This window comes from Bacteroides difficilis, assembly GCF_048319815.1.
Taxonomy (GTDB): domain Bacteria; phylum Bacteroidota; class Bacteroidia; order Bacteroidales; family Bacteroidaceae; genus Bacteroides; species Bacteroides zhangwenhongii.
The window spans coordinates 3,287,270-3,344,940 of sequence record NZ_CP182814.1 but is presented as its reverse complement, the minus strand read 5'-3'; the positions used below and the strand labels follow the sequence as shown (position 1 = coordinate 3,344,940).

Sequence of the window (57,671 nt, the reverse complement as noted above, 5' to 3'; positions counted from 1 at the left end):
CGTCCAGTTACCCAGTACTTTTGCTTCGGTAAATGAATAGATGACAATAATCACAATAGGAGAATAAAGCAACAACAGCAATATCCATAAATAAGCCTGAGCCAGTATCTTCTTTACCATAATCCTCCTCCTTCGTTAGCGTTATCTTTATCATCCGTACTGAACAAGGAAGTAGCTGCAATCAGCAACAGCATGATAAGCGAAAGCGCCGCTCCGTAGTTCCACATACTATTATTGATATTCTCCTGAATCGTTGTACCGAAAAGTTTGATATTGTTCATTGTCAACAGTTCGGCAATGGCAAAAGTCGAAATCGTCGGCATAAACACCATCATGATACCACTCATGACTCCCGGCATAGAAAGTGGAAGAACCGCTTTCAGAAAGACTTGCAGAGGATTGGCTCCCAAATCTTGCGCAGCCTCAATATAACTATGATCCATCTTCTGCAAAGTGTTGTAGATAGGATAAATCATGAAAGGGATAAAATTGTAGACCATACCGAATATCAATGCCCCCTCACCCAGCGGCACACTGAAAAAGTCGAATAAGGCAACAGTAGCTAACGTACGCACCAGGATATTTACCCACATCGGCAGGATAAACAGAACCACCATCGTTTTAGAACGGTTCAGTTTACTGTTACTCAATATCCAGGCTGCGGGATACCCTAACAAAATACAAACAATAGTAGTGATAATAGCAATACCGATAGAGTAGACAAAGGTATTGATAGCTTCGGGATGTTCGAAGAACTTCTGAAAGTTGGCGAGCGTCAAATGGCCGTTATCATCGGTAAATGCATACACAACAATTAAGAACAACGGTATGACCACAAAGATCGCCGAAAAAATAATGTAAGGGAGCGCCCAACTCTTACGTGATGACAAAAACACTAAAAACCTCTTATTCACTTCCTTTCCTGTTAATCGGTTATTTTAACTACACGGATGGCATCCGGGGGGATAGTGATACCTACGCGGTCGCCATCGTCCCATACATCATTCGTATCTACAAACACATTCTCGTCCCAGTCGGACAACACAGTCAAATGATAATGATCTCCTTTATAAAGGATAAACTTCACCTCACCTGTCAACGCCCCGTCTTCCTCGTTATCCTGAAGAATCACTTTATCAAAGTCTACTTCCACCTTAACGTTTGTGTCGGGTTCTATGTTTTCCACCGGAGTACAATCAAAGCTACAGCCAAGAAATTCCACATGAGTAGCATCCAGCATTTTTCCTTCGAAAGTATTGCATACACGCTCTTTCTTCATGATATGAATATCAAACGGTTTTACCAGTAGCCCCACTTCCGCTCCTACTTCAAAATGATGGTAATCCTGCACAAGGAATTCATAACCACCACAAAGTACCGTCATTTCATAATGTACACCTTTGAATATGGAAGTCTCCACCACTCCGGTCAATTGTGCCATGTCGGATACCGGGAAAATATACAAGTCTTCGGGACGGATCACGACATCTACCGGAACATTCTCACCAAACCCCTCGTCTACACATTCGAACTCCGTACCACAGAAACAAACGAGTTTATCATGAATCATTGTACCATTCAAGATGTTACTTTCTCCGATAAAATCTGCCACGAACGAGTTGATAGGCTCATTATAAATATCGATCGGCGTACCTATCTGCTGAATCTTTCCTTCGCTCATCACAACAATCGTGTCGCTCAGCGTAAGCGCTTCTTCCTGGTCGTGAGTGACGTACACAAACGTAATTCCCAAGGATTTATGCATTTCCTTGAGTTCCATTTGCATATCCTTACGCATTTTCAGGTCAAGTGCCGCCAAAGGTTCATCCAAAAGTAATACTTCCGGCTCATTGACAATGGCACGGGCAATAGCGACACGTTGTTGCTGGCCACCGGAAAGAGAATCAACATCACGATATTCATAATCCGTCATCCCTACCATCTTCAAAGCAGCTTTCACTTTCTTCTGAATGGTCTGTTTCGGTGTTTTTTTCAGCTTCAAGCCGAAAGCAATATTGTCATATACATTCAAATGCGGAAACAAGGCATATTTCTGAAACACCGTGTTCACCGGACGCTTATGGGGAGGAGTCTGTGTTATTTCCTTACCCGAAATTCGGATCTCGCCCTCCGAAGCTGTCTGGAAACCGGCTATGAGACGTAACAATGTGGTTTTTCCGCAACCGGAAGGTCCAAGTATCGTGACAAACTCGCCCTTCTTCACGTTCAGACTCACATCATCCAATGCCGTTTTCTCGCCAAAATACTTCGATACATGGCTCACCTCAATGATGGATTTATCTTCTTGCATATTCATACTAAAGTTTGGGTTGCAAAGGTACACATTTCTGCGGTTTTCACCTACGTGTTAATCTAATATAACAGTGTTTTTCGAGGCCAGATAGAAAAATAATCTATCTTTGCATAAATATTTATTCACTAATCTTACAAAAGCATGAAAAAATTAAGTTATTTAGTCATTGCAACGGCAGCCTTAGGTATGGTAGCTTGTACCGGTGGAAACAAAGCCGGCTATGTTGTTACAGGTACAGTAGAAGGTGCAGCCGATGGTGACACCGTTTATCTTCAAGAAGCTAATGGCAGAAATCTGATCAAACTCGATACAGCCGTGATTTCTAAGGGCACGTTTACTTTCGAAGGAACACAAGATTCGGTAGTAAGCCGTTATGTCACTTGCGAAGTAAACGGAGAACCGTTGATGATTGATTTCTTCCTCGAAAACGGAAAGATCAATATTGCCTTAAGCAAAAATGATGACTCTGCTACCGGTACAGCCAACAATGACGCTTACCAGGAACTCAGAGGACAGATCAATGATATCAGCAAAAAGATGAATGCCATCTATGAAGCAATGGGTGACACTACATTGAGTGACGAACAAAAAGAAGCGAAACAGAAAGAAGGCGCTCAATTGGAGGAACAATATGACAATGCCATCAAAGAAGCTGTAAAAAAGAATATTACTAACCCAGTAGGAATATTCTTGTTCAAACAGACTTTCTACAACAATTCCACTGCCGAAAATACAGAATTGCTAGAACAAATCCCGGCTAACTTTCAGAACGATGAAGCAATCGTAAAAATCAAAGAACTGACTGACAAGCAGAAAAAAACTGCCGTTGGTACGAAATTCATTGATTTCGAGATGAAGACTCCGGATGGAAAACCTGTAAAACTATCGGATTACGTAGGTAAAGGTAAAGTGGTATTGGTTGACTTCTGGGCAAGCTGGTGCGGTCCTTGCCGTCGTGAAATGCCTAACCTGGTAGAAACTTATGCCAAATATAAAGGTAAAAACTTCGAAATCGTAGGTGTATCTCTCGACCAGGATGACGCTGCATGGAAAGATGCCATCAAAAAGCTGAACATGACTTGGCCGCAAATGTCCGACCTTAAATTCTGGCAGAGTGAAGGTGCACAACTTTATGCTGTAAACAGTATTCCTCACACCGTTTTGATTGACGGTGAAGGTACTATTATCGCACGTGGTCTCCATGGAGAAGAACTACAAGCCAAAATAGCAGAAGTTGTAAAATAAGTCACCACTATTAATCTGTGGTGGAACAGACTGTGTTGAAGCTCTTTGTAACAAACAGAAAAAATTTAGCCCCTGCATCCTCAGAGATTGCAGGGGCTAATTTTTATATATAAAGTAGCAGGGAGAATCCTCCCCCCTACCTTACATTTTCAATTAAACAAACCAGCGAACATAGCAGAAGTCTTGACGATGTGGAAGTTCCGGATTTTTCGGGAACATACGGTAAGACACCTTGAAGCTACCTGCATTCGACAGGCTATGTTTAACCTGGAATGTATACAAGTCGCCTTCTTTCTTTATCACATTGAACGGCTCTACCGAGTAAACATGTTGTTTACCGTCTGCAGTCGTATAAGTAGTAACCAATTCCAGTCCTACTGCATCATTCAGACCTTTTTCATCGATTACATAAGTGATTGTATATTCTTTTCCGCTTTCGATATCGCCTTTCTTCAGTTCTTCTACCTTATCGCAAGATACGATTTCAATAGAATCCCATTTAGCAACCACTTCCTCTTTCCATGCTGCGATTTCTTTCGCTTTCGCATTGTCATTGGCAGCCAAAGCGTGGAAACGTTTTGCTTGCTTGCAATAGAATTTGCTATAATAGTCGTCCAACTGACGCTTCATTGTATAATGAGGAGCGATTTGTGCGATAGAATTCTTCACAACCTTAATCCAGCCTTCAGAATATCCCTTCTTGTTACGAGCATAGTACAACGGCAGGATTTCAGTTTCAAGGATACTGTAAATAGTAGCAGCATCCAACTGGTCTTGATGTTCCTGATTCTGGTAAGTACGTTTTTCAGTCAACGCCCAACCTGCACCTTCACGGTAACCTTCCAGCCACCATCCGTCTAATACAGAGAAGTTAACAACACCGTTCATCAAGGCTTTTTCACCGGATGTACCGGATGCTTCCAATGGACGAGTCGGAGTATTCAACCAGATATCAACTCCGGAAACCAGACGACGAGCCAACTGCATATCGTAGTTTTCGAGGAAGATAATCTTACCCAAAAATTCCGGACGACGTGAAATCTCGATGATACGTTTGATCAAGCCCTGTCCTGCTCCATCGTGCGGATGAGCCTTACCTGTAAACAGGAACTGAACCGGATAATCAGGATTGTTCACAATCTTAGAAAGACGTTCCAAGTCGGTGAACAACAGATGCGCACGCTTGTAAGTAGCAAAACGACGACCGAAACCGATCAGCAATGCATTCGGATTGATTTTATCCATCAATGAAACGATACGTGAAGGATCTCCCTGATTCTTCAGCCAAGTATCACGGAATGACTTACGGATGTAGTCAACCAACTTATTCTTCATGGTCAGACGAGTCTGCCAGATCTCCTCATCAGGTACATTGTAGATAGCTTCCCAAATCTTAGGATTAGACTGGTCGAACCAGAAGTTTTCATTGAAATATTTAAAGTACAATTTCTTCCATTCCGTTGCGCTCCAAGTCGGGAAGTGAACACCATTCGTCACATATCCCACATGGCTTTCTTCCGGGAAATAACCTTTCCAGATAGAAGAGAACATTTCCTGAGACACTTTGCCGTGCAGCCAGCTTACACCGTTCACCTCCTGAGAAGTATTGCAAGCAAAAACAGACATACAGAAACGTTCGCCCTTGTCACCGGCATTGTTACGTCCCAAATCCATCAGGTCGTCCCAAGAGATACCCATTTTAGCAGGATAACCACCCATATATTTACCAAACAGACCTTCGTCGAAATAGTCGTGACCGGCAGGAACCGGAGTGTGAACCGTATAAAGAGAAGAAGCACGAACCAACTCGATAGCTTGATCGAAAGTCAATCCGGTAGCTACATAATCACAGATGCGTTGAACATTGATCAGTGCAGCGTGTCCCTCGTTACAATGATAAATATCTTTCTTGATACCTAGTGCTTTCAAAGTCAGGATACCACCGATACCCAACAGGATTTCCTGTTTCAAACGGTTTTCCCAATCTCCACCATAGAGCTGGTGAGTGATAGGACGGTCGAACTCGCTGTTCATTTCGTTATCCGTATCCAGCAGATACAGAGAGATACGTCCTACATTTACACGCCACACGTTAGCATGAACATAATAATCCAGATAAGGAACGTCTACTACCAACGGCTTGCCGTCTGCATCGAGCACACGGTCGATAGGAAGCTGTCCGAAGTTCTGCGCTTCATAATTAGCAATCTGCTGTCCATCCATAGACAAAGTTTGCGTAAAGTAACCGTAACGATACAAGAAACCTACCGCACACAAATCAACATTGCTGTCGGAAGCTTCTTTCAGATAGTCACCGGCCAATACACCCAGACCACCGGAATATATTTTCAGGACACTGCTCAGACCATATTCCATACTGAAATAGGCAACAGAAGGACGCTGGCTATCCGGCTTCACATCCATGTAGTCTCTGAATTTCGTATAAACCTCATTCATTCTTCTCAGAATCACCTTGTCTTTTGTCAAAGCTTCCAGCTTTTCATAGCTCATGCGTTCCAACAACAGCACAGGGTTCTGACCACATTCTTTCCAAAGTTCCGGATCTAGATCTCTAAACAGTTCTGTCGCTTCAAAATTCCATGCCCACCAAATGTTGCGTGCAATTTCAGACAACTTCTCCAACTCTACCGGTATACGTGATTTCACAGTAACCTCTTTCCAGTTGGGAATATTCACATTACTAACTTTGATTTTCATAATGTTTTTTAATTAACTTATTGATAATAAATTTTCTCTTAACTAAGTTGACGCTTCATTGCATTGCGCAAAGCAATGTCATAAGCCTCATAATAATATTGTATAAAGTGTTTCCACAAAGCCTGCTCCGCTACTTCTGCGGCACGCTTGCGGATTTCCTTCACTTCTTTTTCTGTCTTATCGGCAAATAGTGTAATTGTATCTTTGATGCCATCCGCCACTTCCGAATAATTATAGTCCGAACGGTGCAGCACCTCCACTCCATCGTTAATACCCCGCTGGTTCTTCAGGCTATTTACCCAAAGTCCGAATCCGGCCAGATCTGTAGTGATTGTCGGCACATGGAATGCAACGCTTTCCAACGGAGTATACCCCCACGGTTCATAATAAGAAGCATATACGCTCAAATCCTGTCCGAGCAATATATCATAATAATCCTTATTCATGATACCGTCACGACCATCCAAGTAGCAAGGAACGAATATCACCTTCACTTTATCCTCCGGACGGTTGCCCATTCCAAGATATTTCAGCATATCCAACACCTGGTCATGCGTCATGTTATGCAGCCAATGGGTAATGAACGGCACTTCAAGCGGAGTATCAAAATTCTTCTTACTTTTCAGACGTTCCTGCAAATCTTCACGCGGATCACCTACCCAACCGGGGACATTGATAAACGCCAGCACATTCTTATGCAAGTTCTTATCCCTGTTCAGGCGGTTCAACGATTCCAGAAATACGTCGATTCCTTTATTCTTAAACTCATATCTTCCACTGGTTCCGACAATTAACGTATCGTCACCCAGATTTGTTCCCAACAATTTGTTCGCTACATTCAACATCAAGGTACGTGCACGTTTACGCTTTCCGGTGAATGTACTTCCTTTCGGCACAAAGTCATCCTCAAAACCGTTCATAAGGATTACATCTGCCGGTTTATCCAGCAATTCCTTACATTCGTTGTTGGTAATTTCGCTTACTGTCGTAAAGCAATCCACATAATGTGCTGTCTGCTTTTCAATCGAATGCTTCGACTGCATATTCAGTTCCTGAGCCATCTGGTCACCATTGTAAGCAAATAGATAATCATACAACGGTTTGTTGTTACCAGCAATTGAACGGCCGATAGAAGTAGCATGGGTTGTAAAAATAGTAGCCACCTCAGGCACAGCTTCCTGTACATAAAGCGCTCCCATTCCGGTCATCCATTCGTGAGCCTGATATACCACCTTATCCGTCTCTGTCAGGTTATAACGATAGAAACTCTCTACCACTTTTCCCGCAGCGTACGAAAACATGGAAGCTTCGTCGTAATCGCCATAAGCGTGCAACGAATCTACCTGATAACGATTCCACATTTCAGTGTATATATCGTTCTTTTTCTCAAAAAAAGGTTGGAAATCAACAAGAATGACTATGGGTTCACCAGGGATATTCCATCGTCCGACACGAACAGAAAGTTCATCTTTCTCAAGCGCATACTTCTTCCAAGCAGCACACAGATTATCCGACTCGATGAACAGAGGGTTTTCCTTTCCTTGCCACACATCGGGACCTATGAAGAAAATTCTGTCACGAAACTTTTCCTGCAATGTATTTGCCCGGGTCGACAAGACCGTATATATCCCTCCTACTTTATTACATACTTCCCAGCTGGACTCGAAGATATAATCGGGGGTTAATAAATCTTTTACCATATAATATATTAAAACTCTTTTTAGTATGCGGGTGCAAAAGTACACATTATTCTTTGAAAAATAATACTTTATGCAAAAAATATGAGTTAAGAAGAAGAAAGAAAGAACCGCATCCAGTAAAAAAAGAATATCCCCCTGCATATGCAAAGCTCCATATACAGGGGGATTGAATGTTTTTTATTAGGAATATTCCTGCAGAAAAAATTATGCTAATGCACTACCGATCAAGAAGGTTGCAGCTAGAGCAACGATAGCATAAAGTTCCGGGAATACAGCAAGAATCAATGTGTTGCTAAATACATTGTGTCCCTGACCGATAGCAGCGATACCGTTTGCACAAACCTGTCCTTGACGGATAGCCGAGAACAAAGCTACCAAGCCTAAAGCAATACCTGCACCCAAAACGGCAGACGCTTGAATAGCCGTAATCTCAGGAGTTAAAATACCAAAAATAGTCTGGAACATAAAATAACCGGCAAAACCGTAAAGTCCCTGTGTACCCGGAAGGGCTGTCAATACAAGGAAGTTACCGAATGCACTGTCGTTCTTTTTCAATGCTCCGATAGCAGCGTTACCTGCAATAGTTACTCCGTAAGCACTACCAATGCCCGACAAACCAACCATAACCGCGATGCCAATATAGGCAATAAACAAATTCATTTCCATAATCTTATTCTATTTTTATTGTTTAATTCTTAAAATATTAATTTTTAGTTTTTAAAAGGTTTGTACTCTTTACCGCCTCCTTCGTATCCGGAATTCTTGAAGAACTCGACAAACGTCAGACGCATCGGGTGAACCATTGCACCGAGTACATTCATAAAGATATTGATGGCATGACCGATAACGAATATCAGTACCATCACGATAGGGCCTGCTATTACATTATCCGGACTCATACCTACTGCCAGACTGTTGAACACTCCTGCCAGAATACCTCCGGAAAGTCCGAGAGCAAACAGACGGACGTATGACAGGACATCACCCAACAAACCGGTAGCCATATTGTACGAATCCCACAACCCCAGTCCGATATTCAGGAAAATGTTCTTTCCCGGACTGTTGTAAAGGAAGATCATAGCAGCCGAAATTCCCAGAATGATAAGGTGCACTGTGCCTCCCATCGGCATTACTTCCGGTAACAGAGCCGAAACAGCCATCGAAACCAACAAAATAATCCATCCGATTGTCGCCACCGCATATTTGAAGCCAAACTGAATCGTCTGATTTACCGCTTTCAGCACCATACCGAACAAAATCTGGACAGCACCCAAAATCAACGACAACTGGAACATATCATTGTTATCCATCAGAACAGCGTGTTTCAAACGTTGAACGATAGGCCAGTCCAGATCGTAAATATTCGCTCCGAAGAACGTACCCGTCAGCAAACCGCAGAAGAAGGTCGAAACAGCCAATACTTGTATCAATGACAAGATTGATTTTGTAGACGGAGTCAGTTTCTTCGTTATCAACCGATATGCCGTAGCTCCCAAGAACAGGAATAAACCATACCCCGAATCTCCCAGACAAAGTCCGAAGAAAATCATAAAGAACGGAGCAAAGAACGGTGTCAAGTCCAGCTCATTATATTTCGGAAGCATATACAATTTACAAATCGGTTCAAACCAGGCAAAGAATCCTTTGTTGTTCAATCGGATAGGAACATTATCGCCCGGAACCGGATCAGTAATTTCATAATACACATGTGCGTCATTCAGGTAAGCCTCGATTTCCACTTGACTGAATGCAGGAGCCCATCCTTCAATCAACATCAGTTTATCACCGGCGGCCTGTTCGGAACTCAGCACGACTTTAGAGAATTCAATCTGTCCCTGCAATTCTTTCAAGGCAGCCTTCAAAGAAGGAATTTCCGTCTCAGACAATGCAACGAGCTTCTTCTCATTCTCTTCGATCGCCTGTTCCGTCGTATCATACATCGTTTCAAGGCGTGCCAAAGAGTATGCTGGAAGTTTTGCCTGCTCCACATCCAAGTCTACCTCCTGTCCGGCTTTCGTTACCGTGACAAAGAATACTTTGGAAGAAATACGGTTCACAATCATCGCATTGTATTCCGTCTCCCACTCTTCTTTGTAGTTTCCTTCCGAGCAGCTATAAAAACCGATCACATAACCAGCATCTTTCAATTTCTGAATATCTGCCGGCTCAAAGTTTCCCCACGCTTCCAACGCTTCTTTTTCTTTCGCATAGCTTTGTAGCTGTTGAGACAACTTCCCGTGTTCCGTTTGCAAAGCATCCACTTCATCCAACACTTGCATCCCGCGTCCGGCTGTTCCACCTTCCGTTGCAATCACGGCATTCTTCTCATGCTTCTGATTCTGGAGCAACTTCATTGTAGCTGCCAGGCGGTTGGAAAGACGGATATTCTCCTGCAGTTCCGTGTTATCGGCAGCCCCTTGCTGTTTTTCCACAATGTGGACTACACCAAGTTCACGCAGACTGTTCAGAAATTCTTCGTACTCCTTGTGATAAACCAGGAATGTGAGTTTCTTCATTTTCGTAATCATGCCTCTACCTCCTTCCTTTTTTCCTGATGGGACTTCATGATCTTTTGCGAAGACTTCGACAGATTCTCTTCATCTTCCATAAATCGCTTGATCTTTCGCAATGCATCCTGATAGCCCGGTATCTGTACCTTCTCAAAAAGATTCACTTTCTGAGTGGTCTTTTTCCTTGCATGTTCTAACAAATTCAGCTTGGCGAGCATAAATTCACGTTCAACGGCCGTATGTGCAAGCTCTTCCAACAAGTGTATACCGTCGGCATACCATTTGGGAGCGTTAAACATACTGTACGGACGTATCTCGAACTCTACATTTTCGAGCAACGGCACGCGCACACCCGCAATTTTCTTCACGCCAAGATGAACATCATTCACCTTTATTAATGAAGCATCAAACTCATTCCAAAGGGCGAACATGGCTTCATAGGCTTGAATCTGTTCTTCGAGCCTATCCTCCAGATCGGCAGCTTCCGTTTTACAGCGTTTCACTTCCATGCGGAGGGCGCTTTCCTTATTCTTGATGATAGGAAGCGTGCGCACCCGCACTTTCAGTTGCTTTTCGAGCTGCTGAAGAGAGGTCTTGTTATATTGAAACTTTATAGCCACGTTGTCAATTACTAATTATAAATTATTAATTACAAGTTTATTATTATTCGCCTTTTGGCCAGTATTGATCCACCAAGTCTTTCTTGATATTTACTTCTTCCGGACGGAAGTACTTGCCGAACAAGCCCCAAGCCACATCCAGCATTTCAGTAGTATCCAGATTGACATCGATAGCCAACAACTGATTGGAATAATCTTTTGCAAAAGCCAGCGTACGCTCATCGTAGTTCGTCAAGTCGAAACCGTTTTCCATCTTTGTCTTGGCGTTAGCGGCGTCGGCATACAGACGTACGGCGGCATTCATCACCTGTGGATGGTCTTTACGCGTCTTTTTCCCGGTAACCAACTGTTTCAAACGAGACAATGAACGGAACGGGTCAACAATAACCTTACCGATATCACTGTCACGACGCAAGAACAACTGACCTTCGGTGATGTAACCCGTATTATCAGGTACAGCGTGTGTAATATCTCCACCGGACAACGTAGTCACTGCGATAATAGTAATTGAACCACCGGAAGGGAACTGCACCGCTTTTTCGTAAATCTTTGCCAAATCCGAATAAAGCGAACCCGGCATAGAGTCTTTCGAAGGAATCTGATCCATACGGTTGGATACGATAGCCAACGCATCGGCGTAACTGGTCATATCCGTCAACAGTACCAAGACTTTCTCGTTATTATTTACAGCGAAATACTCGGCTGCAGTCAATGCCATATCCGGAATCAACAGACGTTCCACCGGAGGATTCTCGGTTGTATTCATAAAACTCACGATACGGTCGAGCGCACCGGCATTAGAGAACACATTCTTAAAGTACAGATAGTCATCATTCGTCATACCCATACCGCCGAGAATAATCTTATCCGTTTCGGCACGCAACGCCACGTTTGCCATAACCTGGTTGAAAGGCTGGTCCGGATCGGCGAAGAACGGAATCTTCTGACCGGACACCAACGTATTGTTCAAATCGATACCGGCAATACCTGTTGCAATCAGTTCCGACGGCTGTTTACGTCGAACCGGATTCACAGAAGGTCCGCCAATTTCCACTTCCTGGCCTTCAATTTCCGGACCTCCGTCGATCGGATCACCGAAAGCATTGAAGAAACGTCCAGCCAACTGCTCACTTACTTTCAATGTCGGTGATTTTCCGAGAAACACTACTTCGGCATTGGTCGGAATACCTTCCGTACCCTCAAATACCTGCAAAGTGACATCGTCACCGGCAATCTTAACCACCTGCGCCAGTTTACCATCCACAGTGGCAAGCTCGTCATACCCTACTCCCGTCGCTTTCAGCGAACAGGTAGCTTTGGTAATCTGAGTAATCTTGGTATATATCTTTTGAAAAGCTTTTGTTGCCATCTTTGATAATTAAAAATTATAAATTTAAGATTATGAGTTGATACTTCTTTCGGCAATCAGTTCTTTCAGTTGTTGCCGGAATCCTTCATACTGCTCAGACTTGAACTTAGAATAGTTCATCTGCTTACAGATATTAATCATCTTCTTGAAGTAATCCATTACTTCGTTGAAGTTATCAAATTCAAACTCCGTATGACAGATATCAATTACCATGTTCAGAATATCTTCCTGACGTTCCATCGGAGTTACCGCATCAATTTCGTCGAATGCATCCTGCTGCAGAATAACAAAGTCAATCAATTCCGATTTCCAGAAAATAACGTGATATTCTACCGGTACACCGTCGTCACCAAGAATATTGATCTGCTCGGCAATCTCTTTACCACGCTGCAAACGTGTTTTCAGTTCATTGACCTTACCAATCCATTCACCGTTGATGTGCTCTTTGATGTATGCTTCAAATTCCGGATATTCGATATATTTAGAATAAGAATCGATCGGATTCACAGCCGGATAACGTTTCTTATCGGCACGGTCTTGTTCCAAAGCATAGAAACAACGTGCTACTTTCTTCGTATTTTCAGTCACAGGCTCTTTCAAGTTACCACCGGCAGGAGATACCGTACCGATGAAAGTAATCGAACCTGTTTCGTCATTGTTCAGTTTCACATATCCCGCACGACCGTAGAAGTTGGAGATGATAGCCGAAATATCCATCGGGAAAGCATCCGGACCAGGCAACTCCTCCATACGGTTGGACATCTCACGCAGAGCCTGCGCCCAACGGGAAGTAGAGTCAGCCATCAACAGAACCTTCAGCCCCATTGAACGATAATATTCCGCCAGTGTCATTGCTGTATATACGGAAGCCTCGCGGGCAGCCACCGGCATATTGGAAGTATTAGCTATGATAATGGTACGTTCCATCAACTTACGTCCGGTATGCGGGTCAACTAGTTCCGGGAACTCCGTAAAGATTTCCACCACCTCATTGGCACGCTCACCACAAGCTGCAATAATTACGATATCCGCTTCCGCCTGTTTGGAAATGGCATGCTGAAGCACGGTCTTACCTGTACCGAAGGGTCCGGGGATAAAGCCTGTACCACCTTCCACAATCGGATTCAATGTATCGATTACACGTACCCCCGTCTCCAACAATTTGAAAGGACGCGGCTTTTCCTTATAGTTCGTCATGGCACGTTTCACCGGCCATCTCTGAATCATAGTAACAGGAATATCGTTTCCTTCCTCATCTGTCAAGACTGCAATCGTATCTTCTATCTTATAATCACCTTCCGGCATGATTGTTTTCACGGTAGCCGTTCCTTTCATCGTGAACGGAGCCATCATCTTCAACGGCTGAAAGTTCTCGTCCACCTGCCCCAGCCATGCGGAAGCCTGCACTTTATCGCCTGCATTTACCAACGGTACGAAGTGCCATACACGCTCTTTATCCAATGGATATGTATATTGTCCTCTTTTCAGGAAAACGCCATCCATTTTGTCAAGGTCATTTTGCAGACCATCGTAGTTTTTCGATAACATACCCGGACCTAACGTCACTTCGAGCATGTGTCCTGTAAATTCGGCTTCGGCACCCACCTTCAGCCCACGTGTACTTTCAAACACCTGGACATATACATGTGAACCTACAACCTTAATCACCTCCGCCATCAACTTATCGCCACCGGTCGAGATATAACAAATCTCATTCTGAGCTACCGGTCCGTCAACGACAAGGGTCACCATGTTGGCTATAACGCCACTAACAGTTCCTTTTGTTGCCATATATTTTTAATAATTTATTATCTGAATTCTGCAGGAATCTGCACTTCGTTCTTTAGTGATTCGATGATACTCCTGAACAATTGATTTCCTCTTTCCTTATCCAATGAAATCCACCGTTCAATCATTTCCAGTTTTAACAAGAAAGCGAAAATACGTTCAATGGTGAAATAATCGAAGAAGATAGCATCTTCCATCCAGTTCCACCGCAGAGCGTCGAGCTTCTTCTCACGTTCCACCAATTCTGTAATCTCACTGATTTTCACCAACGACTCAAAAACATCCACCTCACCGGACAGTCCGAAATCACGGGCGCTCGATGTACGTAATGCCTCGCATACCTCCGTGTTTCCTACAATATTGGAGGCAATATCCCACTTGAATTTACGACAGGTAAATGCAACAAGAATATTATTGATGTTGAGGTTGAATTCAAACCAGGCGGAAACAAACTTATTTCCACATCTCATAGCATATTCGTAATACAATGCAGCCAGATAATCTTCCTGCAATACCGTACTTTCAGCCGGTGTATTCAAATAATCAACGATAAATGTAGAAAGATAAGCCGGAAAATCTTTCGGACTGATTTCTCCGCCTTCCCTTAGAATAGAAATATATTCGATAAGTTCTCCGGCAGAATAGTTTCCCCGTTTGTCTATTTCCGCTTCTTTATCTTTGAGAAGTTTCAACACATTAGCATTATCAAACTTCAGATAAAACAAGTCGATCAACTTCCGGTCTGAAGCAGACAATCCGTTGTAGATTTCAGTTTTAAAATCGGCTACTGTGTAGCTCAGTTTACTGTCTTCCAGCGAAAGCTCCGGCAAACCTGCTACTAAGTAATAGTACTTACTACTCATAGTCGCTTTTTTTAAAATAGCATTTCTACTAACTGGGGACGCAAGAACGCTTTGAAGTAGTTCATGAATTCTTCTTCTCCGAAGTTCACTTTATAAGAACCGTCCGCCGGAGAAACAGTGAATAAAGTCTTGATACCGTTCACCTGCTGTATAGTCACTCCCTTATCCAACAATGCTTTTGCGTGAGCTGCAAAATACTTTTTCAGTGATTCCGCATCAGCAGTGGAAATGACAATGGGTTCATCCACACTCCATTTTGAAGCCAATGCAACGATAAACGCATTCAGATAATCTTTATCCTGAGCGAAGTCCTTCACGGAAGCAGTTACTAACTTGTCAGTTACCATAGTAGCAACCTCAGATTTGAGTGCATTTACAGCCTGACCGGCAAACAGTTTTAACTCTGATTTTGTATTTTCCACCAATTCGTCGGCAGATTTACGAGAGGAATTAACGATTGATTCTGCCTCTTTGCGTGCATCCTCAATAATTTTTTTTGCTTCTTCCTGAGCATTCGCGATAAGTCTCTGCGCTTCTTCGTTTCCTTTTTCCACGCCTTCACGATAAATCTTATCGGTCAACTCTTGAATTTTGTTTTCCATATCAACAGGAGTATTTAGTATTATTACTATATTAATTGTGTACCTTTCTTAGATTCTCGCCAAATTTACAAAAATCAATTTGATAAAAAAGAGAAAGATGGAAAGAAAAAAGGTAACCTTGCAAAAAAATCACAGTTATATACCGATTTTATACCGTTTCTTCCCTTTTCATATAACGAAATGACACATTTCTTGATTTCTCAAACGAGAAAGCAAATATATAAAAACGCGGAAAACAGAAAGCCCCTTGACTCATTGCTGAATCAAGGGGCTTCTTCAAAAACGGCGGCTACCTACTCTCCCACTGTTACGCAGTACCATCGGCGTGACGAGGCTTAACTTCTCTGTTCGGAATGGGAAGAGGTGGAACCCTCGTGCTATAACCACCTGAATAAGGGTATGACATGATGAAAAGTAAAATCTCAGTGTATTACCCGTTTCCGAAGTAATCCGCTAAACGTATATATCGCGATCCGTACAAGTCCAAAAGAAAGTGGACGGGCAATTAGTAATGCTCGGCTTTGATGTTACCACCTGTACACCTGCATCCTATCAACGTCATCGTCTTTGACGACCCTAAGAAATCTAATCTTGTGGCTGGCTTCGTACTTAGATGCTTTCAGCACTTATCCAATCCCGACTTAGATACCCAGCAATGCACCTGGCGGCACAACTGGTAAACCAGAGGTCAGTCCAACACGGTCCTCTCGTACTAGTGTCAGAGCCACGCAAATTTCATACGCCCACGATAGATAGAGACCGAACTGTCTCACGACGTTCTGAACCCAGCTCGCGTGCCACTTTAATGGGCGAACAGCCCAACCCTTGGGACCTTCTCCAGCCCCAGGATGTGACGAGCCGACATCGAGGTGCCAAACCCCTCCGTCGATATGAGCTCTTGGGAGGGATCAGCCTGTTATCCCCGGAGTACCTTTTATCCTTTGAGCGATGTCCCTTCCATGCGGAAACACCGGATCACTATGCTCTAGTTTCCTACCTGATCGACTTGTATGTCTCCCAGTCAAGCGCCCTTATGCCATTACACTCTGCGGACGGTTACCAATCGTCCTGAGGGCACCTTTAGAAGCCTCCGTTACACTTTTGGAGGCGACCACCCCAGTCAAACTACCCACCAAACAGTGTCCTCGTTTCTACGAGTTAGAACTCAAATAATCAAAGGGCCGTATTTCAACAGCGACTCCACACAAACTGGCGTCTGCGCTTCAAAGTCTCCGGCCTATCCTACACATCAATTACCCAAATTCAATGTTAAGCTATAGTAAAGGTTCACGGGGTCTTTTCGTCCCATCGCGGGTAATCGGCATCTTCACCGATACTACAATTTCACTGAGCTCACGGTTGAGACAGTGTCCAGATCATTACACCATTCGTGCAGGTCGGAACTTACCCGACAAGGAATTTCGCTACCTTAGGACCGTTATAGTTACGGCCGCCGTTTACTGGGGCTTCAATTCAATGCTTCTCTTGCGATGACATCTCCTCTTAACCTTCCAGCACCGGGCAGGTGTCAGGCTGTATACGTAATCTTTCAATTTGGCACAGCCCTGTGTTTTTGTTAAACAGTTGCCTGGACCTATTCTCTGCGCCCAACTCTCGTTGGGACCCTTTATCCCGAAGTTACAGGGTCAATTTGCCTAGTTCCTTAACCGTGAATCACTCAAGCGCCTTAGTATATTCAACCCGACTACGTGTGTCCGTTTGCGGTACGGGTACCTTAAAGATTAAGTTTAGCGGATTTTCTCGGGAGTATGTTTACACGCACTATTACCTTATTCCGAAGAATTTGGTATACTATCAGGTTCGACTCTTATCCCGGATTTGCCTGGGATAATCAGCATCTACACCCTTCAACGGACTATTCCGTCAGTCCGCGGCGTTGTCACTCCTCCGTCTCCACGTCACTCCTTAAGGTAGTACAGGAATATTAACCTGTTCTGCCATCGGCCTCACCCTTCGGCTGAGCCTTAGGACCCGACTAACCCTGATCCGATTAGCGTTGATCAGGAAACCTTAGTCTTTCGGCGAGGGGGTTTCCCACCCCCTTTATCGTTACTTATACCTACATTTGCTTTTCCACACGCTCCAGCAAGGCTCACGCCTCACCTTCGACGCAGAGTGGAATGCTCCCCTACCGATGTTTACACATCCCATAGCTTCGGTAAGATACTTAATGCCCGATTATTATCCACGCCAAACTCCTCGACTAGTGAGCTGTTACGCACTCTTTAAATGAATGGCTGCTTCCAAGCCAACATCCTAGCTGTCTTAGCAATCTGACTTCGTTAGTTCAACTTAGTATCTATTTGGGGACCTTAGCTGATGGTCCGGATTCTTCTCCTTTAGGACATGGACCTTAGCACCCATGCCCTCACTCCTGTGATAGGACTAATGCGCATTCGGAGTTTATCAAGACTTGATAGGCGGTGAAGCCCTCGCATCTTATCAGTCGCTCTACCTCACATTAGTAACTCACAAGGCTGCACCTAAATGCATTTCGGGGAGTACGAGCTATCTCCAAGTTTGATTAGCCTTTCACCCCCACCCTCAGTTCATCCGGAAGCTTTTCAACGCTTATCGGTTCGGTCCTCCAGTTAGTGTTACCTAACCTTCAACCTGACCAAGGGTAGATCACTTGGTTTCGCGTCTACTCCTTCCGACTGGTCGCCCTGTTCAGACTCGCTTTCGCTTCGGCTACACATTTTGAAATGCTTAACCTTGCCGGAAAAAGTAACTCGTAGGTTCATTATGCAAAAGGCACGCCGTCACTGCTTGCGCAGCTCCGACCGCTTGTAGGCGCATGGTTTCAGGGACTATTTCACTCTTCTGTTCGAAGTGCTTTTCACCTTTCCTTCACAGTACTGGTTCGCTATCGGTCTCTCGGGAGTATTTAGCCTTACCGGATGGTCCCGGCAGATTCACGCAAGATTCCTCGTGTCCCGCGCTACTCAGGATACCACTACGCTTCGTTTAGCTTCGAATACCGGACTATCACCGTCTATGGTCCCATTTTCCAAAGGGTTCTTCTCACTAAAGTTCTTGCGATGTCGTGGTCCTACAACCCCAATATTGCCGTAACAACATTGGTTTGGGCTGATCCCCGTTCGCTCGCCACTACTTGGGGAATCATTATTATTTTCTTTTCCTACAGGTACTAAGATGTTTCAGTTCCCTGTGTTAGCCTCCATCTAGGATGGATGACATTCCTTCAGAATGTCGGGTTGTCCCATTCGGAAATCTTCGGATCAAGGGTTATTTGCACCTACCCGAAGCTTATCGCAGCTTATCACGTCCTTCATCGCCTCCGAGAGCCAAGGCATCCGCCATGCGCCCTTGCTTACTTTCTTTCAAACTGACTTCCCTGTATATTAGACTATTGCTAGCCTGTATACCGGAAACGTACGGTTCGATATATACTTTTAGCTCTTACTAAAATTTTACTTTTTGTATCATCATGTCAAAGATCGTTTCTCTTTTCAGAGATCGTGGAGAATAACGGATTCGAACCGTTGACCCTCTGCGTGCAAGGCAGATGCTCTAGCCAGCTGAGCTAATCCCCCAAGAGGTTATCAAGAATTACTGTCGTTCTTGAGCTTGGTAGTCCCAGGCAGAGTTGAACTGCCGACCTCTACATTATCAGTGTAGCGCTCTAACCAACTGAGCTATAGGACTAGTTCAACCTTGTCTACCTGTTGAGTTAGACTCGGCTTCTTTTTTCTCTTGTTTATCTCTATCTATAATTGCTATAGATGGTTGATCTATATCTATAAATAAACAAGTACCAGTAGTACAAAAACAGAACCTTTAAAGTCATCATTTTTTTCAGTGAGAAAGCAAGTCCAGATAATGGGAGTAAACTCCTGGCTCTCAACTCTCAACTCTCAACTTATTACGGCATCGCTCCAGAAAGGAGGTGTTCCAGCCGCACCTTCCGGTACGGCTACCTTGTTACGACTTAGCCCCAATTACCAGTTTTACCCTAGGACGCTCCTCGCGGTTACGTACTTCAGGTACCCCCGGCTTTCATGGCTTGACGGGCGGTGTGTACAAGGCCCGGGAACGTATTCACCGCGCCATGGCTGATGCGCGATTACTAGCGAATCCAGCTTCACGAAGTCGGGTTGCAGACTTCGATCCGAACTGAGAGAGGTTTTTGGGATTGGCATCACGTCGCCGTGTAGCTGCCTTCTGTACCCCCCATTGTAACACGTGTGTAGCCCCGGACGTAAGGGCCGTGCTGATTTGACGTCATCCCCACCTTCCTCACATCTTACGACGGCAGTCTCTCCAGAGTCCTCAGCATCACCTGTTAGTAACTGAAGATAAGGGTTGCGCTCGTTATGGCACTTAAGCCGACACCTCACGGCACGAGCTGACGACAACCATGCAGCACCTTCACATTTGTCTTACGACTAACCAATTTCTTGATTATTCAAATGCAATTTAAGCCCGGGTAAGGTTCCTCGCGTATCATCGAATTAAACCACATGTTCCTCCGCTTGTGCGGGCCCCCGTCAATTCCTTTGAGTTTCACCGTTGCCGGCGTACTCCCCAGGTGGAATACTTAACGCTTTCGCTTGGCCGCTTACTGTATATCGCAAACAGCGAGTATTCATCGTTTACTGTGTGGACTACCAGGGTATCTAATCCTGTTTGATACCCACACTTTCGAGCATCAGTGTCAGTTGCAGTCCAGTGAGCTGCCTTCGCAATCGGAGTTCTTCGTGATATCTAAGCATTTCACCGCTACACCACGAATTCCGCCCACCTCTACTGTACTCAAGACAGCCAGTATCAACTGCAATTTTACGGTTGAGCCGCAAACTTTCACAACTGACTTAACTGTCCACCTACGCTCCCTTTAAACCCAATAAATCCGGATAACGCTCGGATCCTCCGTATTACCGCGGCTGCTGGCACGGAGTTAGCCGATCCTTATTCATACGGTACATACAAAAATCCACACGTGGATAACTTTATTCCCGTATAAAAGAAGTTTACAACCCATAGGGCAGTCATCCTTCACGCTACTTGGCTGGTTCAGACTCCCGTCCATTGACCAATATTCCTCACTGCTGCCTCCCGTAGGAGTTTGGACCGTGTCTCAGTTCCAATGTGGGGGACCTTCCTCTCAGAACCCCTATCCATCGAAGTCTTGGTGGGCCGTTACCCCGCCAACAAACTAATGGAACGCATCCCCATCGATAACCGAAATTCTTTAATAGGATTATCATGCGATAATCATATGCCATCCGGTATTAATCTTTCTTTCGAAAGGCTATCCCAGAGTTATCGGCAGGTTGGATACGTGTTACTCACCCGTGCGCCGGTCGCCATCTCCAGTTTGCAAGCAAACTGAAATGCTGCCCCTCGACTTGCATGTGTTAAGCCTGTAGCTAGCGTTCATCCTGAGCCAGGATCAAACTCTTCATTGTAAAAGTATTTTCATCTATCCCTCAGGATAGCGTTTTGCTCTGTTCAGGATGCCGTACAATTTATTGACTCTATTCCTATACCTATATTATATAAGCATTGACGGTTCTATTTTAACTTGTACTACTTGTATTGTTTATCAATATTTCAAAGAACTAACGTGGCTTCCGCCGCGCCTGCTTTCTTTGCGAAAGCGGATGCAAAGATAAGGACTTTTTCAGATAACCTCCAAACTTTTTCGAAAGTTTTTTGTTTTTATTTTCTGAACCCTTACTCTTTAGCAGAATGTCAATCATTAGGCTCTGTCTCTCTAGCAAAGCGGGTGCAAAAGTAGACACTTTATACATAACATCCAAATATATTCCACTATTTTTTTGAAGTTTTTTGAAAGAAAAACGCTAACTCGCTGAATTATAATGGTGTTGTAGAACATATTTTTTTCAACAGCGAAAAGAGGAAGATGGGAATACACAAAAAAAATAAGAGTAATAACACTAAAGAGTCAACCTAAGTCAGGTTATAACAGACACTATGGAAGAACTTTTAAAAAGCATAGCTTTAGAGAGCATAAAGCTATGCTTTAGCACTCGTAAAGCACTGCTTTAGCATTAACAAACCACTACCCTGTTAATAACAGGCGGGTACAGAAGGTACATTTTTTCGGGGCTCTCTTACACACGCACACGCACGCGTATTATATAGTACCCTTATCACCTGCATTGACAAACACTCTGCATTCAATCAGGCGTTTCAATCAGATGAGTATAGTATTATTTCAATTTATGAAGGAAAAACGAGCAACAGGATACAGGCACACAAGAACAACTGAGAGGTCTCGCAAGGTGAGGTAAGATCTTATAAAATCGACAGTGGCAATAAATCTCCTTTGATAGGTGATGACAACATCTTTAATATTGTCAATAGAGACCACTTGGTCTCAAGCGGTACTTTCTATACCTATTATACGCGCGCACGCGTGTGTGAGAAAATTATACGGTGCATCTACTGTACCTTTTGTACCCGCCGGACTGTTCATAACTTTTTTTTGGGGGGCAACTCTCACCTAGTTGACATCTGAAAAATATTCCTCCTGCATTTACCTGCCTACCCCATCCCATCCGGCAGCCGAATACCATTGCAGAGTCCTAAAAAAAGCATTCCATTTCAAATACCTAGTATCCGGTATATAACACCCAATACCCGAATATATATCTGAATCTATATCCACTAATTTATCATCATCAACATAATCCTTATACACAACAACTCTATCTAATTGTTCTTCAAAATCAGAAGGAATATTACCATCGGTCAGTTCACGTATAAAAGCTCGAAAATCATATGTCGAATGATCCAAAGGAGATCTTCCATAACCATAATGGGCCTGAAAATAATCTATTTTACTTTTATCAAACTTAACCAGATTGCCCTGATACTGCTTCATAATTGAGCAAGTAACATCCGCCAATGCCGATATTTCATTCGTTTTTATTACCGCAATAGTACCCCACGAATAACTATATTCATTTTTATAGTAATCAATAAAATCCTTTGCAATATTTATAGCACTCTGCTCTGAATTATCCGCAGACAATAAATATTTCGTCATCTTGAAATAAGGAAATCCCGCACTCATAACCTCTGCAGGAGAAAGAATTAAATAATCAGCAGCATTCCTTAATTCATAAGCAACCTCAACTTGCGACATTAAACAAGCATCAAATAATATATAATCAAAATGGATACCGGATTGCGCCAAAGCTTTCGATAAATCAGGAATATTTATTTTAGCTCCACTATCATCTCCAAAAGAGCGACTTTTACTAGCATCTACAGGTAACCATCCAGTAGCGTGAGAGCCAAAAATCAGACTATACCTTTCAGCTGGACAATAAGTCTCCACATCTTTCAAAACATTAATTACCACCTCATTCGATACGGAATTCTGGCTACTATAAGTTTTTATTACCTCTCTTTTACTGACAGAACCTTTGCCATCCACTTCATATTTAAACAGAGTTGGAACAGGAAATTCACCTTTTCTACTGCCACCATCCCAATAAATTACAAATGTACCAGGAGACGTAACTTCACTCAATCCTCGTTCTACAGATGCTATATTGTCATATATCTGACCACTAATATCATTATCTCCAACAAGATACATCAAGACTGTTTTTACCGCCACCGGAACAGAGGCATCATTATCATCACCACATGCCGATAAAAAAGTTGACAAACATACAAACAAAAATAGTATTTTAATCTTTTTCATAATATTTCTCATTAATAACGGCACAAAGATAAAAAAATAAGAGATGCAAGTCTGCATCTCTTATCATATTAACAATTAAAATATTGTTATGAGTAAATATCACTTACTATTACTCTTCCGGCTTTGTAAAGCGGAATTTTTCAGAATCAACCCGTGTTACTATTATTCTATTACTCCTCTTATATTTACTCAGAATTTTCGTAGCCTCTTTTTCCAGCTTCTTTCTATTTTCCGAAAAATAAATCATACAGGTACTATTTTGTTGTAATCCGTTATCTTCCAGATAATTTTTCAACTGATAGCTATACAACTCACGATGCGCCAAGAAACCGTCTTTACTGATCTTCGCACTATCCAATACCTGGATATCCGTGAAATAGACGACCGAATCAGTAAATGAAGCCGAAATTCCAAAAGCATACACAGGTTTAGAGTTACCTTTTTTCAAAGAAAAAGCGGAGCACATGGTAAACACAAGTGCAATGGCAAATAGTATTTTTACGTATTTCATATCATATAATTTTAATTGTGGCAAAGGTAACAAAAAAAGTCGCATAAGTACATTCTCCGATATGAAAAGTGCTACTTATGCGACTCAAATTCTTTTTTCTTTCAGAAACTGATATTCCTTACTTATCCCAAGTAAGATTTGAGCAATTTACTACGATTACTTTGTCTAAGTCTTCTAATTGCTTTTTCCTTAATCTGACGAACGCGCTCACGTGTGAGACCAAACTTATCGCCGATTTCTTCCAATGTCATTTCCTGTTGTCCGATACCGAAAAACATCTGAATGATTTCTTTTTCCCTATCGGTTAACGTAGAAAGAGCTCTATCAATTTCCCTCGCAAGAGACTCATTAACCAGAGAGCGGTCCGCCATGGGCGAATCATCGTTTACCAACACATCCAGCAGGCTGTTATCCTCCCCTTCCACAAAAGGCGCATCCACCGAAATATGACGGCCGGATACCTTCAGCGTATCAGAGATCTTGTCAACCGGAATTTCCAGTTCGTCTGCCAACTCTTCGGGAGACGGACGCCGCTCGTTTTCCTGTTCGAATTTCGAGAAGGCTTTGCTGATCTTATTCAGCGAACCTACCTGATTCAACGGGAGACGAACAATACGCGACTGCTCTGCCAATGCTTGCAGAATAGACTGGCGAATCCACCATACAGCGTAGCTGATAAACTTGAATCCACGTGTTTCATCAAACTTTTCGGCAGCCTTAATCAGTCCTAAATTGCCTTCATTAATCAAGTCCGGCAAACTCAAACCCTGGTTTTGGTACTGTTTGGCCACAGATACGACGAAACGAAGATTGGCACGTGTCAGTTTCTCTAATGCCACACGGTCACCCTTACGAATGCGTTGAGCGAGTTCCACTTCTTCCTCGACAGTAATCAGGTCTTCGCGACCGATTTCCTGCAAATACTTGTCAAGAGAAGCGCTCTCTCTGTTAGTGATACTTTTGGTAATCTTTAGTTGTCTCATTCTTTAAAAACAGATTTGGTGTGCAAAGTTACGACAAATAATTTGTTAACATACAAATTTAAGCAACTTTTGCATTATATTTTTCAACTAATAAAACAAAAAGAGATGCCGACAAGTTGATAGCCGGCATCCTTTTTCTATTTCATTAGCTTATCCTATAATCTTCTTACCTTATTTTATATCTTCATTCCTGTGTCAAATCGACAGCGAAATATCCGCGTTTGCCTGATGGGAATACTCCTGTCAAGAACAATACCTGATTCGGAGATTTCACCGCTGCTTTCATCACTTCTTCCAAATCGCTGACCTTACGCATCGGCTGGTCGTTTGCCTTCAGGATGATAAATCCTTTGCGAACTCCCGCGTCGGACATCTTACCGGAAGAAACTCCTGTCACTTGCAGACCATACCCCAGATTCAACTGCTTCTTCAGGTCGTCCGGCAGCTCTTTGAAAGCAGCTCCCAGTATTTCCATACCTGCATCTTTCACAATCTTGGTAGTACCCTGTTCGTTCTTCAACGTTACTTCGACAGTCTTTTCCTTCTTGTTACGGATCAGTTTCACTTTCACTTTATCGCCCGGACGATGTTTAGCGATAGCTTCCTGCAAGTCGGCCATGTTGGACACCTTCTTGTTGTCCAAACCGATGATTACGTCGTCCACCTTGATATCAGCTCCCGATGCAGAACCGTTTTCTACGATTTCAGAAACCCAAACGCCTTCTACTACACCCAATTCTTTAGCTTTATCCGCCAAAGTAGTACCGGATTTATCAATCGGCTGACGGTCGTCCATCAAACTACTACCGATAGAACCACCACGGATACCAAGCAATGCGCGCTGTACTGTCCCGTATTGTTTCAGGTCGGCAATTACTTTCGTCATAATGCTGGTCGGAATGGCAAAACCGTATCCGGCATAAGCACCTGTCGGAGAAGAAAGCACTGAATTGATACCTACCAGCTCACCTTTAGCGTTCACCAAAGCGCCACCACTATTACCTTGATTGATAGCCGCATCCGTCTGGATAAACGATTCGATACCTCCATTATAGACTCCCAGTGAACGCGCCTTCGCACTTACGATACCGGCAGTTACGGTAGAGTTCAAGTTGAACGGGTTACCTACCGCCAATACCCACTCTCCTACTTTCAACGCTTCAGAATCACCAACCGGAATAGTAGGGAAATCATCACCTTCGATTTTTACCAATGCAAGGTCAGTGCTGGGGTCAGTACCGATCACACGTCCTTTAAATTCACGGTTATCATTCAGTTTTACACTGATTTCATCCGCACCTTCAATCACGTGATTGTTCGTTACGATATAGCCGTCTTTTGAAATGATGACTCCCGAACCGAAACCTACACGAGGTTGAGATTGTACCTGACGTTGCTGTCCTCGTCCGTCACCGAAGAAGAAATCAAAAATGTCCGGCGCTTGCTGAACAGTTCTTGTTTTAGCTTCTTGGGTAGATCTTATATGTACAACAGCATGAAGCGAGTTTTCCGCAGCCTGGGTCAAATCGATCGGTTGAGCGTTCACAGCATCAAAAGCAGCCAATTTCACATTGGGATTCTGCTTGAACATCTCATTAAAAGATGTCTCTGTGGCAGCCTTGTTAGATTGCAACAATTTGTAAGTTGTCAACCCTGCAACTCCTGAGCTAAGAAGAACGATTGCTCCTACTCCCAGAATGTTCTTTGTTGTCTGTTTCATGATTTATAATTCTTTAAAATGTTAATATTCGACATTGTTTTAACTTTTACGACGTTAAAATAATAACAAATATCGTTCACTTATTCTACTTGTCACTCTTTTTTGTCCACTTTTAACAGAGAATATTTGGAGCTTAACAGCGCTTAACGACAACAACTGACAAATTTACATTCGTTGTATGTCAGATGGCTTTAACACTCTGACATTCATTCAGTAAAGTCAGATTTTCACGACACCGATACCGGGCAGATCGTTCAGAGTGATTCTACCTTTCACCACTTCCACCCCTTTAAAGCGGTCGTTAGAGATGAGCAGGTTACCATCCAAATCAGCAAAATCCACTAACGGAGAGAACTGCGACGCTGCCGATATAGCGCAGGAAGTCTCTGTCATACATCCTACCATAACACGCATACCCAGTGCATGGGCCAAAGTCACCATTTTCCACGCTTCACGCATACCGGTGCACTTCATCAGTTTGATGTTGATTCCCGTGAAAGCCCCTTTCAAAGCCGCCACATCCGCTAGGCGCTGCAAAGATTCATCGGCAAATATCGGCAACGGGCTTTGTTGCGTGATCCAAGCGATATCATCCAACTGCTCTTTCGGCATAGGTTGCTCTATCATCACTATCCCTTTTTCTTTCAGCCAATGAATCATATCCAAAGCATACAGACGGTCCTTCCACCCTTGATTCGCGTCAACAGCTATAGGAAGGTCCGTTACCGAACGAATGGTTTCAATCATTTCCTTATCATTGTCCCGTCCCAATTTCACCTTTAATATATTAAACCGATCTGCGCACTCTTTTGTTTTCTCACGCACCACATCGGGCGTATCAATCCCTATCGTAAAGGTAGTGGAAGGCGTCTTTTCCTTATTCAACCCCCATATTTTATACCAGGGAGCACCCAACAGTTTTCCTACCAGATCATGAAGGGCAATATCAACCGCCGCTTTAGCCGCCGTATCTTTCGGTGAAAGACTGTCGACGTATGACAAAATGTCATCTAATTGAAACGGATCATTAAATTGTTCCAGATTCACTTTCTTGAGGAAATTCATAACGGACTCCACCGTTTCTCCCAAGTAAGGCGGCATGGAAGCTTCTCCGTATCCGGTTATCCCTTCATATTCTATTTCCACCTGCACGTCGGGAGTCGTTGTACGCGAATAGGTAGCTACCGTAAATACATGTCTTAACTTCAACTCATAAGGAAAGAATTTCATTTTCATCTTTCCTCCCAAACCAAGCTTATTTATATTATAAAGTAATGATTCTCCAGCCAACGTCTGACGTACAACCAACCCGGAACCTAGAGCAGCCAAAGCCGCCGTCTTCAAGAAATCTCTTCTGTTTTGCATAAAATAAATAAATTAATGAAGAATTCTTCATTTTAATTGCCGTAATAGGGATTGCGATCCGTAGTATTCATGCCTTTCTCCTTATTAATATAAGGTAAGAAACGGACTGCAAAAAGCAAACGTCCCGTATTGAATGCATCATAATTCTTATCCGAAGGTTCAAAACTGCTTATATGCACATCCCCCAAAGCATGGATAAAACGCTTGTTGCCGAGATAGATCCCCACGTGTGAGATTCCCTCTTTTTGTTCGCCCGTTGCCTTCCGACCGAAGAAAACCAAGTCTCCCCGCTGCACATTGGCAAAATCGGAAGCTATTTCGATACGTTCGCCCACATACGCCTGTTGCGACGCATCTCTCGGAATGATGATATCATGCATAAAAAGCACTGTCCGGACCAGACCGCTGCAATCCACTCCTTTTGAAGAAGTGCCCGCCCACAAATAAGGAACTCCCATCATTGTATAAGCCGTCTCGATAATGCTTTCAACATCTTGTTTCAACGAAGCTCTCCATCGGTTTTCTGGCTGTGAGATGGATTTCGGAATATAAGCCTGTCTGCCGTCCGGATAAGACACTTTATAAAAATGTCCTTTGCTACCTTCCCACTTCAGACGATTACCGGCCACTACATCAGACACGGTTTGGGAAGTTGCATCCGGTTTCTCATAAGTAAATCCGTAATGTGAAGTTACAACAATCTTTTCCGCACGGTTCCATTCATCATATTTCTCTTTTGACATAGGAGTAATCACCATCCGGTGTACCCAGCCGGTATAGTCATCCGGAGTCTGAATCTCGTACCAGCCGGTGTATTGCAGAACTTTGACCGGCATACCCAATAATGCTTGCGTGCTCATGCCGGAGGTAAACTTACCTTCTTCGCGCATATTACAAACTGAAATATGCACTACCCCATACGCAGAATCAGCAGGCATGGGGCGTATCTCCTGAGCTTTCAGACTGAGTGTCGCCATTGCCAGAAAATAAAAGAAAAAGAGAATGTTTTTTTTCATTGAATCATGTTTTAATGATAGCAAAGTTAGAAAATATTTCTATTTGTGATACTTTCTTTAGCTAAAACAAAATAAATGACGTATTTTTGCAGTCTAAAGCAGTTGGCCGGTCTGTCACGTGCACGTCAGCGTGCAGGAGGAAAGTCCGGGCAACACAGAGCATCCTACTTCCTAACAGAAAGCTGTCCGCGAGGGTAGAGTAACGTAGAAGAAAATAACCGCCACTCCTTTCGGGGAGAGGTAAGGGTGAGAAGGTGGGGTAAGAGCCCACCAGCCGTATGGTGACATATCGGGCTGTACGTCTTAGGAGTTGTAAGGTCATGTAAACCGGCGTTATGAGAGTTGCTCGCTCCATGTCGGAGGGTAGACCGCTAAAGTGTCGTGGTGACACGCCACTCAGATAAATGACAGGCACTTCTTATAAGTAAAATTATAGAAGGTACAGAACTCGGCTTATAGGCTGACTGCTTTTTCTTTTTTTTAAAATTCTAAGCCATGAAGAAGAAATTCACCGATATATGGAAATTCCTCACGTATGACATCTGGCGTATTACGGAAGATGAAGTGACCCGAACCAAGTTCTCACTTTACAATATTATAAAGACCATCTATCTTTGTATCAACCGGTTCACCAAAGACCGGATGGCCAACAAAGCCTCCGCGCTGACTTACAGCACCCTGCTTGCCATTGTTCCGATACTTGCCATCCTGTTTGCAGTGGCACGCGGTTTTGGATTTAATAATTTGATGGAGCACCAATTCCGCAACGGATTCGGAGGAAACACTGAAACAACAGAAGCTATCCTCTCATTTGTCGATTCATACCTTTCGCAGACCAAAGGGGGAGTATTCATCGGAATCGGTCTGGTGATGTTGTTATGGACGGTCATCAATCTGGTCAGCAATATAGAAATCACATTCAACCGTATCTGGGAAGTAAAGAAAGCCCGGTCTATGTACCGTAAAATAACGGACTACTTCTCCATGTTCCTGTTAATGCCGATCTTGATTGTGGTTTCCGGCGGTCTTTCCATTTTTATGAGCACCATGCTCAAGCAGATGGATGATTTTGTGCTGCTGGCCCCTATCATGAAATTCATGATACGTCTTATACCCTTTGTACTGACTTGGCTGATGTTCACCGGACTTTATATCTTCATGCCGAATACGAAAGTGAAATTCAAGCACGCGCTTATCGCAGGTGTTTTGGCAGGAACCGCCTACCAGGCTTTCCAATACCTATATATCAGCAGCCAGTTGGGAGTATCAAAATACAATGCCATCTATGGTAGTTTTGCCGCTTTACCTTTATTCCTGCTTTGGTTGCAAATATCCTGGACTATCTGTCTGTTCGGTGCGGAGCTGGCCTATGCAGGTCAGAATATCCAGAGTTTCAGTTTCGACCAGGATACCCGCAATATCAGCAGGCGCTACCGAGACTTTATATCCATCCTCATTATGTCCCTCATCGCCAAACGGTTTGAGAAAAACGAGCCGCCTTATACAGCCGCGCAAATCTCGGAAGAACATCAAATACCGATCAGACTCACCAATCAAGTACTTTATCAATTACAGGAAATAGACTTGATTCATGAGGTAGTCACAGATGCAAAAAGTGAGGAAATCGGTTATCAGCCGTCTATGGACATCAATCAACTGAACGTAGCCATCCTGCTCGACCGCTTGGATACATACGGCTCGGAGAATTTCAAGATAGACAAAGATGAAGAATTCAGCGACGAATGGAAAGTGCTGACCGAATCCAGAGAAGAATACTATAAGAAGGCTAGCAAAGTATTACTCAAGGATTTGTAGCCTATTTATAGCTGTTGTAGGAAATCACTTTTTCTTTCGGTTTTCTCATCTTCTTTCTTTTCTCCTTCACCGGATAGCCTATCGTGATATCCAGCAATACACGTTTGGACGAAGGGATGCCAGTCAGCCGCTTCATTTCCTTTTCGTCAAACCAGCCTATCATGCACGAACCCAGTCCTTCACTTTCAGCAGCAAGGGTGATATGGGCGGCGGCAATCCCGATATCAATCAAAGGAAAATGTTTATCTTTTACTTTTCCCCCGAGCATCGAAGTAATATTGGCCGACTCTTCCACAACTAAGATATGCACAGGCGCATCTTTGGCAAACTTATTCATTCCCAGTCCTGCTGCAGCCTTGCCAATCTTCACAGCCAGTTCACGGTCGGTTATCACCACAAACTTCCAAGGTTGGGCATTGCAAGCGGAAGGAGCCAGACGACCTGCCTCCAAAATCCGCTCTAACTTCTCCGTCTCCACCGGACGTTCTTTATCATACGCCCGGTCACTCTGACGGGAAAGTACTAATTGCAGAAAATCACTGTATTCCATCTTATTTATATTGAATCATCCGGCTGATATACTTACCGATAATGTCAAACTCTATATTCACCACACTGCCAATGGCAAACGTATGGAAATTGGTATGCTCGTAAGTATAAGGAATAATGGCCACCTGGAACGTATCATCCGTGGGATTGCATACCGTCAGACTGACACCGTTTACCGTCACCGAACCTTTATCCACAGTAATATATCCACGTTTCGCCATTTCCTTATCAAACGCATAACGGAATGTAAAATACCAGCTTCCTTCCGCATCCTTTATGTCAACACAAGTGGCGGTCTGATCCACGTGTCCCTGCACAATATGACCGTCCAACCGGCCGTTCATCATCATGCTGCGCTCCACATTCACCTTGTCTCCCACTTTCAGCAGACCGAGATTGGACCGTTCCAGCGTTTCTTTCATAGCAGTCACCGTATACGTGTCATTCGTCATACTTACGACTGTCAGACATACACCATTGTGAGAAATACTCTGATCAATCTTCAACTCATTCACAAACGAACACTTCAATGTAAAGTGTATATTCTCCTGGTCTTTCACCAGCGCCACCAAAGTAGCATATTCTTCTACAATTCCAGAAAACATAATTCTACTTATTATTTCATGATTTACTATTCTACGTTTAAAGCACTCCTTTAATGCAAGGGCCAAAGATACGAATAAGCAAGGAGGATAGAAAATAAGAGCATAAAAAATTCATATTACACACAGACCTGTGACAAGAGAGATGGTAAAAAAGGCAGCAGATGAATCTCTCAAATGCTACCTTATAATCCGAAAGGGTGGAAAATTACATACGTTTATATGTCATTTTACGGTAAAAGTCTCCATCTTCGTCAGTTTCTTTTTGTTCAACTACCAATTGACTGGAATTAACAACAAGTAATTTGACAGAAATAAATTCTGTACCTCCATCCACAGGAATCAGATTGTTGCCATCTAAAGTAAATTTCTCAGTATCGTTTTGATGCCACTGGTTGTTGTAATAATCGTAATAAGTCATTGAATAAGTATTATCAGCAATCTTAGATATTATCACCTTTTCACAATCAGATATTGGATTAGCAGGGTCATATTGGTCATTCCAGCTTTCTTTTTCCCCTTCATACACTTCGTAGCCTTCATCGTTGGTTAATCCCCAAGTTCCTTCCAGCTGTGTTGTATCAATGTCTTCATCATCATCGCTACAAGCAACAAAGTTTACACTCATAATCACGGCAATTACTGCCATTCCAATAAATCTTAGTATTTTCATTTTATAATTTGTTTATGCTTCTACGTCCCTAATAGAGAGCATTAATAATTGAGATGCAAGTGCGAGGAACACAACATGGAAAGTTGCACACTTCTTAATAAACAGATTGGTAAAGTAGATAAACTGTCCGGTTCTTATATTTTGTATTTAATGCCAACTAGTTCCCTATGATTGGCTACTACGTACAAAAAGCGTGGGAACTACTGAATATTACTGCATTGAGGCTCTGGACTGCCTAAGGTGAATAATAAACAATAGCCCACGCCAAACGATATATAGACTATCCATATAAGAATAGGTATATAACATTGACGTGAGCGTTCTTGCCTATTATCTTCACCTTATGAAATTGTCCAGATTCCAATGCAAGATAATATCTTAAACGCTCTTCGTTAACTATGTCCTTTCAGAACTATCTCCATAGAAGTCTGAAATTGCCACAAAGTTACTAAAAGCTGTTTAATTAGCAAGAACTATTGTTCATTAAAATTATAAGCCGGTGCAATATGCAATACAGTCCTAATTAACAACTTATACTTAAATAAAAAAGCCAGCTATCAATTTTGATAACCGGCTTTTCAATTTTAATTAATTATTGTCTAAGTTAAGTATATCTCTCATAATACTTGGCAAAGTTCTCTGCATAGTTCTTTGCTTCTTGGCTTTCTTTCAGTTGAAGGTAGTATATCAACATCCTCATTCATTGTTCTTCTTATAGAAGCAATAATTCCATTCTGTTGCCATCTGCTACCTCATCCTTTTCTTTTAAAATGAACATATACCTCAATAATTCAGAATGTATGTTTTGCATTAGCTTTACCTGATTCTTATCAGTAACTTTACAATAGATAAATCAATTAACAACCTATTAATTTTCACACAAATATGCAAGTAACACCAAAGAAGAACACCGTGATCTCTTATTTACCACAAGAGATTAGAGAGACCACATATACAGATATTATATACAGACCTGTAACAAGGGAGATGTTAGAACAACTATTTTCAAATTCACCCAAAAAGAATAAATGTAAAAATGCTGCCTTTATCCTTATTCCTCAATTATGAGACTCTTTCTCATGTTATTTCCTAATGCTGATTTATTCCTTCTTGGTTTCTGTGCGTAGAGGAAGTTCTTTGCCAAACGCTTCCATTTCGTCTGCGACCACTTTCTTTAATTCCTCCTGTGGAACAATTAACTGATAGTCTGCCACACCAATAGGCTTGCCCATATCTTCTAAAGCAAGCTCCACTTCCACGCGGTCTTTCTCTGCACACAATATGATGCCGATAGAACGGTTCTCGTCCTCTCTTCGTTCCAAACGGTCAAGCAATGACAGGTAATAGTTCATCTTACCTGCATATTCCGGTCTAAACTCGCCAATCTTCAAATCTATGGCTACAAGGCAGTGCAAACCACGGTGGAAGAAAAGCATATCGACCTTGCTCCGTTTCCCGTTATACTCAAGCACATACTGATTACCAAGATAGGTGAAACCTTTGCCAAGTTCCAAAAGAAAATGTTTAACCTTTTCCACCAATCGGGTTTCCAGTTCCGTTTCCAAGATAGTGTCTTTTACGCCAAGAAATCCAAGATTATAACTGCTTTTGAACACTTCATTGGCAAACATCGCTTGTGTGGATGGCAATATCTGCTCGAAATTATTATCCAAGGTTTCATTCTTCTTTAAGTGCATTTTAAGGGTGATGGCACTGGATAACAGTTCACGATTCCATCCTTTTGATATAATTTCTTGCGCATAATACAATATGGCTTTGTCGTCATCGCCGAACTTACGCATCAGGGTCAATGTATGTCCCCACGGCAAAACTGCGACAACCTGTCGCAGTTTTGCCTCACTGTCGCAGAAACGTTCATAAAACTTCTTCATATCCCACAGATTTCTTGGAGAAACACCCATTTGCGGATAGCGATGTTTCAAGTCGTAGGATAGGCGGTTTACGACACCGCTACCATGCTTGCTTTCAAGTTTTCTGTCATGAAGCAATTTGCCGATTTCCCAATGGGCAGAACCGATGGCAGAGCATATTGTTGTTGCTATCATTGTTCTTGTCCTGTCAATAACTGCGACAGCCTGTCGCAGAATTGCATCATATTCAGATTCTTGTATGTTTGTTATGTCAGCCATATTCCTCTTTAATTTATTTGCAAAGTTACTCATTTTATTTGATTGTGTTTCAAAATATTACGATTATTTGAACATGCCTCTATATGGGTTATCTTCTTATTGAAAGCACCCTCCTTTGCTGTTGGTCATAATGCCCCTCCACCACGTTATCGACTTCTCTTCAATCTATCGTCGCACTGCATTAATAAAGTTCACCATCAGTTAGCGCAAAACGTGATGTTGCATCATTATCGAGAATTTTCTTCGTCCGCAATCTATAGTCCTCAACCCCTTCATTTGTGTAATGTTGTCAATTGACTTATTAAACAATAACTTCAATTCCTCAAACTTCTCCCTAATTTCGATTATTTTTTTGTTAGCGATACTATTATTCAAATTTTCTTGTTTAGTCAAATAAGACTCTACTTTAGCTTTCTGATTTCTATAATCCCAATTAGGCTTATAAACTTTCATATTAGTATTCACCTTAAATTGTTGACCATTGAAATTTACAACTGCATAAATTATTGCCATTACAGACTCGTCCTTGAAACTTCTTAGATTGAAGTTCAGGCTTAATTTTACAAAAAGCTGTTTTTCCATCTTTCTTATCCCTACTGATTATCAATCACTTATATTTTAGCAACTCTAAATGGTTCTAAAAATGGTACTTAAAATTGGTACTTAAAGTTATTTACATATGTACCTTTTTCAAAACCAAAATTTCACACAACCATGATAATCAACACTTTAAAACAGCCCAAATGTAAGGACATAAAAAAATGGGGCTTTTCACAAAGCTCCATTCTTCAGTTTTCAATAGGTATTAGTTTTTTTTTAAGGTAAAAAGATTGTTTTCAGGATAACGGTGCAAATATAGGGGCTTTTACCGATACTATCCAAATTATAAAACATGTCATATAACATCTTTTTGAAAAATCTTTGGATTTATTATCATTTGACGCAAAAACTCCTGTAACTAGCCCGTTACAGGAGTCAAATATAAGATATTTTTTTAAGGAGACCTAATTTCTGTTTAAAAATTCGTCCCAAATTACTTCTCCGGATAATTTTCGTCCGTTTTTCCACGATGTTTTAACACTTTGGCATCAATGAAAAATACGATTTCCTCAGCAATGTTGGTGATATGGTCTCCTGCACGTTCCAATTTGCGGAACACGCTGACCAAGTCCACACCCGTATGTACCGCTTCCGGATGTTCGGTAATATAGTCCGCAATGATACCTGTTGCCCCGGCATTGATCTCATCCAGCAAATTATCTTTGGCAAAGACACCTGCCGCCAGTTCAATACTCTCCTCATTCAAGGCACGTTTCGCCAGTTCCAGCATGGACAACACCTCAGCCTGCATCTCCGCCAACCGAAGACGGTTCAACAGCTCCGCATCCAACACCGGTTCTTTGCTACGAATCACAAAGCGGGCAATCCCTTCCGCAAAGTCTCCCAAACGTTCCAGATTCGTATTGATTTTCAGCATAGCCAGCACAAAACGCAGGTCGATCGCCACCGGATTATATAACGCGATAATATCTTCCACATCACTGTCTATCTTCAGTTCAAAGGCATTCACCCTACGCTCGCGAACCATCACCTGCTGAGCCAACTCTTTGTCAAGAGTCAATACAGCCTCTCCGGCACGGTCGAGCTGGTTGTACACCAACGTCCACATCTCGTCAATTTCCTTCTTCAATAGAACAAGTTCCGATTCTATAAACTTTACCATAGTCTACTTATATATAAATGATTAATATTCTGTTTCTAACACAGGCAAGGGAGACCGTTCTATCCGAAACGACCTGTAATATAATTCTGCGTAGCCTCTTTCTCCGGATTTGTGAATATCTTCTTGGTCTGATCGAATTCCACCATCTCGCCCATATAAAAGAAAGCCGTTTTGTCGCTAACACGGGCCGCCTGCTGCATATTGTGCGTCACAATCACAATAGTATAGTCTTTTTTCAGCTCGTGAATCAGCTCCTCCACTTTTGCCGTAGAGATAGGGTCGAGCGCAGACGCAGGTTCGTCCATCAGCAACACCGAAGGAGACACCGCCATAGCACGGGCAATACAAAGACGTTGTTGCTGTCCGCCGGACAAGGCATAAGCCGATTCCTTCAACTTATCTTTCACCTCATCCCAAAGCGCCGCCCCTTTCAGTGTTTCCTCCACACGCTGGCGGATGAAAGCGTTATCTTTCACTCCATTCACACGAAGTCCGTAAGCCACATTCTCGAATATGCTTTTCGGAAAAGGATTAGGACGCTGAAACACCATTCCCACATTCTTGCGCAGTTCGTCCACCGCCACGCTTTTAGAATAGATATTCTGCCCGTCGATACGAATCTCCCCTTCCAGACGGGTGGCGGGAATCAGATCGTTCATCCGGTTGAAAAGCCGGAGGAAGGTAGATTTACCACAACCGGAAGGCCCGATAAAGGCAACAACCGACTTCTCTTCAATCTGCATACTGATACCTTTCAACGCATGGAAATCACCATACCAGAAATTCACGTCGCGCGCATCTATTTTCACTGTATCCATATATACTAACTCAATTCGTTTTTACCCTTTTCTCAAAATACTTTCTCAACGCATTCGCCAGCAAATTCACCAGCAGAATAATCATAATCAGTACCAATGCCGTACCGTATGCCAATGGCAGCTGCGCCTCCATATCCGTTCCACTTGTAGAAATCACATACAGATGATAAGGCAACGCCATACACTGATCCAGAATGCTTGCCGGAAGATGCGGAAGGAAATAGGCGGCACAGGTGAACAGAATCGGCGCCGTCTCTCCCGACACTCGTCCCAAAGCAAGAATCAGCCCGGTGATGATATTCGGCATGCCCATCGGAAGAATAACGTGCCAGATCGTCTGCAACTTCGTCGCTCCCAGCGCCCGGCTTCCCTCACGCATACTGTCGGGAATCGCCTTCAAAGCCTCTTCCGTCGTCCGGATAACCAAAGGTACACAAAGTAAGCCTAATGTCAAAGAACCGGCCAAAATACTATCACCGAACCCCATATAATTGACAAAAAGCGCCATACCGAACAAACCGAACACAATAGAGGGAATACCACTCAGATTGTTCGTCATCACCCGGATAAAGCGCACCAATTTGCCTTTCGGCGCATACTCGTTCATATAGATTCCACTCATCACCCCCACCGGAAAAGCAAACAGCGCACTGCCCACCATCAGATAAAAAGTACCGACAATAGCCGGCCAGATGCCTCCTCCCGTCATTCCATCCGTAGGAGACGAAGTGATAAACTCCCAGCTGATGGCACCGATTCCTTTATAGATGATAAATCCCAGAATCACAAACAATATCAGCACAATGCAAAGGCTCAACAATCGGAACAGGCCGAAAGCGATCTTCTGCGAACGGTGCTTGGCTTTATTATTACTCCTTATTTCCATATTATTTACTTCGTTTTAGTCCTTTAGAAGAAATGTATTCCACACTAAAGTTGATGATCAGTGTAATGAAGAACAACACGACACCCAGCAGGAACAATGCCTGATAATGCGGACCTCCCGCCGGTGCTTCTCCCAATTCCGCCGCAATGGTGGCAGGAATCGTACGCAACGGCTCCAGAATAGTGGTCGGAATCACGGCTGCGTTTCCCGTCACCATCAATACCGCCATCGTTTCTCCGATAGCCCGCCCGATACCCAGCACCACGCCGGACGTAATGCCCGAGATGGAATAAGGAATCACTACCTTATATATAGTCTGCCACTGTGAAGCCCCCAGCGCCAGACTCGCTTCACGCATGGCGCGCGGACAATTCCTCATCGCATCTTCCGTCACTGTTATAATAGTAGGCAGCGCCATTATAGCCAACACGATACTCCCTGCCAGACCGCTTTCCCCTACCGGAAGATCAAACAATTTCTGAATCAACGGGACAATGACGATCAAACCGAAAAAGCCATAGACAACGGAAGGAATGCCACTCAACAATTCAATGACCGGCTTCAGCCAGTTCCGTACTTTCGGATGGGCTACTTCGGACATATAGATAGAAACCGAAAGTCCGAAAGGCAGCGCGAAAAGAATGGCAAACAGGCTCACCCACAACGTACCGCCAATCAAAGGCAGGAAGCCGAACTGTGCGGCCGGAGTCGCTGTCGGAAACCATTCGGCTCCCGCAAAGACATCTTTCACGGAAATGGTGTTGTCCTCTATAAAATGCACCGCATCCGGATGAACGATAAACTGCTGCGGAACAAAAGCCACGATACCCGGTGTTTTCTCCACCAGTTCCGTTATCTTATCTCCCGCATACTCATAGGCAGCTCCGAGTTCCTCCTCCGTATAATATTGTGTAATATCCTCCAGACGAAAAACCCGGATAGGGAGATCTTCCCCACCGAGTTCCCTCCAATTGGTTATCTCCCCGTCAAAAACATTCTTTATCTGAGCCGGACTCAGAACGCTTACCTTATTACTTTTATTCAGCGCCAGCACATAACCTTCCTCGATCACTTTGCTTCTGAATAGCCCGAAAGCCTCCGTAAACAGGAAGAGTACAATCAGCAGAATCGTAATACTTGTTACGAAACCGCTGCAAGTCAGAATCCCTTCTATAATCTTTTCTAAAAATTTCTTCATACCTGTCGATTTCTGATGCAAAGAAAGCGCCTCCTTATTAAGGAGGTGTGACTAACGTTTGAAGGAAATGTTTCAATCTTGTTACATTTGTGTTACAAACACCTTTTGCCCGCCGGATGCAATAGAAATGTAACATCCGATTGCTTTATTTGCATCCGTATTCATTTGCATCCGTACAAAAAAAGAAGATTTATGAAAGTAAGAAGAAATTTATTAATAGCCCTGTCCTTACTGTCAATCAGTGCCAGCGCGCAACGCATCAAAGGCAGTGATACGGTACTACCTGTCGCCCAGCAGACAGCAGAACGGTTTATGAACCAATACCCAGACACCCGTGTCACCGTGACCGGCGGAGGAACCGGCGTAGGAATTTCCGCGCTACTGGACAACACGACGGACATCGCAATGGCTTCCCGCCCTATCAAGTTCAGCGAAAAGATGAAAATCAAGAGTGCGGGAGAAGATGTAGCCGAAATAGTTGTGGCGTATGACGCCCTTGCCGTAGTAGCACATCCTTCCAACCCGGTAAAGCAACTCACCCGCCAACAACTGGAAGACATTTTTCGGGGGAAAATCACCAATTGGAAGCAAGTAGGCGGTGACGACCGCAAAATTGTGGTTTACTCCCGCGAGACCTCTTCCGGCACTTATGAATTTTTCAAAGAGAGCGTACTCAAAAACAAAAACTATATGGCGAGCAGCCTTTCCATGCCCGCAACGGGCGCCATCATCCAGTCGGTCAGCCAGACCAAAGGAGCCATCGGATATGTCGGACTTGCCTATGTATCTCCACGTGTCAAAACCCTTTCCGTATCCTACGACGGAAAACATTATGCAACCCCCACAGTAGAGAATGCCACCAACAAGACTTATCCCATCGTCCGCCCGCTTTACTACTATTACAATGTAAAGAAGAAAGCGGAAATCGATCCTTTGATTCAGTACATTCTTTCTCCCGACGGACAGGACATTATAAAAAAGAGCGGTTATATTCCGGTTAAATAAAAAAAATGTCCTACTTTTGTAGCCTGAATCATGTATTAGCATAAAACGTTATGACAGATATTAAAAACGAAGAAGTAGCAAGTGAAAAAAAGAGCTTGAACTTTATAGAACAGGCAGTAGAAAAAGACTTGAAAGAAGGTAAAAACGGTGGAAAAGTACAGACACGTTTCCCGCCCGAGCCAAACGGATACCTTCACATCGGCCATGCCAAAGCCATTTGCCTCGATTTCGGCATTGCAGAAAAACATGGCGGTGTATGCAACCTTCGTTTCGACGACACAAACCCCACCAAAGAGGATGTGGAATATGTAGAAGCTATCAAAGAAGACATCCAATGGTTAGGCTACCGTTGGGGAAATGAATATTATGCTTCCGACTACTTCCAACAATTATGGGACTTCGCCATCCGTCTGATTCAGGAAGGTAAAGCATATATCGACGAACAGAGTTCCGAACAGATCGCACAGCAAAAAGGCACTCCTACCCAACCGGGTGTGGAAAGCCCTTACCGCAACCGTCCGATTGAAGAGAGTCTCGAACTTTTCAAGAAAATGAATAGCGGAGAGATTGAAGAGGGCGCTATGGTGCTTCGCGCCAAAATCGATATGGCCAACCCGAATATGCACTTCCGCGACCCGATTATTTATCGTGTGGTGAAACATCCGCATCACCGTACCGGCACTACATGGAAAGCCTACCCGATGTATGATTTCGCGCACGGTCAGAGCGACTTCTTCGAAGGGGTGACCCATTCACTGTGTACGCTTGAGTTTGTGGTACACCGCCCGCTCTACGACCTCTTCATCGACTGGCTGAAAGAAGGGAAAGACCTGAATGACAACCGTCCCCGTCAGACCGAGTTCAACAAACTGAACCTGAGCTATACGCTGATGAGCAAACGCAACCTGCTCACTCTGGTAAAAGAGGGGCTGGTGAACGGATGGGACGATCCCCGTATGCCGACCATCTGCGGTTTCCGCCGTCGCGGTTACTCGCCGGAATCCATCCATAAGTTTATCGACAAAATCGGTTATACCACATACGACGCGCTGAATGACATCGCACTGCTCGAAAGTTCTGTCCGCGAAGACCTGAACAGCCGCGCTACCCGCGTGTCCGCAGTAATCAATCCGGTGAAACTCGTCATCACGAACTATCCGGAAGGACAAGTAGAAGAATTGGAAGCCATCAATAACCCGGAAGATCCGGAAGCGGGAAGCCACTTGATTGAGTTCAGCCGCGAGTTGTGGATGGAACGTGAAGACTTCATGGAAGATGCTCCCAGGAAATATTTCCGCATGACACCCGGACAGGAAGTACGTCTCAAGAATGCTTATATCGTGAAATGTACCGGCTGCAAGAAAGATGAAAACGGCGTGATCACGGAAGTGTACTGCGAATATGACCCGAACACCCGCAGCGGTATGCCGGACGCGAACCGCAAAGTGAAAGGTACGCTTCACTGGGTGAGCTGCAACCACTGCATACAAGCAGAGGTGCGTTTGTACGACCGTCTGTGGAAAGTAGAAAATCCGCGTGACGAACTGGCTGCCATCCGCGAAGCGAAAAATTGCGAGGCACTGGAAGCCATGAAAGAAATTATTAACCCGGACTCATTGAAAGTTCTCCCTAACTGCTACATAGAAAAGTTCGCAGCTACACTGCCCACCCTCTCCTACTTACAGTTCCAACGGATTGGATATTTCAATATTGACAAGGACTCAACACCGGAAAATCTGATCTTCAACCGCACTGTGGGATTAAAAGACACATGGGGCAAGATCAATAAATAAAATATAAAATAATGAGTAGAAAAAACATTCCGTCTGAAAAAAAAGAACTGGAAAAACTGATCACAAACTACGAGGCTGCAAAAGCCGAAAACAGACAACTCTATCTGGATGGAGACCAATTGGCTGATATCTCTGATTGGTATGCCTCCAGAAGTAAATTTGAGGAAGCGCAAGAAGCCGTCACTTACGGACTTCAATTACATCCGGGAAACACCGACCTGCTAGTGGAACAGGCATACCTTTATTTGGACACCCGGAACCTGCAGAAAGCAAAACAGGTACTGGATTCCATCACCGAAGCGTATGATCCCGAAGTGAAAATGCTGAAGGCCGAATTGTTACTGAATGAAGGGCAACTCGAAGAAACCCGGTCACTATTAGCTACCATTGAAGATGCGGACGAACTCGGCAGAATCTGCGAGGTTGTCTATCTCTATCTGGAGATGGGATATCCCGATATGGCAAAAGAATGGATGGAAAAAGGGGAAAAGACATACTCTGAGGCAAAAGAGTTTATGGCTCTCCAAGCCGATTACGCATTAGCCACCCAACAATTGGACTCAGCAATCAAGATATACAATCAATTACTTGATATAGAGCCTTATAATACCCCTTATTGGACAGGATTGGCAAAATGCTACTTCTTCCAATCAAAATGGGACAAGGCTATCGAAGCCTGTGATTTCGCATTGGCAGCCGATGAATCTGACGGAGAAGCATATACCACCAAAGCACATTCCTTTTTCCAACTGAACAACTTCGACAAGTCCATCGAAAATTATAAGAAAGCGATGGAATGCAAGGCCATCTCCCCCGATATGGGCTATATGTTCATCGGACTGTGTTACAGCGCCAAAGAAGATTGGGAAAAAGCGAATGAGTATTATGACAAAGTAATCGATTTTTTAGAAAAAAGCAACGGTAATGAGTCTGCTTTATCAATAGACATTTATACCAATAAAGCGAATGCCTTAGCCGAATTGGGAAGATACAAGGAAGCACATCAGACTTGTAAGAAAATAAGCAAAATCCATCCGAAAGACGCGACAATCCTCCTGACCGAAGGCAAAATCTATTTGCTAGAAAGGAAACTTGAAAAAGCCAGAATCTGCTTCATCAAGTTATCGGATATAGATTCCAGCATAGATATGTATTACATGATAGCCTGTGCCTATATGGAGAACAACTATGAGATCGAAAGTCAATATTACTTAGAGAAAGTATATGCTCTTGATCCGAAATTTGAAGACGTTGCGGAGAAATTGAGCGTTTGCAGTCTGGCTTACGGGGACATAGAAAGTTTCTTCAAATATAACAACGACTGCGCGCATCCGGTCACAGAGGAAGCCCTTTCGGATTTGATAAATTATGCGTGTCAGAACGAAGAACAACGGAAAATATTCAAGAAGATACTGGCACGTATGAAAAAGGAGAAAAAGGAGAAAAAGGAGAGTAAGAAAAACAAAGGAAAATAATCATCAATTTAATAAACCCTAGCCCTAAAAATCATGGAATCAGTAGCTTTTATCCAGTGGTGTCTGGATCATTTGAATTATTGGACTATCACTTTATTAATGACTATCGAAAGTTCCTTTATCCCTTTCCCTTCGGAAGTGGTCATCCCGCCGGCAGCATATAAAGCCGCAGTCAACGACGAGCTTAATATCTATCTGGTGATTTTGTTCGCTACCATCGGAGCCAATATCGGAGCATTGATTAACTATTTTCTGGCAAAGTGGTTGGGACGTCCTATCGTCTATAAGTTTGCCAACAGCCGTTTCGGGCATATGTGCCTTATTGATGAAGCCAAAGTGCGCAACGCTGAAACTTATTTCGACAAACATGGTGCGCTTTCCACATTTATCGGCCGACTGATTCCGGCTGTCCGCCAATTGATCTCCATACCTGCCGGGCTGGCACGGATGAAGTTGACCACTTTCTTGCTATACACCACTTTAGGAGCAGGATTGTGGAATGCCATTCTAGCCATTATCGGCTACCACTTGTCCAAAGTGCCGGGAATCGAGAGTGAGGAACAGTTGATTGCCAAAGTAACGGAATACAGCCACGAAATAGGCTATGGCTTCATTGCCCTCGGTGTGTTTATCGTTGCCTTCCTGGTTTATAAAGGAATGAAGAAGAAATAAACTTCAAAACATAAAACGCAGATAAACGCGGATTTTCGCAAATAGAAATAATCTTTTGCGTTAATCCGCGTTTATCTGCGTTTAATCCTAAGCAATCATCCCCCTGATTTACAGTGCAGCCAATGCCTTATCGTAATCAGGTTCCTGCGTAATCTCCGGCACAAGTTCCGTATAGGCCACTTTGCCATCCTTTCCGATCACTACCACCGCACGAGCCAGCAGCCCTGCCAACGGACCGTCCGCCATGCGCACTCCATAGCTTTCGTCGAAATCGGAGAAACGGAAATCAGACAATGGAATCACGTTCTCAATACCTTCCGTTGTACAGAAACGGCCGTGCGCAAAAGGAAGGTCTTTGGAGATAGCCAATACCACCGTATCTTTCAGTCCGGCAGCCATCTTGTTGAATTTGCGTACCGAAGTAGCACAAACACTGGTATCCAGACTTGGGAAAATATTCAGAATCACATTCTTGCCATTCAGATCTTTCAATGAGAAAGAAGACAAATCTGTTTTTACCAATTCAAAGTCGGGAGCGACTTTACCTACTTGTATAAATTCACCGATCAGTTTTACCGGTTGTCCTTTGAAATTTGTTGTTGCCATAATGCATATCTATTTAAAAATTACTTTATATAGAAACAACAATTACCCAAAATATGTTCACGGAAAACCTTTTCCAAATTGAATTTGTTATCTCACAACGAAATTATTCTAGTAACAATTTAAAATAGAAAATGTATGGAAACAGTATTCAATGAGATTCAACATTCAGTAAAGAACTGGTGGACTTCCCTTCTTCTGGGAATCGTGTATATTATCGTAGCCCTTTGGCTCATGTTCTCCCCCGTAAGCAGTTACATAGCTTTAAGTATTATCTTCAGCGTATCTATGCTGGTCAGCGGAATTTTGGAAATCATTTTCGCCATCAGTAACAAGAAAGGTGTTCCCAGTTGGGGATGGTACGTTGTAGGAGGAATCATCGACCTTATCCTAGGCATTTACCTGATCGCTTACCCGATGGTCAGCATGGAAGTCATTCCGTTTATCATCGCCTTCTGGCTCATGTTCCGCGGTTTCTCTTCTACCGGCTATTCCATCGACCTGAAACGTTACGGGACCCGCGACTGGGGATGGTATATGGCATTCGGCATTCTGGCTATCCTCTGCTCATTGCTGATATTGTGGCAACCAGCCATAGGAGCCCTTTATGCAGTCTACATGATCTCTTTCGCATTCCTCATCATCGGACTTTTCCGTGTCATGCTTTCATTTGAACTAAAGAATTTACATAAAAGAAAATAAAAATCTTTCGGCACTTACTTTGGTATTTTGTTTATCTTTGTAGGCAATTTACATGAATCAACTAATTAAACAGAAAGAAAATTATGGCAATGCATACATGGTTTGAGTGCAAGATCCGTTATGAGAAAGTAATGGAAAACGGAATGCAGAAGAAAGTTACAGAACCTTATCTGGTTGACGCACTCAGCTTTACAGAAGCAGAGGCACGAATCATCGAGGAAATGACTCCGTTTATCTCCGGAGAATTTACCGTTTCGGACATTAAACGTGCCAACTATAGTGAACTTTTCCCCAGTGACGAAGAAAGTGCCGATCGCTGGTTCAAATGCAAACTTATTTTCATCACGCTGGATGAAAAAAGCGGCGCGGAGAAAAAGACATCCACTCAAGTGTTGGTACAGGCTGCCGACCTGCGAGACGCGGTGAAGAAGCTGGACGAGGGAATGAAAGGTACAATGGCCGATTATCAGATCGGAATGGTATCCGAGACTCCGTTGATGGACGTCTACCCTTACAGTGCCGGACCGAATGACAAACCGGAGTTTGACCCCGCAAAAGCATAAATGACAATGAGTATTGCTGACAATTTAAAGCAAGTACTGGCCGAACTCCCGCAAGGAGTCCGGCTGGTTGCTGTCTCGAAATTCCATCCCAATGAAGCGATAGAAGAAGCATATCAGGCGGGACAGCGTATTTTTGGAGAGAGCAAGGTGCAGGAAATGACAGCTAAATACGAAAGTTTACCCAAAGACATCGAATGGCATTTTATCGGGCACTTGCAAAGTAACAAAATCAAATACATGATACCATACGTAGCGATGATACATGGCATTGATACCTATAAATTGCTGGCAGAAGTCAACAAGCAGGCAGGCAAGGCAGGACGTACCGTAAACTGCCTGTTGCAGATACACGTGGCGCAGGAAGAAACAAAATTCGGTTTCAGCCCCGAAGAATGCAGGGAAATGCTGGATGCCGGAGAGTGGAAAGCATTGGCACACGTGCGTATCTGCGGCTTGATGGGAATGGCAAGCAACACCGATAATATCGAACAAATCAACGGTGAATTCCGTTTATTGAACAGTCTCTTTAAGGAGATTAAAGCAAACTGGTTCGCCGACTCGGACGCCTTTCGGGAATTGTCGATGGGTATGTCGCACGATTATCACGAAGCCATTGCCTCCGGAAGTACGTTAGTACGGGTAGGAAGCAAGATTTTCGGAGAACGAGAATATAATATTTAACCAATCATTATCACCATGACCGATTTAAAAACTACTTTCGCAGGGCTTTCCCTCAGGAACCCTATTATCATCAGTAGCTCGGGACTGACCAACAGTGTCGGCAAAAACAAGAAGCTGGCCGAAGACGGAGCCGGTGCTATCGTTCTGAAATCACTGTTCGAAGAGCAAATCATGCTGGAAGCAGAACAACTGAAAGATCCGGCTTTCTATCCGGAAGGCAGTGATTACCTGGCAGAGTACATTCGTGAACACAAGTTATCCGAATATCTGACTTTGATAAAAGAAAGCAAGAAGGTATGCCCGATTCCTATCATTGCCAGCATTAACTGTTACAGTGATTCCGAATGGGTAGACTTTGCCAAACAAATAGAAGAAGCCGGAGCCGATGCGATAGAGATCAATATTCTGGCTTTGCAGTCGGACGTACAATATACATACGGTTCTTTTGAACAGCGTCACATTGATATTCTCCGCCACATCAAAAGAACGGTAAGCATTCCGGTCATCATGAAATTGGGCGACAACCTGACTAATCCCGTAGCACTGATCGATCAGTTGTATGCCAACGGTGCGGCGGCTGTTGTTCTCTTCAACCGCTTCTACCAGCCGGACATCAACATTGAAAAGATGGAGCATATCTCAGGCGAAGTATTCAGCACTGTTGCCGACCTGGCCACTCCTCTCCGTTGGATCGGTATAGCATCTGCCGCAGTAGACAAGATCGACTATGCAGCTTCCGGTGGCGTGGCCAATGCAGAAGCAGTAGTCAAGGCTATTCTTGCCGGTGCTTCAGCCGTAGAAGTTTGCAGCGCGATCTACCAGAATACGAACGCATTCATCGGCGAAGCCAACCGCTTCCTCTCCGCATGGATGGAACGCAAAGGCTTCAACAGCATTGCACAGTTCAAAGGCAAACTGAATATCAAGGATATTCAAGGCATTAATACTTTTGAACGTACACAGTTCTTGAAATACTTCGGGAAGAAAGAATAAAGATTAAACGAAGAATTTATTTTAAACGAAGAATAAATTTTGAATGAAGAATGAAGGATTATCTGCGCTCTAATGCTGCATAGTAAATTCTTCATTCTTCATCTTTTTATTTTTAATTTCTTCTACAGCAAGTTACTTGCCAGCTCGCTTAGCTCACTTCGTTCTCCCTTTACCAAGTTCACGTGCGCAAAGATTTTTTGGTCTTTCATACGGTCAATCATATATACCAGACCATTGGACTGGCTGTCCAGATACGGCTGGTCAATCTGTTGGATATCTCCGGTAAACACCATCTTCGTACCTTCTCCCGCACGAGTAATGATGGTCTTTATCTCATTCGGCGTCAGGTTTTGCGCCTCGTCGATGATGCAATACATCTCGCTCAAGCTGCGGCCACGTATAAATGCCAAAGCCTCAATGACCAACTGTTCACTTTTCTGCATATCTTCTATACGCTTCACTTCGGTAGAGTTAGCAGCAAACTGGCGTTTTATCACGTTCAAGTTGTCGAATAGCGGTTGCATATAAGGAGCCACTTTCTCCTGCGCGTCTCCCGGAAGAAAACCTATATCCTTGTTGGAAAGCGCAACGACAGGGCGTGCCAGCAGAATCTGCTTGTAATCGGTCAGTTTGCCCAAAGCGGCAGCCAATGCCAACAGCGTCTTACCCGTTCCCGCCTTTCCGGTCAACGCTACCAGCTTCACATTCGGATCATTCAGAATCTCAAAAGCAAAACTCTGTTCCGCGTTGCGTGGTTCGATTCCGTAGTTCTTACCCTTCATCACCCGGCAGATAGAATGAGTAAAAGGATTGTAACGTGCCAGCACCGTATTCCGGTCACTCTTCAGTACGAAACATTCGTTAGGATGAATCAGATCCTTAAAATCAAATTCACTCAAGTCGATACCCTCCTTAGAAGAATAAATACGGTCAATCAATGCCGGATCTATATTTTCAAAGATTTCATTGGATTTCTCAAAGACATCCACATTCACCACCTTGTCCGTGATATAATCCTCGCACAGCAGACCGATGGAACGCGCCTTCATACGCAGGTTCACGTCTTTGGTCACCAATACCGTTTTCATTTTCGGATATTTGGAAGCAAGAAACTCAGTTGCCGCCAAAATAAAATGATCGGGCTTCTTCGCCGGAAAAGCAGCCCATACTTCGGGAGCCTCCACCTGACCGGTCACCACAAACAAGCGTCCCAAGCCTTCGCCCAGCTTCACTCCTTTCGAGAAAATCTCGTCACTCGTCAGCGCATCCAACTCACGCACAAACTCACGGGCATTGAAATTAATCTGCTCGTTTCCTTTCTTGAATTTATCCAACTCCTCAAGCACGACAAGGGGAAGATAAATATCATTTTCCTGGAAATTCTTCAAGCAATTATAGTCGTGAAGAATAACATTGGTGTCTAGCACAAAATTTTTCTTAGTTCCCATGATTTCTTAGATTTAAATGTTGATATTTGCAATCTCAATTCGTCAACCTCACTTATCGCAGTCCGGTTGACGGTTCTAAAGATAAACAAATTAGCGGGCAATAAAGATTGCCCGGCGTTAAATATTATAAAACATGGACTATCAGAACACTTTAAAGTACTTATATGAAAGTGTACCTATGTTTCAGCAAGTAGGGAAAGAAGCATATAAGCCGGGATTGGAAACCACACAAAAATTAGACGAATATTTCGGCCATCCTCATCAACAATTCAAAACAATACACATTGCGGGTACGAACGGAAAAGGTTCCTGTTCGCATACTATCGCCGCCGTATTGCAATCGGCAGGCTACCGGGTAGGATTATTCACCTCCCCGCACCTGGTGGACTTTCGCGAACGCATCCGCGTCAATGGCGAAATGGCGCCCGAAGAATACGTAGTTGACTTTGTGGAAAAGCACCGTCCTTTCTTCGAACCTCTCCAACCTTCGTTTTTCGAGCTTACCACCGCTATGGCATTCCGTTATTTTGCCGACAGAAAAGTAGATGTAGCCGTTATCGAAGTAGGAATGGGCGGACGTCTGGACTGCACCAACATCATCCGTCCGGACCTATGCGTCATCACCAACATCGGTCTTGACCATACCCAGTATTTGGGCGGTACACTCGAAAAGATCGCTGAAGAAAAAGCCGGAATCATCAAGGAAGGCGTACCGGTGGTTATCGGAAGGGCTAGAGGAGCGGTGAAAAAAGTATTCTCCGCGAAAGCGGAGGAGATGAACGCCCCCATCACGTATACGAAACAGACTGCCGCGGGCAACGACGTCGCTATATATAGCTATCCGGAATTACAGAAAGAAAGGAACAGCTTTTACGAAATGACGCGGCAAGGTCTCGAAATGTTCAAAATGCTACAAGACAAACACCGGAAAAATGAGAAGTCTCTGGAGAAGTTACTGTCTACGTTCAATCTGGACAATGCCCTACGCGCGATGGACAGAATACTCGACAAAAGAAAAAGCGCGATAAAACTCAGCAATAATCATTTTCAGGACGGTATTTTTCTGGAGCTCACCGGTCTCTACCAGGTCGAGAACGGCTTTACTATCCTGACCGCCCTTGACGAACTGGTGAAAATGGGATACCACATCTCACCCAAGAACTATTTCGAGGGCTTTTCCAATGTATGCGAACTCACCGGACTGATGGGACGCTGGCAGAAAGTGTACAGCTATCCGGACATCATCTGCGACACCGGACACAATGTCGACGGAATCAAGTATATCTGCAAGCAGCTCGAAGCTATCCGGGCAAACGACGGAAAAAAGATCCATATCGTATTCGGTATGGTCAATGACAAAGATATCAGCGGTGTACTGAAAATATTGCCGAAAGACGCCACCTATTATTTCACCAAAGCCAGCGTGAAACGCGCGCTTCCGGAGAACGAGTTGCAGGAACTGGCCCGGAAGGCCGGATTGAAAGGCAACGCTTACCCCACTGTGGTAGAAGCGGTGCAGGCGGCAAAAAAAGACTGCCCCCCGAAAGACTTCATCTTTGTGGGAGGCAGCAGTTTCATTGTCGCCGATCTGTTAGCGAACCGCGATACACTCGATCTCTACTAACGCGCCCTTGGGCAGAGCTTTTACGGCAATCGCCGAGCGTGCCGGGAAAGCTCCGTCAAAATAAGTGGCATACACACCATTCATCCCTGCGAAAAGGGACATATCCTGAAGAAACACGGTGGTTTTGACAATATCGCCCATTGTCAATCCCGCCTCTTCAAGAATGTGCTTTATATTTTCCAACGACTGGCGGGTCTGTCCTTCTATCCCTTCCGCCATCTGCCCCGTAGCGGCGTCAATAGGCAACTGTCCCGACACAAATACCATTCCGCCCGCTTCTATCGCCTGGCTGTACGGACCGATAGCTCCGGGAGCTTTCTCACTGCAAATTACTTTCTTCATATTTCTATAATTGTCATTTATATAAGATACAAAGTTATAAAAAATCTCTGGAATAACCTCGAAAAACGGGAGAAATGACGCTAAACAACTTAATATCAGAGTTGTTACGGTGTCAAATGATGACAAGCCGAAAAATCGGAAAACGCAAAGAAAAGCGGATTTAAGAAGAAGAATGGTTTGCAAATCATTACCCGTGAAAGAGTAAGATTTAACATATGAGAGATGCTATTGCACCGTTTGTCACCGATTTGCGTATCAAGGTCTAACTCGTTGATATTTAACTTTGCAAACAAAAAAAACGAGTATGGCAAGAAGTACATTCAAAGTGCTGTTCTACGTGAACGGCAGCAAGGAGAAAGACGGTATTGTCCCCATCATGGGACGAGTGACAATCAACGGTACTGTGGCGCAGTTCAGTTGCAAGCAGACCATCCCGAAAACCCTTTGGGATGCGAAAGGCAACCGAGCCAAAGGCAAGAGCGCCGAAGCACGGAACATCAATCTGGCATTGGACAACATCAAGGCGCAAATCATCAAGCACTATCAGCGCATATCCGACCGAGAGGCATACGTAACGGCTGAAATGGTGCGCAATGCCTACCAAGGGGTAGGAAGCGAGTATGAGACACTGATAAAGGCTTTTGACAAGGATTGCGCCAACTTCCTGAAACGTGTCGGCAAAGACCGCAGCATCGGCACATACAAGGTCATGGTAAGGGCAAGGAACTATGTCGCAGCCTTTATCAAGTCATTCTACAGACGGACGGATATGTCCATGCTGGAACTTACACCCGACTTCATCAAGGAGTTTGCGGCTTATCTTACGGCTGAACGGGGACTGAAAAACGCCACCATCTGGCTGAACTGCATGTGGCTAAAAGGAGTGGTGATGCGTGCGCACTATAACGGACTGATACCGAGAAATCCGTTTGCGCAGTTCCATATCAGCCCGAATGTTAAGGAACGGGAATATCTGACAGAGGACGAAATCAAAAAAATCATGGCGCACGAGTTTGACAACCCCACCCTCGCATTGGTGCGAGACCTGTTCATTTTCGCCTGCTTCACCGCCTTGTCTTTCGTGGATATGAAAAAACTCACAACGGATGAAATAGTGGAGGTGAACGGTGAGAAATGGATATTGTCGAAACGGCACAAGACAAATGTCCCGTTCCAAGTGAAGTTGCTGGATATTCCCTTGCAGATAATCGAACGGTACAAGTATCTGTCGGAAGACAAGCTGGTTTTCGGGAAAATCAACTATTGGACGATGTGCAAACAGCTGAAAAAGGTAATGGCGGAATGCGGAATAGAGAAGCAAATCTCCTACCATTGCGCACGTCATACGTTTGGAACACTGGCTCTTAGCAAGGGGATGCCCATTGAAAGCGTGAGCCGTGTTCTGGGACATACGAACATTGTCACGACTCAAATCTATGCGAAGATAACCACGCAGAAACTTGACAATGACCTGACGATGTTCGGCAACAAGCTGAACGCATCGTTCGGAAGTGTAACCCCATAACCAAGCATAGCCATGAAACGAAGCATCATCACAACGGACGGCAACGGCAACATCACCTTGCCGACCGACATTAGCGCAACCGCCATGAGCGAATGGGAACTTTGCGACCTGTTCGGAGTAACCGCCCCGACATTCCGTGCAGGGCTGAAGGCTCTTTGCAAGAGCGGAGTTTTAAGGGAATACGGGATAAGGCGAAGCATACGGGTATCCGATAATTGCAGTATGGAGGTTTACAACCTTGAAGCGATAGTTGCCCTCGCTTTCCATATCGGCACATTCGGAGCGGAACGGGTACGCAATGCCGTTCTTGAAAGACTGTACCTGCGAAAAGAGAAAACAAGCATCTTCTTCTCGCTGAATACCAACGGTATATCCAAATCCGAATACTTCTCGTAGCTGAATGCCTGACATTATTCACTCGGTAAGTCAGTAATTCATTAAGTCAGTACGACAGAACGACAGACGCTCTGATTTTTTCTCCCGAAAAGCGTAATCCGACATTTGCTTTTCGGGAGTTTTTCCGTTTGCACAACCCGTTTCCTGCCCCAAACCATTGAAAGTTTTTGTTTCGGTGGCTATTTGTCACCATTCTGCCGTGTTTTGCATAACAACCTATCCGATAATTGATTATATTTTTGCAGCTGGTAATTTTCAAACTTAAAACCATTTGATTATGTCAGCTATCGAACAACAGGACAGCCACAGACCGCCATCGGATGGCGGCATGGCAAAGGAAGAATTTATCCGTGTCGGGACAACGCTCTACAAGATTGTGGAGCAACCGAGACTGAACGGAGGGTATGTGAAGAAACGCATCGCATGGAACTACGAGACCCTGCGACAGGATTACGGCAAGGATTACATCGGCAGCGTTCCCAAGTATGACGGCTTCTGCACCGTACCCGAACACATCGGCTACCGTTCCGTGGTCGGCAAGTTCCTTAACCTTTACGAACCGATAGACCACCGACCGCAGGAGGGCGATTTATCGCATATCCAATCTTTGGTACGGCACATCTTCGGGGAACAATACGAGTTGGGGATGGACTATCTGCAACTGCTTTACCTGCAACCGATTCAGAAGTTGCCTATCCTGCTGTTGGTGTCGGAAGAACGCAACACGGGCAAAAGCACCTTCCTGAACTTTCTGAAAGCCCTTTTTCAGAACAATGTGACTTTCAACACCAACGAGGATTTCCGCAGCCAGTTCAATTCCGACTGGGCTGGCAAGTTGCTTATCGTGGTGGATGAGGTGCTGCTCAACCGCAGGGAGGATAGCGAGCGGTTGAAGAACCTCAGCACCACACTTTCCTATAAGGTGGAAGCCAAAGGCAAAGACCGTGACGAGATTGCGTTCTTCGCCAAATTCGTGCTGTGTTCCAACAACGAGCATCTGCCCGTAATCATAGACGCAGGGGAAACACGCTATTGGGTGCGCAAGATAGACCGCCTGCAGTCCGATGACACCGACTTCCTGCAAAAGCTGAAAGCGGAGATACCCGCCTTTCTCCATTTCCTGCAATACAGACAGCTATCCACCGATAAGGAAAGCCGGATGTGGTTCAACCCCACATTGCTGCATACAGAAGCCTTGCAGAAGATTATCCGCAGCAACCGCAACCGGTTGGAGATAGAGATGCACGAACTTGTCCTTGACATCATGGACAGTGTCGGCACGGATACATTCTCTTTCTGTTACAGCGACATTCTTCTTTTGCTGGTACACTCACAGGTAAAGGTGGAGAAACACCAAGTCCGAAAAGTGTTGCAGGAATGTTGGAAACTGACCCCTGCGCCAAACGGACTGACTTATACCACCTACCAGTTCAACTGCAATCGGGAGTGTCGGTATGAGCCGATAAGGAGAGTGGGACGCTTCTACACCGTCACAAGGGAGCAACTTGAATCCCTGTAATATTATCATTTTTCTGTTGAATTGTTGAATATGGGTATAAATACACTGACAATAAACGATATACATTCTCAACAAAATCTCAACAAGCCAAAAGAGAAGTTGAGAGACCACCGACACCCGTTTGTGGATTTCTCTTTTGGTGAGCGGTTTGTTGAGAAGATGTTGAGAGGTTACGAAGCTGTATATAAACATACTACATTGACAATTCATCAAATCAACAAATTTTCATCAACTTCAAAACCGTATGTAATATGACAATCCAAGATGTAAAACAAATCAAACTGGCAGACTACCTGCAAAGTCTGGGCTATACGCCTGTAAAGCAACAAGGCAAGAACCTGTGGTATAAATCACCGCTACGGGAAGAAATGGACGCATCGTTCAAGGTAAACACCGAGCTTGAAAAATGGTACGACTTCGGCATCGGCAAAGGCGGAAACATCCTCGCATTGGCAGCGGAACTCTACCGTTCGGAAGATGTAGCCTATCTGCTGAAACGCATAGAGGAGCAGACAGCATACATCCGCCCTGCATCGTTCTCTTTTGGCAGACAGCATTCCGACAATCGGACTTATCAGGGATTAAAGGTTGGAGAATTGTCTTCCCCTGCACTTATCGCCTATCTGCAAGAAAGGGGAATAAACATCGGACTTGCCAAAAGAGAATGCAGGGAGCTTCGGTTTATGAATGCCGACAAACCCTATTTTGCCATCGGCTTTCCGAACATGGCAGGAGGATATGAAGTGCGCAACAGATACTTCAAGGGATGTGTCGCCCCGAAAGATATCACCCATATCCGACAGCAGGGCGGACAACGATGTATGTGTTACCTGTTCGAGGGGTTCATGGATTACCTTTCATTCCTTACCATCCGAGTAGAAAACAATCCGCAATACCCACGATTGGACACGCAGGACTATGTCATACTGAACTCTGTTTCCAATCTTGCAAAAGCGGAAAGCATATTGGAGACCTACACCCAAATCGGCTGTTTCCTTGACAACGACACGGCAGGACGGAACACCTGCAAGAAGCTGAAAGAGAAGTTTGGGGAACGGCTGCTTGACAAGTCAATGTACTATCGTGATTATAAGGACTTGAACGATTACCTGTGCGGTAAGCCCTTGTCCCAATCGGCAGAGCCGATAAAGGAGAAGAAGCAAGTCCAATCCGCAAGGCGGATGATGCAGCCACCGAAAAAGAAAGGGGGATTTCATCTGTAATATGCTCGTCTGCTTTCCGAAAGGTATTTAGGCAGAAATACCATAGCTCAATAGGGCGTTTTCTTCACGCATTACTCCGTAACGCTAAAAACACCCTATCGAGCCAAAGGGAAATCCCTTTGGAAACCCTGTGCAAACGAGAGCAGAAGCCAAACTCGTTTGGATTATGCCGAGTGCTGCAATGGTTCATTTGCATAATAAACCCTGTGAGCCGATGCCACAGGCAGAGAGAAGAAACATAACGATAACCGCAAAAACAGTAATGATATGGGATATTTTTCATTGGACATTAAGAAAGCAAAGGGTACATCGGACACCACGCAGTCCGACCATATAGAGAGAAAGATAATACCTAAAAATGCAGACCCGACAAGGACACATCTGAACAGGGTGCTTGTCGAATACCCCGATGGCGTTCACGGCAGGGATGAAGCGATTGCGCACAGACTGAACACAGCAGGCATCAGACGGAAAATCACACACGACCAAGTCCGTGTCGTTCGGGTGGTCTTGTCGGGTACGCACGAGGACATGATGAACATACAGGAAAAAGGAGAACTCGATGAATGGTGCAACGACAGCATCCAATGGCTGCAAGCCACATTCGGCAAAGACAATGTGGTTGCCGCACATCTGCACATGGACGAGAAGACTCCGCACATCCACGCAGCCGTTGTTCCCATCGTGACGGGTGAAAGGCGCAAAGCCAAGAAAGAGCAGACGGACGGTAAGCGCAAGTACCGCAAGAAAACAAATTCCGTCCGTTTGTGTGCCGATGACCTGTTCAACCGCCAGACCCTGGTCGCCTACCACGACAATTACGCAAGGGTGATGGCGAAATACGGATTGCAGCGTGGGGTACGGGGTTCGGAAGCACGGCACACCACCACCATGCAGTATTATAGGGACTTGAAAAAGAAGAATGAAGTCCTCGAAACTGAAACCAGACTGTTGCAGGAGAAGAAAGCCGAGGCGCAGGAGGAACTGAAGCAGGTGAAAGCGGAAATCCGTACCGACAAGCTCAAAAGCGCAGCCACCGATACGGCAACCGCCCTTGCAAGCAGTGTGGGTTCTCTTTTCGGAAGTGGAAGAATGAAATCGTTGGAACGCAGGAACGAGGACTTGCAAGACCGCATCCTTGAACTTGAAGACGAAGCCCGACAACGGGAACGGCAACAAGCCGAACAGATACAGGAGATAAGAAACGCTTACGAGCAACAGCACCGCAAGCTGTCGGAGTTTACGGATTTTGTCAGACGCTATTTCCCGTATGTGGAGAAGCTGATGCCTGTAATAAACTTCCTGCGTGACCGATTGGGATTCAATGACGGAATAATCAGAAGACTGTGCGAGTTCAAGGAGGTCGGGATAAAAGGCGAACTCTATTCTTCCGAATTTAACCGAAGTTTTGATACCCGACACTCCGTCTGTTCCATCAGACAGGACGAAAACGGTAGATTCGATTTCAAGATAGACGGGGTTTCACACGTGAACTGGTTCAGAAAGAAAATGAATGAGTTTAGAGAAGCTATCGGAATACCGAAACCAAGACAGAATAGGAGTATGAAACTGTAAATCAAAAAAATCCGTGATGTTTGAATGGCAGATCACGGATTTTTCTTACCTTTGTATCGGATTGAGGT

The 57,671-nt window shown here is 44.1% G+C and carries 46 protein-coding genes, 2 tRNA genes, 3 rRNA genes and 1 other RNA gene (1 of these 52 cut by a window edge); 17 read left to right on the top strand and 35 right to left on the bottom strand.

Annotated elements, in window-relative coordinates:
• The 3 genes in view from ACNOGP_RS12715 to potA are tightly spaced (at most 11 nt apart) and all read right to left on the bottom strand, a layout consistent with a single transcriptional unit that may run on beyond the window.
• On the bottom strand, positions 1–120 hold the beginning of the coding sequence (locus ACNOGP_RS12715; protein ID WP_007752003.1) for an ABC transporter permease. Its footprint begins 675 nt before the window's first position; 120 of the gene's 795 nt are visible here — the first part of the coding sequence; its start codon is at positions 118–120; its stop codon lies beyond the left edge, outside the window.
• A complete protein-coding gene (locus tag ACNOGP_RS12710) occupies positions 114–914 on the bottom strand; it encodes an ABC transporter permease (RefSeq protein ID WP_007761808.1) in 801 nt (266 codons plus the stop codon). Before ACNOGP_RS12710 ends, ACNOGP_RS12715 begins: the two co-directional genes overlap by 7 nt.
• Before the next feature lie 11 nt (positions 915–925).
• Complete coding sequence (potA, locus tag ACNOGP_RS12705) at positions 926–2,317, bottom strand: polyamine ABC transporter ATP-binding protein (RefSeq protein WP_418212945.1); 1,392 nt, start codon at positions 2,315–2,317, stop codon at positions 926–928.
• Positions 2,318–2,455: 138 nt separating this feature from the next.
• Here potA and ACNOGP_RS12700 point away from each other — a divergent pair, with 138 nt between their 5' ends.
• The gene (locus ACNOGP_RS12700) at positions 2,456–3,559 is read left to right on the top strand and encodes a TlpA disulfide reductase family protein (RefSeq protein WP_143866972.1); all 1,104 of its coding nucleotides are present in this window, start codon (positions 2,456–2,458) and stop codon (positions 3,557–3,559) included.
• A 153-nt stretch (positions 3,560–3,712) separates the two neighbouring features.
• Here the strand turns inward: ACNOGP_RS12700 and ACNOGP_RS12695 are convergent, their stop codons facing one another.
• The 20 genes from ACNOGP_RS12695 to ACNOGP_RS12600 form a co-directional block, all read right to left on the bottom strand.
• Positions 3,713–6,277, bottom strand: a complete 2,565-nt coding sequence (locus ACNOGP_RS12695) for a glycosyltransferase family 1 protein (protein ID WP_418212944.1) — start codon at positions 6,275–6,277, stop codon at positions 3,713–3,715.
• 38 nt (positions 6,278–6,315) lie between these two features.
• The gene (locus ACNOGP_RS12690) at positions 6,316–7,977 is read right to left on the bottom strand and encodes a glycogen/starch synthase (protein WP_418212943.1); all 1,662 of its coding nucleotides are present in this window, start codon (positions 7,975–7,977) and stop codon (positions 6,316–6,318) included.
• A gap of 204 nt (positions 7,978–8,181) precedes the next feature.
• Positions 8,182–8,643, bottom strand: a complete 462-nt coding sequence (locus tag ACNOGP_RS12685; protein WP_005675599.1) for a V-type ATP synthase subunit K — start codon at positions 8,641–8,643, stop codon at positions 8,182–8,184.
• A gap of 44 nt (positions 8,644–8,687) precedes the next feature.
• Positions 8,688–10,505 carry a V-type ATP synthase subunit I gene (locus ACNOGP_RS12680; protein ID WP_418212942.1) on the bottom strand — a complete coding sequence of 606 codons (1,818 nt, stop codon included), beginning with the start codon at positions 10,503–10,505 and terminating at the stop codon, positions 8,688–8,690.
• On the bottom strand, positions 10,502–11,107 hold the full coding sequence (locus tag ACNOGP_RS12675) for a V-type ATP synthase subunit D (RefSeq protein WP_186968216.1): 606 nt from the start codon (positions 11,105–11,107) through the stop codon (positions 10,502–10,504). The genes ACNOGP_RS12680 and ACNOGP_RS12675 overlap by 4 nt, the downstream gene beginning before the upstream one ends.
• A 43-nt stretch (positions 11,108–11,150) precedes the next feature.
• The gene (locus ACNOGP_RS12670; RefSeq protein ID WP_007751966.1) at positions 11,151–12,476 is read right to left on the bottom strand and encodes a V-type ATP synthase subunit B; all 1,326 of its coding nucleotides are present in this window, start codon (positions 12,474–12,476) and stop codon (positions 11,151–11,153) included.
• 30 nt (positions 12,477–12,506) lie between these two features.
• Positions 12,507–14,267, bottom strand: a complete 1,761-nt coding sequence (locus tag ACNOGP_RS12665; RefSeq protein WP_007751965.1) for a V-type ATP synthase subunit A — start codon at positions 14,265–14,267, stop codon at positions 12,507–12,509.
• Positions 14,268–14,284: 17 nt separating this feature from the next.
• Complete coding sequence (locus ACNOGP_RS12660; protein ID WP_186968217.1) at positions 14,285–15,127, bottom strand: DUF2764 domain-containing protein; 843 nt, start codon at positions 15,125–15,127, stop codon at positions 14,285–14,287.
• An 11-nt stretch (positions 15,128–15,138) separates the two neighbouring features.
• Positions 15,139–15,729, bottom strand: coding sequence for a V-type ATP synthase subunit E family protein (locus ACNOGP_RS12655; RefSeq protein WP_007751954.1), 591 nt, complete (start codon positions 15,727–15,729; stop codon positions 15,139–15,141).
• A 280-nt stretch (positions 15,730–16,009) separates the two neighbouring features.
• A 5S ribosomal RNA gene (gene rrf / locus ACNOGP_RS12650) occupies positions 16,010–16,120 on the bottom strand.
• A gap of 94 nt (positions 16,121–16,214) precedes the next feature.
• A 23S ribosomal RNA gene (locus tag ACNOGP_RS12645) occupies positions 16,215–19,094 on the bottom strand.
• A 139-nt stretch (positions 19,095–19,233) separates the two neighbouring features.
• Positions 19,234–19,307, bottom strand: a tRNA-Ala gene (locus ACNOGP_RS12640).
• Between the two features lie 35 nt (positions 19,308–19,342).
• Positions 19,343–19,419 (bottom strand) — tRNA-Ile (locus ACNOGP_RS12635).
• 234 nt (positions 19,420–19,653) lie between these two features.
• Positions 19,654–21,182, bottom strand: a 16S ribosomal RNA gene (locus ACNOGP_RS12630).
• The 16S, 23S and 5S rRNA genes sit together here with 2 tRNA genes alongside, the layout of an rRNA operon.
• Positions 21,183–22,276: 1,094 nt before the next feature.
• Complete coding sequence (locus ACNOGP_RS12625; protein WP_418212941.1) at positions 22,277–23,455, bottom strand: clostripain-related cysteine peptidase; 1,179 nt, start codon at positions 23,453–23,455, stop codon at positions 22,277–22,279.
• Between the two features lie 109 nt (positions 23,456–23,564).
• On the bottom strand, positions 23,565–23,966 hold the full coding sequence (locus tag ACNOGP_RS12620) for a hypothetical protein (protein ID WP_186968451.1): 402 nt from the start codon (positions 23,964–23,966) through the stop codon (positions 23,565–23,567).
• A gap of 122 nt (positions 23,967–24,088) precedes the next feature.
• Positions 24,089–24,949 carry a sigma-70 family RNA polymerase sigma factor gene (locus ACNOGP_RS12615; RefSeq protein WP_002561589.1) on the bottom strand — a complete coding sequence of 287 codons (861 nt, stop codon included), beginning with the start codon at positions 24,947–24,949 and terminating at the stop codon, positions 24,089–24,091.
• 184 nt (positions 24,950–25,133) lie between these two features.
• Positions 25,134–26,669, bottom strand: a complete 1,536-nt coding sequence (locus ACNOGP_RS12610; protein ID WP_143868442.1) for a trypsin-like peptidase domain-containing protein — start codon at positions 26,667–26,669, stop codon at positions 25,134–25,136.
• Positions 26,670–26,888: 219 nt separating this feature from the next.
• Positions 26,889–28,034, bottom strand: a complete 1,146-nt coding sequence (locus tag ACNOGP_RS12605; protein WP_418212940.1) for a dipeptide epimerase — start codon at positions 28,032–28,034, stop codon at positions 26,889–26,891.
• A 32-nt stretch (positions 28,035–28,066) separates the two neighbouring features.
• Positions 28,067–29,050 (bottom strand): C40 family peptidase, encoded by a 984-nt coding sequence (locus tag ACNOGP_RS12600; RefSeq protein WP_007766438.1) that lies wholly within the window; start codon positions 29,048–29,050, stop codon positions 28,067–28,069.
• 98 nt (positions 29,051–29,148) lie between these two features.
• On the opposite strand from ACNOGP_RS12600, the gene rnpB reads away from it, so the two are divergent.
• Both rnpB and ACNOGP_RS12590 read left to right on the top strand, forming a co-directional pair.
• An RNA gene (rnpB, locus tag ACNOGP_RS12595) (RNase P RNA component class A) lies at positions 29,149–29,522 on the top strand.
• A 23-nt stretch (positions 29,523–29,545) separates the two neighbouring features.
• The gene (locus tag ACNOGP_RS12590; protein WP_373173363.1) at positions 29,546–30,865 is read left to right on the top strand and encodes a YihY/virulence factor BrkB family protein; all 1,320 of its coding nucleotides are present in this window, start codon (positions 29,546–29,548) and stop codon (positions 30,863–30,865) included.
• A gap of 1 nt (position 30,866) precedes the next feature.
• On the opposite strand, the gene ACNOGP_RS12585 is transcribed toward ACNOGP_RS12590, so the two are convergent.
• The 9 genes from ACNOGP_RS12585 to pstC form a co-directional block, all read right to left on the bottom strand.
• Positions 30,867–31,415 (bottom strand): nitroreductase family protein, encoded by a 549-nt coding sequence (locus ACNOGP_RS12585; RefSeq protein WP_007758254.1) that lies wholly within the window; start codon positions 31,413–31,415, stop codon positions 30,867–30,869.
• Between the two features lies 1 nt (position 31,416).
• Positions 31,417–32,019 (bottom strand): riboflavin synthase, encoded by a 603-nt coding sequence (locus ACNOGP_RS12580; protein WP_186968455.1) that lies wholly within the window; start codon positions 32,017–32,019, stop codon positions 31,417–31,419.
• Between the two features lie 205 nt (positions 32,020–32,224).
• Positions 32,225–32,689 carry a lipocalin family protein gene (locus ACNOGP_RS12575; RefSeq protein ID WP_418212939.1) on the bottom strand — a complete coding sequence of 155 codons (465 nt, stop codon included), beginning with the start codon at positions 32,687–32,689 and terminating at the stop codon, positions 32,225–32,227.
• 1,100 nt (positions 32,690–33,789) lie between these two features.
• Complete coding sequence (locus ACNOGP_RS12570) at positions 33,790–34,839, bottom strand: PDDEXK nuclease domain-containing protein (RefSeq protein WP_418212938.1); 1,050 nt, start codon at positions 34,837–34,839, stop codon at positions 33,790–33,792.
• A gap of 201 nt (positions 34,840–35,040) precedes the next feature.
• Positions 35,041–35,421 (bottom strand): hypothetical protein, encoded by a 381-nt coding sequence (locus tag ACNOGP_RS12565; protein WP_418212937.1) that lies wholly within the window; start codon positions 35,419–35,421, stop codon positions 35,041–35,043.
• 451 nt (positions 35,422–35,872) lie between these two features.
• Positions 35,873–36,562: a phosphate signaling complex protein PhoU gene (phoU, locus tag ACNOGP_RS12560; protein ID WP_007758257.1), complete on the bottom strand. Its 690-nt coding sequence runs from the start codon at positions 36,560–36,562 to the stop codon at positions 35,873–35,875.
• A 59-nt stretch (positions 36,563–36,621) separates the two neighbouring features.
• On the bottom strand, positions 36,622–37,380 hold the full coding sequence (gene pstB, locus ACNOGP_RS12555; RefSeq protein ID WP_007766411.1) for a phosphate ABC transporter ATP-binding protein PstB: 759 nt from the start codon (positions 37,378–37,380) through the stop codon (positions 36,622–36,624).
• 10 nt (positions 37,381–37,390) lie between these two features.
• Complete coding sequence (gene pstA / locus ACNOGP_RS12550; RefSeq protein ID WP_007766410.1) at positions 37,391–38,266, bottom strand: phosphate ABC transporter permease PstA; 876 nt, start codon at positions 38,264–38,266, stop codon at positions 37,391–37,393.
• Between the two features lies 1 nt (position 38,267).
• The gene (pstC, locus tag ACNOGP_RS12545; protein ID WP_418212936.1) at positions 38,268–39,464 is read right to left on the bottom strand and encodes a phosphate ABC transporter permease subunit PstC; all 1,197 of its coding nucleotides are present in this window, start codon (positions 39,462–39,464) and stop codon (positions 38,268–38,270) included.
• Between the two features lie 192 nt (positions 39,465–39,656).
• Here pstC and ACNOGP_RS12540 point away from each other — a divergent pair, with 192 nt between their 5' ends.
• The 4 genes from ACNOGP_RS12540 to ACNOGP_RS12525 are packed head-to-tail and all read left to right on the top strand — an operon-like array spanning position 39,657 to position 44,409.
• Positions 39,657–40,469: a PstS family phosphate ABC transporter substrate-binding protein gene (locus tag ACNOGP_RS12540; protein WP_418212935.1), complete on the top strand. Its 813-nt coding sequence runs from the start codon at positions 39,657–39,659 to the stop codon at positions 40,467–40,469.
• Between the two features lie 50 nt (positions 40,470–40,519).
• Positions 40,520–42,262, top strand: a complete 1,743-nt coding sequence (locus ACNOGP_RS12535; RefSeq protein WP_418212934.1) for a glutamine--tRNA ligase/YqeY domain fusion protein — start codon at positions 40,520–40,522, stop codon at positions 42,260–42,262.
• A gap of 11 nt (positions 42,263–42,273) precedes the next feature.
• Positions 42,274–43,737 (top strand): tetratricopeptide repeat protein, encoded by a 1,464-nt coding sequence (locus tag ACNOGP_RS12530; protein ID WP_418212933.1) that lies wholly within the window; start codon positions 42,274–42,276, stop codon positions 43,735–43,737.
• Positions 43,738–43,770: 33 nt separating this feature from the next.
• Entirely contained in the window at positions 43,771–44,409 is a 639-nt protein-coding gene (locus tag ACNOGP_RS12525; protein WP_186926661.1) for a DedA family protein, read from the top strand.
• A 108-nt stretch (positions 44,410–44,517) separates the two neighbouring features.
• Here the strand turns inward: ACNOGP_RS12525 and tpx are convergent, their stop codons facing one another.
• Entirely contained in the window at positions 44,518–45,015 is a 498-nt protein-coding gene (gene tpx / locus ACNOGP_RS12520) for a thiol peroxidase (protein ID WP_186968466.1), read from the bottom strand.
• Positions 45,016–45,150: 135 nt separating this feature from the next.
• Here tpx and ACNOGP_RS12515 point away from each other — a divergent pair, with 135 nt between their 5' ends.
• The 4 genes from ACNOGP_RS12515 to ACNOGP_RS12500 all read left to right on the top strand — a co-directional run bounded on the left by ACNOGP_RS12515 (position 45,151) and on the right by ACNOGP_RS12500 (position 47,951).
• Positions 45,151–45,714 carry an HdeD family acid-resistance protein gene (locus ACNOGP_RS12515; RefSeq protein ID WP_007766395.1) on the top strand — a complete coding sequence of 188 codons (564 nt, stop codon included), beginning with the start codon at positions 45,151–45,153 and terminating at the stop codon, positions 45,712–45,714.
• 83 nt (positions 45,715–45,797) lie between these two features.
• On the top strand, positions 45,798–46,277 hold the full coding sequence (locus ACNOGP_RS12510) for a DUF4494 domain-containing protein (RefSeq protein ID WP_007766393.1): 480 nt from the start codon (positions 45,798–45,800) through the stop codon (positions 46,275–46,277).
• A 6-nt stretch (positions 46,278–46,283) separates the two neighbouring features.
• Positions 46,284–46,958, top strand: coding sequence for a YggS family pyridoxal phosphate-dependent enzyme (locus ACNOGP_RS12505; RefSeq protein ID WP_195475275.1), 675 nt, complete (start codon positions 46,284–46,286; stop codon positions 46,956–46,958).
• A gap of 15 nt (positions 46,959–46,973) precedes the next feature.
• The gene (locus tag ACNOGP_RS12500) at positions 46,974–47,951 is read left to right on the top strand and encodes a dihydroorotate dehydrogenase-like protein (RefSeq protein WP_349069824.1); all 978 of its coding nucleotides are present in this window, start codon (positions 46,974–46,976) and stop codon (positions 47,949–47,951) included.
• Between the two features lie 122 nt (positions 47,952–48,073).
• Here the strand turns inward: ACNOGP_RS12500 and ACNOGP_RS12495 are convergent, their stop codons facing one another.
• Complete coding sequence (locus ACNOGP_RS12495; protein ID WP_007766387.1) at positions 48,074–49,399, bottom strand: PhoH family protein; 1,326 nt, start codon at positions 49,397–49,399, stop codon at positions 48,074–48,076.
• A 133-nt stretch (positions 49,400–49,532) separates the two neighbouring features.
• On the opposite strand from ACNOGP_RS12495, the gene ACNOGP_RS12490 reads away from it, so the two are divergent.
• The gene (locus ACNOGP_RS12490) at positions 49,533–51,023 is read left to right on the top strand and encodes a bifunctional folylpolyglutamate synthase/dihydrofolate synthase (RefSeq protein WP_287668439.1); all 1,491 of its coding nucleotides are present in this window, start codon (positions 49,533–49,535) and stop codon (positions 51,021–51,023) included.
• Here ACNOGP_RS12490 and ACNOGP_RS12485 read toward each other — a convergent pair.
• On the bottom strand, positions 50,991–51,365 hold the full coding sequence (locus ACNOGP_RS12485) for a RidA family protein (RefSeq protein ID WP_418212932.1): 375 nt from the start codon (positions 51,363–51,365) through the stop codon (positions 50,991–50,993). The genes ACNOGP_RS12490 and ACNOGP_RS12485 overlap by 33 nt on opposite strands.
• A 304-nt stretch (positions 51,366–51,669) precedes the next feature.
• Between ACNOGP_RS12485 and ACNOGP_RS12480 the strand changes: the two genes are divergently transcribed.
• The 5 genes from ACNOGP_RS12480 to mobV all read left to right on the top strand — a co-directional run bounded on the left by ACNOGP_RS12480 (position 51,670) and on the right by mobV (position 57,603).
• Complete coding sequence (locus tag ACNOGP_RS12480) at positions 51,670–52,890, top strand: site-specific integrase (RefSeq protein WP_195210933.1); 1,221 nt, start codon at positions 51,670–51,672, stop codon at positions 52,888–52,890.
• Positions 52,891–52,902: 12 nt separating this feature from the next.
• Positions 52,903–53,286 carry a hypothetical protein gene (locus tag ACNOGP_RS12475; protein ID WP_032536285.1) on the top strand — a complete coding sequence of 128 codons (384 nt, stop codon included), beginning with the start codon at positions 52,903–52,905 and terminating at the stop codon, positions 53,284–53,286.
• Positions 53,287–53,563: 277 nt separating this feature from the next.
• Positions 53,564–54,805, top strand: a complete 1,242-nt coding sequence (locus ACNOGP_RS12470; RefSeq protein WP_195210934.1) for a primase-helicase family protein — start codon at positions 53,564–53,566, stop codon at positions 54,803–54,805.
• Between the two features lie 251 nt (positions 54,806–55,056).
• Entirely contained in the window at positions 55,057–56,028 is a 972-nt protein-coding gene (locus ACNOGP_RS12465; RefSeq protein ID WP_418212931.1) for a toprim domain-containing protein, read from the top strand.
• A 267-nt stretch (positions 56,029–56,295) separates the two neighbouring features.
• Positions 56,296–57,603, top strand: coding sequence for a MobV family relaxase (mobV, locus tag ACNOGP_RS12460; protein ID WP_275550370.1), 1,308 nt, complete (start codon positions 56,296–56,298; stop codon positions 57,601–57,603).
• Positions 57,604–57,671: the final 68 nt, after the last annotated feature.

Bases quoted from the DNA above. Each gene is read 5' to 3' on its own strand.
- potA (WP_418212945.1), bottom strand. From the start codon at position 2,317: ATGAATATGCAAGAAGATAAATCCATCATTGAGGTGAGCCATGTATCG.
- ACNOGP_RS12700 (WP_143866972.1), top strand. From the start codon at position 2,456: ATGAAAAAATTAAGTTATTTAGTCATTGCAACGGCAGCCTTAGGTATG.
- ACNOGP_RS12695 (WP_418212944.1), bottom strand. From the start codon at position 6,277: ATGAAAATCAAAGTTAGTAATGTGAATATTCCCAACTGGAAAGAGGTT.
- ACNOGP_RS12690 (WP_418212943.1), bottom strand. From the start codon at position 7,977: ATGGTAAAAGATTTATTAACCCCCGATTATATCTTCGAGTCCAGCTGG.
- ACNOGP_RS12685 (WP_005675599.1), bottom strand. From the start codon at position 8,643: ATGGAAATGAATTTGTTTATTGCCTATATTGGCATCGCGGTTATGGTT.
- ACNOGP_RS12680 (WP_418212942.1), bottom strand. From the start codon at position 10,505: ATGATTACGAAAATGAAGAAACTCACATTCCTGGTTTATCACAAGGAG.
- ACNOGP_RS12670 (WP_007751966.1), bottom strand. From the start codon at position 12,476: ATGGCAACAAAAGCTTTTCAAAAGATATATACCAAGATTACTCAGATT.
- ACNOGP_RS12665 (WP_007751965.1), bottom strand. From the start codon at position 14,267: ATGGCAACAAAAGGAACTGTTAGTGGCGTTATAGCCAACATGGTGACC.
- ACNOGP_RS12660 (WP_186968217.1), bottom strand. From the start codon at position 15,127: ATGAGTAGTAAGTACTATTACTTAGTAGCAGGTTTGCCGGAGCTTTCG.
- ACNOGP_RS12655 (WP_007751954.1), bottom strand. From the start codon at position 15,729: ATGGAAAACAAAATTCAAGAGTTGACCGATAAGATTTATCGTGAAGGC.
- ACNOGP_RS12625 (WP_418212941.1), bottom strand. From the start codon at position 23,455: ATGAAAAAGATTAAAATACTATTTTTGTTTGTATGTTTGTCAACTTTT.
- ACNOGP_RS12620 (WP_186968451.1), bottom strand. From the start codon at position 23,966: ATGAAATACGTAAAAATACTATTTGCCATTGCACTTGTGTTTACCATG.
- ACNOGP_RS12615 (WP_002561589.1), bottom strand. From the start codon at position 24,949: ATGAGACAACTAAAGATTACCAAAAGTATCACTAACAGAGAGAGCGCT.
- ACNOGP_RS12610 (WP_143868442.1), bottom strand. From the start codon at position 26,669: ATGAAACAGACAACAAAGAACATTCTGGGAGTAGGAGCAATCGTTCTT.
- ACNOGP_RS12605 (WP_418212940.1), bottom strand. From the start codon at position 28,034: ATGCAAAACAGAAGAGATTTCTTGAAGACGGCGGCTTTGGCTGCTCTA.
- ACNOGP_RS12600 (WP_007766438.1), bottom strand. From the start codon at position 29,050: ATGAAAAAAAACATTCTCTTTTTCTTTTATTTTCTGGCAATGGCGACA.
- ACNOGP_RS12590 (WP_373173363.1), top strand. From the start codon at position 29,546: ATGAAGAAGAAATTCACCGATATATGGAAATTCCTCACGTATGACATC.
- ACNOGP_RS12585 (WP_007758254.1), bottom strand. From the start codon at position 31,415: ATGGAATACAGTGATTTTCTGCAATTAGTACTTTCCCGTCAGAGTGAC.
- ACNOGP_RS12580 (WP_186968455.1), bottom strand. From the start codon at position 32,019: ATGTTTTCTGGAATTGTAGAAGAATATGCTACTTTGGTGGCGCTGGTG.
- ACNOGP_RS12575 (WP_418212939.1), bottom strand. From the start codon at position 32,689: ATGAAAATACTAAGATTTATTGGAATGGCAGTAATTGCCGTGATTATG.
- ACNOGP_RS12570 (WP_418212938.1), bottom strand. From the start codon at position 34,839: ATGGCTGACATAACAAACATACAAGAATCTGAATATGATGCAATTCTG.
- ACNOGP_RS12565 (WP_418212937.1), bottom strand. From the start codon at position 35,421: ATGGAAAAACAGCTTTTTGTAAAATTAAGCCTGAACTTCAATCTAAGA.
- phoU (WP_007758257.1), bottom strand. From the start codon at position 36,562: ATGGTAAAGTTTATAGAATCGGAACTTGTTCTATTGAAGAAGGAAATT.
- pstB (WP_007766411.1), bottom strand. From the start codon at position 37,380: ATGGATACAGTGAAAATAGATGCGCGCGACGTGAATTTCTGGTATGGT.
- pstA (WP_007766410.1), bottom strand. From the start codon at position 38,266: ATGGAAATAAGGAGTAATAATAAAGCCAAGCACCGTTCGCAGAAGATC.
- pstC (WP_418212936.1), bottom strand. From the start codon at position 39,464: ATGAAGAAATTTTTAGAAAAGATTATAGAAGGGATTCTGACTTGCAGC.
- ACNOGP_RS12540 (WP_418212935.1), top strand. From the start codon at position 39,657: ATGAAAGTAAGAAGAAATTTATTAATAGCCCTGTCCTTACTGTCAATC.
- ACNOGP_RS12535 (WP_418212934.1), top strand. From the start codon at position 40,520: ATGACAGATATTAAAAACGAAGAAGTAGCAAGTGAAAAAAAGAGCTTG.
- ACNOGP_RS12530 (WP_418212933.1), top strand. From the start codon at position 42,274: ATGAGTAGAAAAAACATTCCGTCTGAAAAAAAAGAACTGGAAAAACTG.
- ACNOGP_RS12525 (WP_186926661.1), top strand. From the start codon at position 43,771: ATGGAATCAGTAGCTTTTATCCAGTGGTGTCTGGATCATTTGAATTAT.
- tpx (WP_186968466.1), bottom strand. From the start codon at position 45,015: ATGGCAACAACAAATTTCAAAGGACAACCGGTAAAACTGATCGGTGAA.
- ACNOGP_RS12515 (WP_007766395.1), top strand. From the start codon at position 45,151: ATGGAAACAGTATTCAATGAGATTCAACATTCAGTAAAGAACTGGTGG.
- ACNOGP_RS12510 (WP_007766393.1), top strand. From the start codon at position 45,798: ATGGCAATGCATACATGGTTTGAGTGCAAGATCCGTTATGAGAAAGTA.
- ACNOGP_RS12505 (WP_195475275.1), top strand. From the start codon at position 46,284: ATGAGTATTGCTGACAATTTAAAGCAAGTACTGGCCGAACTCCCGCAA.
- ACNOGP_RS12500 (WP_349069824.1), top strand. From the start codon at position 46,974: ATGACCGATTTAAAAACTACTTTCGCAGGGCTTTCCCTCAGGAACCCT.
- ACNOGP_RS12495 (WP_007766387.1), bottom strand. From the start codon at position 49,399: ATGGGAACTAAGAAAAATTTTGTGCTAGACACCAATGTTATTCTTCAC.
- ACNOGP_RS12490 (WP_287668439.1), top strand. From the start codon at position 49,533: ATGGACTATCAGAACACTTTAAAGTACTTATATGAAAGTGTACCTATG.
- ACNOGP_RS12485 (WP_418212932.1), bottom strand. From the start codon at position 51,365: ATGAAGAAAGTAATTTGCAGTGAGAAAGCTCCCGGAGCTATCGGTCCG.
- ACNOGP_RS12480 (WP_195210933.1), top strand. From the start codon at position 51,670: ATGGCAAGAAGTACATTCAAAGTGCTGTTCTACGTGAACGGCAGCAAG.
- ACNOGP_RS12475 (WP_032536285.1), top strand. From the start codon at position 52,903: ATGAAACGAAGCATCATCACAACGGACGGCAACGGCAACATCACCTTG.
- ACNOGP_RS12470 (WP_195210934.1), top strand. From the start codon at position 53,564: ATGTCAGCTATCGAACAACAGGACAGCCACAGACCGCCATCGGATGGC.
- ACNOGP_RS12465 (WP_418212931.1), top strand. From the start codon at position 55,057: ATGACAATCCAAGATGTAAAACAAATCAAACTGGCAGACTACCTGCAA.
- mobV (WP_275550370.1), top strand. From the start codon at position 56,296: ATGGGATATTTTTCATTGGACATTAAGAAAGCAAAGGGTACATCGGAC.